At 62.3% G+C, this 53622-nt stretch carries 57 protein-coding genes, 1 tRNA gene and 7 pseudogenes; 36 read left to right on the forward strand and 29 right to left on the reverse strand.

Annotated features, from left to right (window positions below; all coding sequences use genetic code 11):
• From BKP54_RS26855 to BKP54_RS26865, 3 genes and pseudogenes are all read right to left on the reverse strand, one after another.
• Positions 1-724 (reverse strand): annotated as a pseudogene (locus tag BKP54_RS26855) (sigma-70 family RNA polymerase sigma factor); the annotation flags it as partial.
• Complete coding sequence (locus BKP54_RS26860) at positions 724-1194, reverse strand: carboxymuconolactone decarboxylase family protein (protein WP_025427530.1); 471 nt, start codon at positions 1192-1194, stop codon at positions 724-726. The gene BKP54_RS26860 and the pseudogene BKP54_RS26855, both read right to left, overlap by 1 nt.
• A 311-nt stretch (positions 1195-1505) precedes the next feature.
• Positions 1506-1763, reverse strand: a complete 258-nt coding sequence (locus tag BKP54_RS26865) for a hypothetical protein (protein WP_025427529.1) — start codon at positions 1761-1763, stop codon at positions 1506-1508.
• Between the two features lie 139 nt (positions 1764-1902).
• Here BKP54_RS26865 and BKP54_RS26870 point away from each other — a divergent pair, with 139 nt between their 5' ends.
• The 3 genes and pseudogenes from BKP54_RS26870 to BKP54_RS26880 all read left to right on the forward strand — a co-directional run bounded on the left by BKP54_RS26870 (position 1903) and on the right by BKP54_RS26880 (position 5706).
• Positions 1903-2883 (forward strand): ABC transporter substrate-binding protein, encoded by a 981-nt coding sequence (locus BKP54_RS26870; RefSeq protein ID WP_025427528.1) that lies wholly within the window; start codon positions 1903-1905, stop codon positions 2881-2883.
• Positions 2884-2891: 8 nt separating this feature from the next.
• Positions 2892-4694: an iron ABC transporter permease gene (locus tag BKP54_RS26875; RefSeq protein WP_025427527.1), complete on the forward strand. Its 1803-nt coding sequence runs from the start codon at positions 2892-2894 to the stop codon at positions 4692-4694.
• Positions 4682-5706 (forward strand): annotated as a pseudogene (locus BKP54_RS26880) (ABC transporter ATP-binding protein). Before BKP54_RS26875 ends, BKP54_RS26880 begins: the two are co-directional and overlap by 13 nt.
• 73 nt (positions 5707-5779) lie before the next feature.
• Here BKP54_RS26880 and BKP54_RS26885 read toward each other — a convergent pair.
• Positions 5780-6076 carry a hypothetical protein gene (locus BKP54_RS26885; RefSeq protein WP_025427525.1) on the reverse strand — a complete coding sequence of 99 codons (297 nt, stop codon included), beginning with the start codon at positions 6074-6076 and terminating at the stop codon, positions 5780-5782.
• Between the two features lie 219 nt (positions 6077-6295).
• On the opposite strand from BKP54_RS26885, the gene BKP54_RS26890 reads away from it, so the two are divergent.
• The 3 genes from BKP54_RS26890 (at position 6296) to BKP54_RS26900 (ending at position 9477) form a co-directional block, all read left to right on the forward strand.
• Positions 6296-6904: a glutathione S-transferase family protein gene (locus BKP54_RS26890; protein WP_057206215.1), complete on the forward strand. Its 609-nt coding sequence runs from the start codon at positions 6296-6298 to the stop codon at positions 6902-6904.
• A 603-nt stretch (positions 6905-7507) separates the two neighbouring features.
• On the forward strand, positions 7508-8557 hold the full coding sequence (gene ftsZ, locus BKP54_RS26895; RefSeq protein WP_025427522.1) for a cell division protein FtsZ: 1050 nt from the start codon (positions 7508-7510) through the stop codon (positions 8555-8557).
• Positions 8558-8661: 104 nt separating this feature from the next.
• Positions 8662-9477, forward strand: coding sequence for a nucleotidyltransferase domain-containing protein (locus BKP54_RS26900; protein ID WP_234907742.1), 816 nt, complete (start codon positions 8662-8664; stop codon positions 9475-9477).
• Positions 9478-9608: 131 nt separating this feature from the next.
• On the opposite strand, the gene BKP54_RS35935 is transcribed toward BKP54_RS26900, so the two are convergent.
• The 3 genes from BKP54_RS35935 to BKP54_RS26910 form a co-directional block, all read right to left on the reverse strand.
• Positions 9609-9776, reverse strand: a complete 168-nt coding sequence (locus BKP54_RS35935) for a hypothetical protein (RefSeq protein ID WP_158071727.1) — start codon at positions 9774-9776, stop codon at positions 9609-9611.
• Entirely contained in the window at positions 9773-11746 is a 1974-nt protein-coding gene (locus tag BKP54_RS26905; RefSeq protein ID WP_084815194.1) for a mechanosensitive ion channel family protein, read from the reverse strand. The genes BKP54_RS35935 and BKP54_RS26905 overlap by 4 nt, the downstream gene beginning before the upstream one ends.
• 267 nt (positions 11747-12013) lie before the next feature.
• Positions 12014-12787: an SDR family oxidoreductase gene (locus tag BKP54_RS26910; protein ID WP_057206216.1), complete on the reverse strand. Its 774-nt coding sequence runs from the start codon at positions 12785-12787 to the stop codon at positions 12014-12016.
• Positions 12788-12924: 137 nt separating this feature from the next.
• Here BKP54_RS26910 and BKP54_RS26915 point away from each other — a divergent pair.
• From BKP54_RS26915 to BKP54_RS26945, 8 genes and pseudogenes are all read left to right on the forward strand, one after another.
• Positions 12925-13825, forward strand: a pseudogene (locus BKP54_RS26915) (LysR family transcriptional regulator).
• 336 nt (positions 13826-14161) lie between these two features.
• Positions 14162-14644: a transcription elongation factor GreA gene (gene greA, locus BKP54_RS26920; RefSeq protein ID WP_025427518.1), complete on the forward strand. Its 483-nt coding sequence runs from the start codon at positions 14162-14164 to the stop codon at positions 14642-14644.
• A 199-nt stretch (positions 14645-14843) separates the two neighbouring features.
• Positions 14844-15140: a hypothetical protein gene (locus tag BKP54_RS26925; protein ID WP_225906314.1), complete on the forward strand. Its 297-nt coding sequence runs from the start codon at positions 14844-14846 to the stop codon at positions 15138-15140.
• A 476-nt stretch (positions 15141-15616) separates the two neighbouring features.
• Positions 15617-18007 (forward strand): arylsulfatase, encoded by a 2391-nt coding sequence (locus tag BKP54_RS26930; RefSeq protein ID WP_025427517.1) that lies wholly within the window; start codon positions 15617-15619, stop codon positions 18005-18007.
• Between the two features lie 135 nt (positions 18008-18142).
• Positions 18143-19510 carry an FAD-binding oxidoreductase gene (locus BKP54_RS26935; protein ID WP_225906321.1) on the forward strand — a complete coding sequence of 456 codons (1368 nt, stop codon included), beginning with the start codon at positions 18143-18145 and terminating at the stop codon, positions 19508-19510.
• A gap of 152 nt (positions 19511-19662) precedes the next feature.
• The gene (locus tag BKP54_RS35415; protein ID WP_128090503.1) at positions 19663-19989 is read left to right on the forward strand and encodes a hypothetical protein; all 327 of its coding nucleotides are present in this window, start codon (positions 19663-19665) and stop codon (positions 19987-19989) included.
• Positions 19958-21064 carry an endonuclease/exonuclease/phosphatase family protein gene (locus BKP54_RS26940; protein WP_025427515.1) on the forward strand — a complete coding sequence of 369 codons (1107 nt, stop codon included), beginning with the start codon at positions 19958-19960 and terminating at the stop codon, positions 21062-21064. Before BKP54_RS35415 ends, BKP54_RS26940 begins: the two co-directional genes overlap by 32 nt.
• Positions 21065-21066: 2 nt before the next feature.
• Entirely contained in the window at positions 21067-21801 is a 735-nt protein-coding gene (locus BKP54_RS26945; RefSeq protein WP_025427514.1) for an NUDIX hydrolase, read from the forward strand.
• Between the two features lie 241 nt (positions 21802-22042).
• On the opposite strand, the gene BKP54_RS26950 is transcribed toward BKP54_RS26945, so the two are convergent.
• Positions 22043-22573 carry a GNAT family N-acetyltransferase gene (locus BKP54_RS26950; protein WP_025427513.1) on the reverse strand — a complete coding sequence of 177 codons (531 nt, stop codon included), beginning with the start codon at positions 22571-22573 and terminating at the stop codon, positions 22043-22045.
• A 92-nt stretch (positions 22574-22665) separates the two neighbouring features.
• On the reverse strand, positions 22666-22998 hold the full coding sequence (locus tag BKP54_RS26955) for a hypothetical protein (protein WP_025427512.1): 333 nt from the start codon (positions 22996-22998) through the stop codon (positions 22666-22668).
• Between the two features lie 173 nt (positions 22999-23171).
• Between BKP54_RS26955 and BKP54_RS26960 the strand changes: the two genes are divergently transcribed.
• On the forward strand, positions 23172-23420 hold the full coding sequence (locus tag BKP54_RS26960) for a hypothetical protein (RefSeq protein ID WP_025427511.1): 249 nt from the start codon (positions 23172-23174) through the stop codon (positions 23418-23420).
• 153 nt (positions 23421-23573) lie between these two features.
• On the opposite strand, the gene BKP54_RS26965 is transcribed toward BKP54_RS26960, so the two are convergent.
• The 3 genes from BKP54_RS26965 to BKP54_RS26975 form a co-directional block, all read right to left on the reverse strand.
• A complete protein-coding gene (locus BKP54_RS26965; protein ID WP_084815195.1) occupies positions 23574-24110 on the reverse strand; it encodes a DUF6151 family protein in 537 nt (178 codons plus the stop codon).
• A 12-nt stretch (positions 24111-24122) separates the two neighbouring features.
• Complete coding sequence (locus tag BKP54_RS26970) at positions 24123-24743, reverse strand: TetR/AcrR family transcriptional regulator (RefSeq protein ID WP_038576209.1); 621 nt, start codon at positions 24741-24743, stop codon at positions 24123-24125.
• Between the two features lie 319 nt (positions 24744-25062).
• The gene (locus BKP54_RS26975) at positions 25063-25767 is read right to left on the reverse strand and encodes a DUF930 domain-containing protein (protein WP_084815196.1); all 705 of its coding nucleotides are present in this window, start codon (positions 25765-25767) and stop codon (positions 25063-25065) included.
• Between the two features lie 564 nt (positions 25768-26331).
• Here BKP54_RS26975 and BKP54_RS26980 point away from each other — a divergent pair.
• The gene (locus tag BKP54_RS26980) at positions 26332-27249 is read left to right on the forward strand and encodes a PhzF family phenazine biosynthesis protein (RefSeq protein ID WP_025427508.1); all 918 of its coding nucleotides are present in this window, start codon (positions 26332-26334) and stop codon (positions 27247-27249) included.
• A gap of 444 nt (positions 27250-27693) precedes the next feature.
• A tRNA-Lys gene (locus BKP54_RS26985) sits at positions 27694-27769 on the forward strand.
• An 87-nt stretch (positions 27770-27856) separates the two neighbouring features.
• Here the strand turns inward: BKP54_RS26985 and BKP54_RS26990 are convergent.
• From BKP54_RS26990 to BKP54_RS27005, 4 genes and pseudogenes are all read right to left on the reverse strand, one after another.
• Positions 27857-28171: pseudogene (locus tag BKP54_RS26990) on the reverse strand (hypothetical protein); the annotation flags it as partial.
• Positions 28172-28226: 55 nt separating this feature from the next.
• Positions 28227-28421, reverse strand: coding sequence for a hypothetical protein (locus tag BKP54_RS26995; protein ID WP_025427506.1), 195 nt, complete (start codon positions 28419-28421; stop codon positions 28227-28229).
• Positions 28422-28566: 145 nt separating this feature from the next.
• Complete coding sequence (locus BKP54_RS27000; RefSeq protein ID WP_025427505.1) at positions 28567-28848, reverse strand: hypothetical protein; 282 nt, start codon at positions 28846-28848, stop codon at positions 28567-28569.
• Between the two features lie 55 nt (positions 28849-28903).
• A complete protein-coding gene (locus tag BKP54_RS27005; protein ID WP_025427504.1) occupies positions 28904-29101 on the reverse strand; it encodes a hypothetical protein in 198 nt (65 codons plus the stop codon).
• Between the two features lie 348 nt (positions 29102-29449).
• On the opposite strand from BKP54_RS27005, the gene BKP54_RS27010 reads away from it, so the two are divergent.
• The 5 genes and pseudogenes from BKP54_RS27010 to BKP54_RS27035 all read left to right on the forward strand — a co-directional run bounded on the left by BKP54_RS27010 (position 29450) and on the right by BKP54_RS27035 (position 34459).
• Entirely contained in the window at positions 29450-30061 is a 612-nt protein-coding gene (locus BKP54_RS27010) for a hypothetical protein (RefSeq protein ID WP_025427503.1), read from the forward strand.
• Positions 30062-30939: 878 nt separating this feature from the next.
• On the forward strand, positions 30940-32457 hold the full coding sequence (locus BKP54_RS27020; protein ID WP_057206224.1) for a DUF1254 domain-containing protein: 1518 nt from the start codon (positions 30940-30942) through the stop codon (positions 32455-32457).
• 174 nt (positions 32458-32631) lie between these two features.
• Positions 32632-32952, forward strand: a complete 321-nt coding sequence (locus BKP54_RS27025) for a hypothetical protein (protein ID WP_025427500.1) — start codon at positions 32632-32634, stop codon at positions 32950-32952.
• Positions 32953-33402: 450 nt separating this feature from the next.
• A pseudogene (locus tag BKP54_RS27030) lies at positions 33403-34002 on the forward strand (DUF6596 domain-containing protein); the annotation flags it as partial.
• 94 nt (positions 34003-34096) lie between these two features.
• On the forward strand, positions 34097-34459 hold the full coding sequence (locus tag BKP54_RS27035) for an SPW repeat protein (RefSeq protein WP_025427498.1): 363 nt from the start codon (positions 34097-34099) through the stop codon (positions 34457-34459).
• A gap of 445 nt (positions 34460-34904) precedes the next feature.
• Here BKP54_RS27035 and BKP54_RS27040 read toward each other — a convergent pair whose 3' ends face one another.
• Positions 34905-35567, reverse strand: coding sequence for a hypothetical protein (locus tag BKP54_RS27040; RefSeq protein ID WP_025427497.1), 663 nt, complete (start codon positions 35565-35567; stop codon positions 34905-34907).
• A gap of 237 nt (positions 35568-35804) precedes the next feature.
• On the opposite strand from BKP54_RS27040, the gene BKP54_RS27045 reads away from it, so the two are divergent.
• Together BKP54_RS27045 and BKP54_RS27050 are read left to right on the forward strand one after the other, a co-directional pair.
• Positions 35805-35978 (forward strand): DUF1328 domain-containing protein, encoded by a 174-nt coding sequence (locus BKP54_RS27045; protein ID WP_025427496.1) that lies wholly within the window; start codon positions 35805-35807, stop codon positions 35976-35978.
• An 83-nt stretch (positions 35979-36061) separates the two neighbouring features.
• Positions 36062-36463 carry a hypothetical protein gene (locus BKP54_RS27050; protein ID WP_025427495.1) on the forward strand — a complete coding sequence of 134 codons (402 nt, stop codon included), beginning with the start codon at positions 36062-36064 and terminating at the stop codon, positions 36461-36463.
• A 375-nt stretch (positions 36464-36838) separates the two neighbouring features.
• On the opposite strand, the gene BKP54_RS27055 is transcribed toward BKP54_RS27050, so the two are convergent.
• The gene (locus BKP54_RS27055) at positions 36839-37327 is read right to left on the reverse strand and encodes a hypothetical protein (RefSeq protein ID WP_128090504.1); all 489 of its coding nucleotides are present in this window, start codon (positions 37325-37327) and stop codon (positions 36839-36841) included.
• 168 nt (positions 37328-37495) lie between these two features.
• On the opposite strand from BKP54_RS27055, the gene BKP54_RS27060 reads away from it, so the two are divergent.
• Entirely contained in the window at positions 37496-37648 is a 153-nt protein-coding gene (locus tag BKP54_RS27060) for a hypothetical protein (RefSeq protein WP_025427493.1), read from the forward strand.
• A gap of 230 nt (positions 37649-37878) precedes the next feature.
• Here BKP54_RS27060 and BKP54_RS27065 read toward each other — a convergent pair whose 3' ends face one another.
• The 6 genes from BKP54_RS27065 to BKP54_RS27090 form a co-directional block, all read right to left on the reverse strand.
• On the reverse strand, positions 37879-38283 hold the full coding sequence (locus BKP54_RS27065) for a hypothetical protein (RefSeq protein WP_025427492.1): 405 nt from the start codon (positions 38281-38283) through the stop codon (positions 37879-37881).
• Between the two features lie 100 nt (positions 38284-38383).
• Positions 38384-39004 (reverse strand): C39 family peptidase, encoded by a 621-nt coding sequence (locus BKP54_RS27070; RefSeq protein WP_057206230.1) that lies wholly within the window; start codon positions 39002-39004, stop codon positions 38384-38386.
• A gap of 34 nt (positions 39005-39038) precedes the next feature.
• Complete coding sequence (locus BKP54_RS27075; RefSeq protein WP_198956880.1) at positions 39039-39677, reverse strand: putative immunity protein; 639 nt, start codon at positions 39675-39677, stop codon at positions 39039-39041.
• 115 nt (positions 39678-39792) lie between these two features.
• Positions 39793-40212 (reverse strand): GNAT family N-acetyltransferase, encoded by a 420-nt coding sequence (locus tag BKP54_RS27080; protein ID WP_025427489.1) that lies wholly within the window; start codon positions 40210-40212, stop codon positions 39793-39795.
• Positions 40213-40468: 256 nt separating this feature from the next.
• Positions 40469-40675, reverse strand: coding sequence for a hypothetical protein (locus BKP54_RS27085; RefSeq protein ID WP_025427488.1), 207 nt, complete (start codon positions 40673-40675; stop codon positions 40469-40471).
• The gene (locus tag BKP54_RS27090; protein ID WP_025427487.1) at positions 40675-41112 is read right to left on the reverse strand and encodes a hypothetical protein; all 438 of its coding nucleotides are present in this window, start codon (positions 41110-41112) and stop codon (positions 40675-40677) included. The genes BKP54_RS27085 and BKP54_RS27090 overlap by 1 nt, the downstream gene beginning before the upstream one ends.
• Before the next feature lie 248 nt (positions 41113-41360).
• Here BKP54_RS27090 and BKP54_RS27095 point away from each other — a divergent pair, with 248 nt between their 5' ends.
• Positions 41361-41609 (forward strand): hypothetical protein, encoded by a 249-nt coding sequence (locus BKP54_RS27095; protein WP_025427486.1) that lies wholly within the window; start codon positions 41361-41363, stop codon positions 41607-41609.
• A gap of 447 nt (positions 41610-42056) precedes the next feature.
• Here BKP54_RS27095 and BKP54_RS27100 read toward each other — a convergent pair whose 3' ends face one another.
• Complete coding sequence (locus BKP54_RS27100; RefSeq protein ID WP_081788905.1) at positions 42057-42710, reverse strand: S24 family peptidase; 654 nt, start codon at positions 42708-42710, stop codon at positions 42057-42059.
• A 279-nt stretch (positions 42711-42989) separates the two neighbouring features.
• On the opposite strand from BKP54_RS27100, the pseudogene BKP54_RS27110 reads away from it, so the two are divergent.
• The 8 genes and pseudogenes from BKP54_RS27110 to BKP54_RS27145 form a co-directional block, all read left to right on the forward strand.
• Positions 42990-43256 (forward strand): annotated as a pseudogene (locus BKP54_RS27110) (repressor LexA); the annotation flags it as partial.
• 4 nt (positions 43257-43260) lie between these two features.
• Complete coding sequence (locus BKP54_RS27115) at positions 43261-43479, forward strand: hypothetical protein (RefSeq protein WP_084815197.1); 219 nt, start codon at positions 43261-43263, stop codon at positions 43477-43479.
• Positions 43455-43637 carry a hypothetical protein gene (locus BKP54_RS27120; protein WP_084815198.1) on the forward strand — a complete coding sequence of 61 codons (183 nt, stop codon included), beginning with the start codon at positions 43455-43457 and terminating at the stop codon, positions 43635-43637. The genes BKP54_RS27115 and BKP54_RS27120 overlap by 25 nt, the downstream gene beginning before the upstream one ends.
• Positions 43638-44831: 1194 nt before the next feature.
• Entirely contained in the window at positions 44832-45485 is a 654-nt protein-coding gene (locus tag BKP54_RS27125; RefSeq protein WP_084815199.1) for a hypothetical protein, read from the forward strand.
• Positions 45424-46092 carry a hypothetical protein gene (locus BKP54_RS27130; RefSeq protein ID WP_225906313.1) on the forward strand — a complete coding sequence of 223 codons (669 nt, stop codon included), beginning with the start codon at positions 45424-45426 and terminating at the stop codon, positions 46090-46092. The genes BKP54_RS27125 and BKP54_RS27130 overlap by 62 nt, the downstream gene beginning before the upstream one ends.
• Positions 46082-46666, forward strand: coding sequence for a helix-turn-helix domain-containing protein (locus BKP54_RS27135; protein ID WP_025427479.1), 585 nt, complete (start codon positions 46082-46084; stop codon positions 46664-46666). Before BKP54_RS27130 ends, BKP54_RS27135 begins: the two co-directional genes overlap by 11 nt.
• Before the next feature lie 223 nt (positions 46667-46889).
• Positions 46890-47495 (forward strand): hypothetical protein, encoded by a 606-nt coding sequence (locus BKP54_RS27140; RefSeq protein ID WP_057206235.1) that lies wholly within the window; start codon positions 46890-46892, stop codon positions 47493-47495.
• 525 nt (positions 47496-48020) lie between these two features.
• Positions 48021-49352, forward strand: coding sequence for an amidohydrolase family protein (locus BKP54_RS27145; protein WP_038577126.1), 1332 nt, complete (start codon positions 48021-48023; stop codon positions 49350-49352).
• Between the two features lie 220 nt (positions 49353-49572).
• On the opposite strand, the gene BKP54_RS27150 is transcribed toward BKP54_RS27145, so the two are convergent.
• Positions 49573-49995: a YciI family protein gene (locus tag BKP54_RS27150; protein ID WP_025427476.1), complete on the reverse strand. Its 423-nt coding sequence runs from the start codon at positions 49993-49995 to the stop codon at positions 49573-49575.
• Positions 49996-50405: 410 nt separating this feature from the next.
• On the opposite strand from BKP54_RS27150, the gene BKP54_RS27155 reads away from it, so the two are divergent.
• Both BKP54_RS27155 and BKP54_RS27160 read left to right on the forward strand, forming a co-directional pair.
• Positions 50406-50954, forward strand: coding sequence for a BA14K family protein (locus tag BKP54_RS27155; RefSeq protein WP_025427475.1), 549 nt, complete (start codon positions 50406-50408; stop codon positions 50952-50954).
• A gap of 307 nt (positions 50955-51261) precedes the next feature.
• Positions 51262-51582, forward strand: a complete 321-nt coding sequence (locus BKP54_RS27160) for a DUF4440 domain-containing protein (RefSeq protein WP_025427474.1) — start codon at positions 51262-51264, stop codon at positions 51580-51582.
• A 120-nt stretch (positions 51583-51702) separates the two neighbouring features.
• Here the strand turns inward: BKP54_RS27160 and BKP54_RS37195 are convergent, their stop codons facing one another.
• The 3 genes and pseudogenes from BKP54_RS37195 to BKP54_RS36800 all read right to left on the reverse strand — a co-directional run.
• A complete protein-coding gene (locus tag BKP54_RS37195; protein ID WP_255569852.1) occupies positions 51703-51837 on the reverse strand; it encodes a hypothetical protein in 135 nt (44 codons plus the stop codon).
• Between the two features lie 468 nt (positions 51838-52305).
• Positions 52306-52797, reverse strand: a complete 492-nt coding sequence (locus BKP54_RS27165; RefSeq protein ID WP_158268925.1) for a tetratricopeptide repeat protein — start codon at positions 52795-52797, stop codon at positions 52306-52308.
• A 657-nt stretch (positions 52798-53454) separates the two neighbouring features.
• A pseudogene (locus BKP54_RS36800) lies at positions 53455-53607 on the reverse strand (IS5/IS1182 family transposase); the annotation flags it as partial.
• Positions 53608-53622 lie beyond the last annotated feature (15 nt).

Consider the following 53622-nt stretch of genomic DNA (forward strand, 5'->3'; position numbering starts at 1 on the left):
AAGCCGGAGCGCACGAGCGTCGAGATCTGCGTGCGGAAGGCGACCGCCAGTTTTTCGTGCACGCCGAGAACCGCCTCGAAGCCGAGGATGGGGCGCATCGCTGCGGGGGCGCTTGCCGCCGCCGTCGGCGTGGATGCTGACATCGGAGGCGAGCATGGCGCCGAGCGTCTTCAGGTCGCCGCTGCGCGAGGCGGTGAAGAAGGCTTCGGCAAGTTCGACGCCGCGCGCCTGCTCGACATGGAAGCGGGGCCGCGCCTCGCGGACATGGGTGCGGGGCGCGGGCGGCGAGCTGGCGGCAGGCGGCCGGGTCGCGCTCGATCGTCGCGGCGACTTCCTCGAAGCTGAGGCCGAAGACGTCGTGCAGCAGGAAGGCGGCGCGCTCGAGCGGCGACAGGCGCTCCAGAGCGAGCATCAGGGGCAGGGTGACGTCCTCTTCCGGTTCCTCCTCGACGACGGGGTCGGGAAGCCAGGGGCCGACATAAGTCTCGCGCTGGCGCCGCGCCGACTTCAGCTGGTCGAGACAGAGCCGGGTGACGGTGCTTCGCAGGAACGCTTCGGGCTCGCGCACCGCGGAGCGGTCGGCCCCCATCCAGCGGATGAAGGCCTCCTGCACTATGTCCTCGGCGTCGGCGACCGAGCCGAGCATGCGATAGGCAACGCGCATGAGTTTCGGACGCAGCGGGTCGAAACCGGCCGCTGCGTCGAGCTGGGCGTTGCCCGTCATCAGGCGGCGACCTCGGCGACTGCCTTTGCCGCTGCCGGCTCGATCCAGAGGCCGAAGCCGACGGCCAGGCGGTTCCAGCCGTTGATGACGTTGATCATGAGCGTGAGCTTCACCTGCTCCTCCTCGGTGAAATGGTTCTGCAGAGCCTGACGAGCGCTTTCGTGGGTATGGCCCTCCGACAGGCGAGTGAGCGCCTCGGTCCAGCCTAGCGCGGCGCGCTCGCGTTCGGAATAGCAGGGGGCTTCGCGCCAGGCCGACAGCAGGTAGATACGCTGCTCGGTCTCGCCCTTGGCGCGCGCTTCCTGGGTGTGCATGTTGATGCAGTTGGCGCAGCCGTTGATCTGGGATGCGCGGATCTTGACGAGTTCGATGAGATCAGACTCGAGGCTGGCGGCGACGGACATAGAGACGCTGGTCCAGCTCTTCATCAGTTGCGGAGCGGCGGCGAAAAGGTCGATCTTGGCAGTCATGGTTCCGTTTCCTTTCGTTGGTTCCGACTACATGACGAGCCAGGATTGGCCCCTGTGACATCGACGCAGATTTTTTCGCGAATTTTTTCTGGCAGGCCCGCAGGCGGGGTGCGTGCTGCACCTTTGAAGGGTGGTGAGCAGATGGTTGCGCTTGAGCCTTGCCGCCATCTTCGCCGCGGCCAAGCTGGAAACGTGTTTGCCTGTCTATGGGCGTGACGTGTTTCCCGCACGTCGAAGAGACCTGCGGCGAGAGCCCACGGTCTCACCCGATGGCTGCGGGATAGGGTCGTCGCCGATCGCAAGCGGTACCGTTATTTCGCGGGCTGACGGCGTTCCAGAATGGATTGGAACAGATCGGCCTGGCGCTCGGCGGCAAGGCGAATGCGCTTCAATTGGCCGAGCATCGAGCCGAAGGCGGCAAGGGCGATGCCGATGCCGATGCCCGGAAGCGCCCATTGCAGCGCCCACATCACCGCCGGTGCGCCGAAGGACGGCAGGGTTACGGCAACGGCCGCGCCAGCCGATACCAGGATGACCAGAGCGCCGGCCACTTTCAGCAAAGTATCCATCACAATTCTCCATCCGTTTGGGGCGCACGATTTCGCGGCTTGCCGGTGCTGTCAAGGGTGTGTCAGCCGGCGGCCCTGTCACACCCCTGTAAAACACCGGCTCTAAGGCTCGGCGCCATCTTGAACCGAGGATATGCCGATGAAATCGTTTGTTTCCGTCGTTGCCGGCGCGCTTGTCGCTTCGCTGCTTTCCACCGCCGCCTTTGCCGAGAGCCTGGTGCTTTACACCAGCCAGCCGAACGAGGATGCGCAGGCGACGGTCGACGCCTTCAAGGCGGCCAATCCCAGTGTCGAGGTGGAGTGGGTGCGCGAAGGCACGACGAAGCTGATGGCCAAGCTGATGGCCGAGATCGAGGCCGGCAACCCGGTTGCCGACGTGCTTCTGATCGCCGACACCGTGACGATGCAGCGCCTGAAGGAAGCCGGCCAGCTGCTCGCCTACAAGTCGCCGGAAGCGGCCAACTACGACGCGGCGCTCTATGACGCCGACGGCGCCTATTACTCCACCAAGATGATCACCACCGGCATCATCTACAACACCTCGGCCTCGACGAAGCCTCAGGGTTGGCAGGATCTGGCGAAGGCCGACGCCAAAGGCCTGGTGACGATGCCGAGCCCGCTGACCTCGGGTGCGGCCCTCATCCACGCCCAGACGCTTGCCGGCATCGACGGCCTCGGCTGGGATTATTACAAGGCGCTGGCCGAAAACGGTGCCACGGCTGCCGGCGGCAATGGCGGCGTGCTGAAGGCGGTCGCCACCGGCGAGAAGGCCTACGGCATGATCGTCGACTTCATGGCGATCCGCGAGAAGGCCAAGGGCGCGCCGGTCGAGTTCGTCTTCCCGGCCGAGGGCGTTTCCGCCGTCACCGAGCCGGTCGGCATCCTGAAGACCGCCAAGAACCCTGACGCCGCCAAAAAATTCGTCGACTTCCTGATCTCGGTGGAGGGCCAGAAGACGGCGGTGAAGATGGGCTATATCCCGGCACGCAACGGCGTGGCGCTGCCCGAAGGTTATCCGGCGCGCGAGACGATCAAGGTTCTGCCGATCAATGCTGCTTCGGCCGTGAAGAATTCCGACGCCGACCTCAAGACCTTCTCCGGCATCTTCGGTACGAACTGATCGCCTGAATGTCCGAACAGGGTGAAACCATGCGCAGCCGGCACCGCTGGCTGCGCTTTCCCATTGCGGGGCTGCAGCGTCCGGGGCGGGTGAGGTCAAGCGAGCCAGGGTCGGGTCGCGCGAGACCGGGTGCTTCGCCCGCCGGCGAGCCGCGCTGGCTGGTGCCCTTCGTGCTCGCCTGCCTTTTCTTCCTCTGCGCGCTGCCGCTCATCAGCCTCGCCAAAGCCGGCTTTGCGGGAGTGATCAATGGCAATTCCATCGCTGTCTTGACCGAGCCTGCGACCTATGCGGCCATCCGCAACACTCTGGTGACGGCGACAGGCGGCATGCTGATCTCGCTTGTGATCGGCGCGCTCTTTGCCTTTGCCGTGGCGCTCACCGATGTCAGGGGCAAACTGTTTTTGAGTTTTGCCTTCATGTTGCCGATGATGATCCCGCCGCAGGTGACGGCCCTTGCCTGGGTGGAGATGACCGGGCCGGCAAGCCCGCTCCTGAAAACGCTGGGGATCGCACCGCCGCTCGGCAGCCCGCAGCCGCTCTATTCGCTGTTTGGCATCTCTCTGCTTCTCGGGGTGCAGCACGCGCCGCTGGTGTTCCTGGCGCTGAAGGCGGGGCTGGCTGCGTCGCCGCGCGACGGGGTGGAGGCGGCAAGACTTTCCGGCGCGTCGCCGTTTCGCGTCTTTCTCGATATCGTTGCGCCACTGGCCGCCCCCGGGCTGATCGCCGGTGCCGCAATCGCCTTCGTCTCCGGCGTCGGCAATTTCGGCATTCCGGCGATCCTCGGCATTCCCGCCGGGATTTCGGTGCTGCCGACGCTGATCTACACGCGGCTCGCGAGCTTCGGCACCGGCACCTTCGGCGAGATCGCGCTGCTCTCCAGCCTGATCGCTGTGATCGCGGCCGCCGGGCTGATCCTTCAACAGCGCGCGCTGGCGGGCAGGGACTACCGCATCATCGGCCTTTCCGGCGCCAGCGCCGCCTTTTCGCTCGGGCGCTTTCGTGTGGCTGTCGAACTGGCGCTTTCGGCGATCCTGTTTCTGGTGTTGGTAGCGCCGCTGGCGGCGCTGATCGCCAGCTCGCTGGTTCCGGCCTATGGCGTGCCGCTCAACCTTCAGACCGTCTCGCTGCGCGCCTATGAAGAAATTCTCTTTCGCCAGACGATGACGCTGAGCGCCTTTGGCAATTCGCTGTTCCTGGCGAGCACGGCGGCGCTCGGGCTGCTCGTCGTCGCGGTGCCGGCCGCCTATCTCATGAACCGGCGCAAGGGTGCGCTTTCAAGCACGATCGGCATCCTGATCGAGATTCCCTATGCGCTGCCCGGCATTGTTTTGGCGGTTGCTTTCATCCTCACCTTTGCAGCGCCGCTGCCGATCCTCAAGGTATCGCTCTACGGCACCATCTGGATCATCCTGATTGCGTATTTCTCCTCGTTCCTTGCCGTCAGCCTGAAGCCGGTTATGAGCGCCTTCCTGCAGATGGACCCATCGCTGGAGGAGGCGGCGCGGCTGTCGGGCGCCGGTTTCTTCCGACGCATGCGCGACGTCATCCTGCCGCTGGTGGCGCCGGCGGCGGGCGCTTCGATCATCCTCGTCTTTCTGATAGCCGCCAATGAGCTGACGGTTTCAGCCCTGCTGTGGTCGGCGGGTACGCAGACGCTGGGGGTGGCGATCTTCAACCTCGACGACAGCGGCTCATCCGATCTGGCGTCGGCGCTCTCGGTGCTGGTCGTCATCATGGTGATGGTACTGATGGCGGCGCTCGAGGCCCTTGCAAACTATCTACCGGAAGGCGTGCTGCCGTGGCGCAACTGATCCTCAATCACCTGACCAAGGATTTCGGCGGCGGTCGTCCTGCCGTCTCCGACGTGTCGCTGACGGTGCGCGAAGGCGGGTTTCTGGCGCTGCTTGGGCCATCTGGCTGCGGCAAGACCACGGTGCTGCGCATGATCGCCGGCTTCGAGCAGCGACCGACGGCTCGATCGACTATGGCGAGCGCCGGCTATCGGATGCCTCGCGGGCGCTGCCGCCGGAAAAGCGCAACATGGCGATGGTGTTCCAGTCCTATGCGCTCTGGCCGCATATGACCGTGGCGGAAAATGTCGGCTATCCCCTGAAGGTGCGCGGCATTTCCGGCGAGACCTGGCGCAGCCGCGTCGGCGAGGCGCTGGCGCTGGTAAAACTCACCGATTATGCCGAGCGCCGACCTGCGGCCCTTTCCGGCGGACAGCGGCAGCGGGTGGCGCTGGCGCGCTGCCTGGTGACGTCGCCCGATGTGGTGCTGCTCGACGAGCCGCTCGCCAATCTCGACCAGCACCTGCGTAAATCGATGGAGGAGACCTTCCGCATCTTCCATGAGCGCTCCGGCGCAACGATGGTCTATGTGACGCACGACCAGTCGGAAGCGATGGCGCTGGCGACCGATGTTGCCGTGATGTCGGAGGGGCGGCTGGTGCAACTGGCGCCGCCGGCGGAAATCTATACCCGCCCGGAAGGCAGTGTTGTCGGCGGGCTGATCGGCCGCGGCTCGATCCTCAGGCTACCACTACCAGAGGGCGCGCCGAGGGCGCTGGAGTGGCCGATGCTCCGCGAGGCGATCGGCTCCACCGACAGCGGCCTTCGTCGCGACGTGCTGGTGCGGCCCGAGCATGTGCGGCTCACCGCCGACGGCATCGCGCTCGAGGTCAAGGCTTGCGTCTACGAGGGCGAACGCTTTGCGCTGACGCTGGCGCTGCCGGACGGGCAGGCACTGAAGGCCTATGGCGGCACGGCCATTCCTGTTGGACAGAAAGCGACCTTCGCGATTGCCAGCAGCTGGCGGCTTTGAGGGCATAGGATAAGCGCCGATCGCGACCGACGGTCGGCAGCATCTGCGCCGGGTCGACAGGCAGGCAGAAACATCAATCGCAACGCGGTCTGTCGAGCTCCACCTTGAACTGTCTTGGTCCGACCAGCCCCGGCTCTGCCGGCAGGCCGACGATGTGGGCGATGACGGTGCATTTGCCGGCGACCACCGTATAGCGGTCGCGCCCCTGGCTGATGATCTTGTCGATCGGATATTTCGGCACTGCTGCGGCAACGGCGCTGATGATCGCGGTCAGTTCGTTGGCGCGCTGATAGTTCGGCGCAAGGGCGGCATGGGAAGCGCCGGCGCCGAGAAGCGCGACAGCCGAAAGGGCCAGGGCTCTGATCTGCATGCGCGGCTCCTGTTTGCAGCAGCAGTCCACGGAGCCCGGCGGTGTTCAAGTCGGGTTACCTTTGCGCCTGGCGACTTTGACGCAGTCGGCTTGCGCAACCGCGGCTCGAAATAAACTATATAGTTAAATAAAACTGGTTGCTAAAAACAACTGGTATGGCATAGTGGCTGCATCACGACGGGGCGGCAATCATGCCGTGCGAGCCGATGGGAGGAAGCGATGAAACTTTATCAGGGCATGGGACCGAATTCGTACCGGGTGCGTATCTTCATGGCGGAGAAGGGCATCGAATTGCCGATGGTGGACGTCGATTTCGCCAAGGCGGAGCACAGGGGGCCCGAGTTCCTCGCGCTCAATTCGCTTGGCCAGATCCCGGTGCTGGAACTGGATGACGGCACCGTCATCACCGAGAGCGTCGCCATCTGCCGCTATCTCGAGGAGACGCACCGCGAACCGCAGCTTTTCGGCAGCGACGCCGTCAGCGGTGCCAAAGTGGAAATGTGGAACCGGCGGGCCGAGCTGGTGATTTTTGGCACCATCGGCAATGTCGCGCTGCATTCCGATGCTTTCTTCAAGGACCGCCTGAGGCAGTTTCCCGCCTTCGCCGAGACCGAGCGGCAGGCGGTGCCGAGGAAATGGGGTTGGCTCGACCGGGAGCTTGCCGATGGCCGGCCGTTCCTTGCCGGCGACAAGTTCTCGATCGCGGACATCACCGCCGGCGTCTGCGCCTGGCTTGGCGACGTCTTCGGCATGGAGGTGCCGGGAGATCTCAGGAATGTCCAGCGCTGGCTGGAAAGGGTGCGGGCGCGGCCGAGCTTTGAGGCTTAGACCGCCCGTCGAGGGACGGGGTTATCGCGGTGATCCGCCCCTCATCCCCCTGCCGGGACCTTCTCCCCGCTGGCGGGGAGAAGGGACTTTGCGGCACCCGCCGAGACGCATTCCGCAAGAGGGATGGAATTGGACGTGCGGAGAATTGGAGGGGGCCGCACGCTCGGTTCTCCCTCTCCCCGCACGCGGGGAGAGGGCTGGGGTGAGGGGCAAATCTGGCCGCCATTTGCAGTTCACGTTTGCCCCCGATTGGCACTTGTATTGGCCGATCCGCCCTGTCGACATAGAGTGGGAAGAGATGCGCCGCGCCGTTTCGGTCCATTGAAGCAAGAAGAGGGTGGCGCCGGCTCGATCCGAGGCAAATGGCGGTTGCCTATGTGGAAATGTAGCAAGTCATTGATAAAAAGAATTAATTTGGTCGCCACGACGAACTGGGCGAAGGACTGAAATCCCACTCGAACGGCAAATGACAAATCATGTGTGGAAAGTGGCATCAGCCTTTTCTCTTGCCTTCTCCGTGGCTTTTTTCAATTCCTAAAATAACAGCTGCCCGATTCGCCCCGATCCGTTGTTTTGGCGGCGTTCGCCCTAGGAGACAAAGCCATGAACGATTTCAAGAAGCCCACGATCACCGAAATGCGCCCGAAGATCACCGTCATCGGTGTCGGCGGCGGCGGCGGCAATGCCATCAACAACATGATCACCGAAGGGCTCCAGGGGGTCGATTTCATCGTGGCGAATACGGACGCCCAGGCACTGGCGATGTCGAAGGCGTCGCGGTTGATCCAGCTCGGTGCGCATGTGACCGAGGGCCTTGGTGCAGGTTCGCTGCCGGAAGTCGGGCGCGCGGCGGCGGAAGAATCGATCGACGAGATCATGGATCACCTCGGCGGCACGCATATGTGTTTCGTCACCGCCGGCATGGGCGGCGGCACCGGCACCGGTGCTGCGCCGGTGATCGCGGCGGCAGCCCGCAAGGCCGGCATCCTGACGGTCGGCGTCGTCACCAAGCCGTTCAGCTTCGAAGGCAAGCGCCGCATGCAGATGGCTGAAGAGGGTGTCGAGCGCCTGCGCGAAGCGGCCGACACCGTTATCGTCATCCCCAACCAGAACCTCTTCCGCATCGCCGACGCCAAGACCACCTTTGCCGATGCCTTCGTGATCGCCGACCGCGTGCTCTATTCCGGCGTCGGCTGCATCACCGACCTGATCGTCAAGGAAGGCCTGATCAACCTCGACTTCGCCGACGTGAAATCCGTCATGAAGGGCATGGGCCGGGCGATGATGGGTACCGGCGAGGCGACCGGCGAGGGCCGCGCGCTGATGGCGGCGGAAGCGGCGATCGCCAACCCGCTGCTCGACGAAGTGTCGATGCGCGGCGCCAAGGGCGTGCTGATCTCGATCTCCGGCGGCATGGACATGACGTTGTTCGAAGTCGACGAAGCGGCCACCCGCATTCGCGAGGAAGTCTATGACGAGGCCGACATCGTCGTCGGCTCGATCTTCGACCGCACGCTCGACGGCACCTTCCGCGTGTCGGTGGTGGCAACCGGCCTCGACAGCCAGCGCAACGCGGCAGACCCGGCAAGTGCTGCGGCGAACGCCGGCCAGCCCGGCCAGCCCGGCCAGGCGCCGACCCGCACGCTGCAGTAACGGCTCGGCCTCACGCGCTGCCAGGTTCCTGGCGGCATCGAAGCCTTCTGCCTTTCTTTGAAAATCCTCCCGTGCGATGACAGCCGCCCGGGGGGATTTTTCGTATGGACGAGACGGGCATGATGGACGCGGAACGAGACGGTCAGGCGGGTTTGCCCGACAACGACGCCACGGCCGCCCAGCGCGTGCGGGCGGTTCGCACGGCCGAAACGATCCTGAACGAGCGCTATCCAGGCGCGCTGTTTGCCATCGTTGCCGGCTCGATCCTGCGCGGCGAGGGCACGCCATCCTCCGATATCGATCTGGTGGTGCTGCACGAACACTTGAGCAATGCCTGGCGCGAGAGCTTCATCGCCGGCGGATTTCCGGTCGAGGCTTTCGTCCACGATTTCGAGACGCTGAACTGGTTTGTCGATCAGGATCTTGCCAGCGGCTATCCCGTGCTGCTCGACATGGTCGCAGGCGGAACAGTTGTCGGCCGGGACATCGATCGCGGCCTGGCCCTCCAGAACGAGGCAAAGGCCAGGCTTTCATGCGGGCCGGGTCCGCTCAAGGCGGAGCGGCGGGACATGCTTCGCTACCAGATCACCGACCTGCTTGACGACCTCAGGGATAGGCGGCCGACGGCGGAAATGCGGGCGATCGCCGCGGCCCTCCACCAGCCGCTATGCGACCTGGCGCTGCTCGGGCGCGGCCACTGGTCGGGCAAGGGCAAATGGCTGCCGCGGCTCCTCCAGCGTCTTGACCCCGCGCTGGCGCAGCGCTTCGACGACGCTTTCCGGTTGGCTGGCGAGGCGCAGCCAGATGTGCTGGTGACTCTGGCGCAGGACGAGCTCGAGCGCCAGGGTGGGCCGCTGTTTGACGGTGATCGCCGCGATGCGCCGCAGACTGCACGGCGGCAGGGTGGGCTTTCGGGCTAGAGCATCTCCAGGAAAAGTGCGAAGCGGTTTTCCGCCAGGAAATGCCGTGGCACGGCGCGCCGCGATTTCCAGGGTGCGCTTCAAGCTCGTGTATTAGCAGCATGTCGCTGCGCACGTTTGCGCGACAAGCGTTATGTCTCGGCGGCGGCCGCTTCGGGATCGATCGGCTTTTTCGCCAGCCTCGCATTCGCCGCAGCCACATCGGCGTCGCTCAGGCCACCGGGGCCGGAGCGCACGGTGACGGCATTGGAGGCGAGGCTGAGGCCGGCCTCGCGCAGCGCGGGCAGCAGCCGTTTCATCGCCTCGCGCTGCAGGATGCTGGGGTTGCCGGCCGGGCGGTGAATTTCAGCCGCACGACCAGCGAGTTTTCGGTGACGTCCTGGATGCCCTGCATCTTCAAGGGTACCAGGAACTCCGGCCCGAACTCCTCGTCCTCCAGCATGGCAAGGCCAACCTTCTTGATGGTCTTGCGGATTATTTCCGGATCGTCCTCGCGCTCGAATTTCAGCTCGAACTTCACCGTGCTCCAGTCGCGGCTGTAGTTGGTGACGGCCTGAAGCTGGCCATAGGGAATGGTGTGGATCTGGCCGTTCTGGTGGCGCAGGCGCAGCGAGCGGAGCGAAATGCGCTCGACCGTTCCCTTGAGCTTGCCGGTGTCGACATATTCGCCGACGCGAAATGCGTCGTCGGCGATGAAGAAGATGCCGGATACCACATCCTTGACCAGCGTCTGCGAGCCGAAGGAAAGCGCCAGGCCAAGCACGCCGAAGCCGGCAAGCAGCGGCGCGATGTTAATGCCGAGCGCCGAAAGCACGACGAGGCTGGTGACGGCGAAGATACCGCCGAAGACGAGATTGCGGATCAGCGGCAGGATGGTCGAAAGCCGGCTTGTCTGATGGATCTGCGCCTCCTCCTCGGTCTCGCCGGGCATGGAGACGCGGGCGGTGGGCGCAAAGGCCTCAAAACTGCGCCAGAGGAAGCTGCAGATCACCCAGCTGGCGACGACGGCAAGGCTGACGCGCTCTAGAATGACGATCCAGTCGACGGCGGCGGTGGTATCGCCCTGGATCATGATCGGCCTCCACAGCACGATGATGATATGCAGCCCGATCAGCCACACGGCGCCGGCAAGGGCGGTCTGCACGCTGCCGGCGATGGCCAGGTGCAGCGGCGAGGAGGCGGGCGTGCGCCGGCGATCGGCGGCCGCACCCGCCAGCGAATGGATGCCGAAGGCGAGGATGGGAAGGCCGAGCAGGATGACCTGCGTCGTGCCGCCGGCAAAGCTCCACTGAGCGCTGTTGGGGCTGCCGGCGACGATGCAGCCCATGAGCCAGAGCGTCAGCGCACTCAGCGCATAGAACTCGGGAACGACGAATGCGATGGCGCGGCGGACGGCGCCGGGCGCTTCGCCGGCAAAGAGATTGCGGATATCGGTGCGGCCGGCGATGAACCAGTAGAGCTTCAGGAACGTCACTGCGGTGACGCCGATCAGAAACCAGCCCTCGATGGCGGCGGGCTCCAGGGCACGCTCGTTGGCGAAGCGCACGCTGGCGCCGACGACGGCACCGATGGCGCCATAGGCAACCAGCATGGCGAAATGGAAGCGTGGCCGGGCGATGGGCAGCAACCGCGTCTGCGGCCGCGACGGGGCGAAGAGAAAGCGGCCGCAGACCGCATAGGCGGCCGTGGTGACGGCGACGGTTACCAGCGCGCGGGCCAGCTCTTGCGAGGCAGTGCCGGCGGTGAGGAAGAACCTTAGCATCGCATGCGCGACGCCTGCGAAGATGACGAGATGGATGATGTCGAGACCCAGCCGCACCAGCGAAGCGCGCACGCGGTGCAGCACGTCGACGATGGCGAAATGGCTGCCGATGAGGCGGTGGAAGACAAAGCCGAGCAGGCCGGCGGCGGCGAGGCCGGCAAGAATGGCCGCCAGCGCCACCGAGGTGACCGAAAGGATAGACCGTCCCTCGGCGCGCACGCTGGCTGCGACATCGCCCATGACGGCAGCGATGGCCGAGGTGCCATTCAGGCCCATCTGCAGGCCATTGACGAAGCGAGCCGATAGTCCCTCGAGCGCGTCGTCGGCCGCGGGCGACTGGGGCTGAGGCGTTGTGGCGGCGGCTGTGGTGGCGTCGATCGGTGCCTTTGGTGCGGTGTCCGGCGCATCGCGCCATTCGACGGTGACCGGCCGGCCGGAAGCGGCTGCTGCCCGCAGCGTGCTTTCGATCTCCTCGCTTGGCTGACCATGGGTGAGAACGACGGTCACGGGGGGCCGGCGGCGTCTGCGCCCGGGCGTAGAGCGGCGGAAGGAGCATGACGAGAAGGGCGAGCAGCGCAGGCAGGCGAGGCGACGTGGGCAGGAAAGACGCCATGAAATCCATCCGTGAAGCGCCGGGGCGTTGGATGCCGCAGCAGGTCGAACGGCCGCCCGCTCCGGTCGATCTTCCGTCGGCGGAGCAGGGCGGCTCGTTTATGAGGCTATTGTGAAATTTCTGTCCTGTCGACGGGCGGCGCCAGCACCGCCCTTTGCCGGTCACTTCGTGGTGTAGCCGCCATTGACGAGGATGGTCTGGCCGGTCATCCACCAGCCGTCGGAGACGAGGAAGCGGATGAAAGGCACGATGTCCTCGATATCGGTAAGGCCTGTGGTCGAGAACTTCGACAGCGCGGAAGCAGTCTTGTGATAGGCAACGGCATCGGCGCCTTCGGCAGGATAGAAGAAGGGCGTATCCATCGGCCCCGGGCCGATCGCCGTCACCGAGATGCCGCGATCGCCGAATTCCTTGGCGGCGGCGCGGGTGAAGTGTTCAACCGGCGCCTTGGTGCCGGCATAGGCGGCGTAAAACGGCGTGAAGGCGCCGAGCAGCGAGGTGACCAGCGTGCAGACCTTGCCGTTGTCGCTGACATTTTTGCCGGCTTCCTTCAGGAAGAAGAAGGCGGACTTGGAATTGACCGCGGTCATCTCGTCATACTCGGCCTCGGTGATGTCGACGAGCGGCTTCTTCACCACCTTGCCGACCGTGTTGACGGCGATATCGATGCCACCGAGCGCGGCCTTGGCATCGGCAAACAGCTTTTCCACCGCGCTGGCGCCGGTCAGGTCGGCCTGGAAGGCGAAGGCATTGGCACCAGCCGCCTTGATCGCAGCCACGGTCTCCTCGGAGGGGGCCTTAGTTGCGGCGCTGTTGTAATGGATGGCGACGGCGCGGGCGCCCTGTTCGGCAAAATCGCGCGCCAACAAACCGCCGAGGTTTTTCGCGCCGCCGGCGATGAGAACGGATTTACCTCTGATGCTGTGATCGGTCATGGCCAGAACCTTTTCGGTGCTTGAAGGCCGCCCGCTGCGGCCGTCTTTCCACCCGAAGCATATCGTCGGCATCTCTGTTATAAAGCCGCCGTCCGTGACATAACCTGTCAGGAATCTCGAACAATAAGCGGCTGACCATGGACCGGATCGAGCTTTTTCGCATTTTCACACGCGTCGTCGACTGCGCCAGCTTCACTCGCGCCGCCGACACGCTGGATATGCCGCGCTCGTCGGTGTCGGCGGCGGTGCAGGCGCTGGAAACCCGGGTGGGCACGCGGCTCCTGCATCGCACCACCCGCAAGGTTTCGCCGACCCAGGATGGGGCGGCCTTCTACGAGCGCTGCATGCGGCTGATCGCCGATGTCGACGAGACGGAAAACCTGTTTCGCCAGGGAGAGGACTGGCCGACCGGCCGGCTGCGCGTCGAGCTGCCGAGCCGGATCGGCCGGCTGATCGTCGCCCTGAACTCGCCAGCTTCCTCGAGCGATATCCCGGTATCGACGTCGACCTTGGCATGACCGACCGGGCGGTGAACCTGATCGAGGAAAGCGTCGATTGCGCGCTGCGGGTCGGGCCGCGCAGTGATTCCGCCCTGATCGCCCGGCCGATCGGTAACCTCAAGCTCGTCAATGTCGCAAGCCCGGCTATCTCACGCGCTATGGCACGCCCGAAAAACCGGAAGACCTGGCCCGGCATTTCGCCGTCAACTACGCGTCGCCCTCAACCGGCCGGGTGGAGGAGTGGGAGTGGATCGAAGGTGGCGAGACACGGACCGTGGCGATGGCCGGCCGCGTTACCGTCAACAGCGCCGAGGGCAGCATCGCCTGCTGCCTGGCGGATCTCGGCCTCATCCAGATCCCGGCCTATGACGTCAAGGCGCATCTGCAGGCCGGAGACCTCGTCGAGGTCATGCCCGGCCATTGCGCCGAGCCGATGCCGCTGGCGCTGCTCTACCCGCACCGCCAGCATCTTTCCCGTCGCTTCCAGGTGTTTGCCGAGTGGCTGGAGGGATTGATGCGGCCGTTGCTCGCCACCTGATGGGGTGCGTGGCGGCGAAGGCGGGCAGCCGCTGATTGCAAGGGTGGCGAGGCGCGTCGCGGGTTTTGCGGACAAGAGGAGGCGTCCGGTGCGGCGATGGCCCTTACTCATTCGGGCTTCGGACTGTCATGGATGGCCGATCCGCGCCTCTGCCTGGTGCCGGTTTCCAAGTGCCTCATGCCAGCGGATGACGTCAGATAATGCGGGGTGACCGCCGCCCGCGGATGGGGCAATATCAGCGATTACTCTTGTCATCCCCAGCGCGGTGCCTCACCGACAGTGGGCTTTCGCGCGGAGGCATTGTAAGAGCCTGCCGCGTCCAAACGGAGTTCGATCGTGAGCGTTGCCTTCACCAAGGAAGAAAGTGCCGAAACCGCGGCGGAAACCCTTTTGCCCGACCGCCCGGTTTCGCCGCATCCCAACCTTGTCACCGAAGCGGGCCTCAAGGTGCTGGAGCAGCAGCAGCGCGAAGCGCGCGCGGCCTATGATGCGACCAGCGGGATCGAAGACGTCAACGAGCGCCGGCGGCAGGCGGCCGGCCCCTTGCGCGACCTGCGCTATCTTGCCGAACGGCTGCGCACCGCCCAGCTCGTCGCCGCCCCGACCTCGACTGACATCGTCGCCTTCGGCAGCACCGTCACCTTCAGCCGCGACGACGGCCGGGTGCAGACCTATCGCATCGTCGGCGAGGACGAGGCGGACCCGAAGGCCGGATCGATTTCCTACGTTTCCCCGGTGGCCCGGATCCTCATGGGCAAGGGGGTCGGCGATGTGGCTGCCATGGGCGGACACGAGCTGGATATTACGGGGATTTCATAGGGCGGGCGTTTTGTCCGACGGCCATTTCCTCTCGATGCAACGGCGTCAGTCGGGCATTCTTGTGAATGTTCATTCGGTGCGATCCTGGAAAACTGAGGTGTGGTAACTCCAGTCTCCTAAATCTGCTCCAAATGGACAACCTCCTGAAAGTTCACAGCTAGAGGCGCTGGCTTGGCTGCTACTGGCCCGGGATGGGACGATGGCTATCAATCACGGCTATCGTGGAAAGAGAATTCGATATTATATTCAATCAACAAAGGCTTCGAAACAAACTGGTTTTGCCATGGCGCAAGAAAAACCTACAGTCATGCGGCGCACGGTCGTGCTCATCAAGATCGTATGGTCAGTGTCGATCATCGTCGCAGCGACAGCGGTGGGAGCTTCGACTGGCTGGGAGAACCATGGACTTGTCGGAGCGCTAGCTCTTGGATTCGTTGGCCTCTTTGTTGGCGGCTTCCTAAGTTCGCCTTCGCTGCTTTTGCAACTGATAACTTAATATCTCGCCGACGTTGAGCCACTTCACATCGGGGGTGTTTTTCAACGGTATCGGCCAAAAGCTGCCGCTGCCTTTCACCCGGCTACTCGACGGTCGGGGGCGAGCCACGCCGGGTCGTGAGCGGTTGAGTCAGTATCAAGAGCGCAATCTGTGTGGTAGTATTCCGCCACATCCGGAAGACTGATCCAAGCGGCGCATCAATGACGCCGTCCGGTTGCTCGCATTCGCTGCAATCACTGCCGTCACGTCGTCCTGCTCAGAAGCGTCATCGCTGAAATAATCAAGGTGCCGATTCTGAAAGCTCCGCCGATGTTGCCGGCCGTGCCCAAGGCGACCAAGGGCACAGTCCTACGTCTCTACAGTCCGATCGAACCTTTCTTCAGTATGGAATGGCCGCCGAGCGAGATCGAAATGGTGCAGTGCGCGTCCGCCCTCGGACGGAGCTGCCACGAGGGGAGGGTGTTGACATGCGTAGCATGAAATCGACCGCGATTGCATCGACCGCCATCATCACAATCCTGATGGGGTTTGGTGCGGCGAGCGCACAACAGATCACCGGCACACCGGGCAACCCGGATGCCACGACGACGGTCGACGGGCGATATCTCCCCAACCCCCCGCCGACATTCGGTGGTGCGATCGGGCTCAGCGCGAAAGACTCGAAGCCCTATTGGCCGCCGCAGATCGTGCCCCCAAAAGGCGCGCCGAACATCCTTTTGATCATGACCGACGACGCGGGCTACGGTGTCCCTGGTACCTTCGGCGGTGTTGTCCCCACGCCTGCATTGGACCGGATCGCGCAGGCGGGGCTCCGCTACACCCAGTTCAACTCGACGGCGCTCTGCTCGCCCTCGCGCGCGGCTCTGATTACCGGCCGCAATCATCACTCCGTGGGTTTCGGTGTGATCTCCGAGCAGGCCACCGGTTATCCAGGTTATGATTCCATCCTCGGTCTCGATAACGCCAGCGTCGGTGAAATCCTGAAAGACAACGGCTATGCGACGTCCTGGTTCGGCAAGAACCACAACACGCCGAGCTATCAGTACAGCTTGGCGGGCCCCTACGACCAATGGCCCTCTGGGATGGGTTTCGAATACTTCTATGGCTTCATGGGCGGCGAGACCGACCAGTGGACACCCTACCTGTTCCGCGATCACACACAGATTTTTCCATGGATCGGAAAGCCCGGCTACAACCTCACGACTGACATGGCGGATGAGGCGATCGGCTACATGCGACAACTCAGCGTCGTTGCGCCTGATAAGCCGTTCTTCCTCTATTACGTGCCGGGCGGCACCCACGCCCCCCATCATCCAACCCAGGAATGGGTCGATAAGTTCAAGGGCAAGTTCGACATGGGCTGGAATGCCATGCGCGACCAGATATTCGCCAATCAGAAGAAGCTGGGCGTCATTCCGGCGAACGCCCAACTGACGCCGTGGCCCAACGATCTGCCCAAGTGGGATACGCTCGACGCCGACAGCAAGAAGCTCTTCGCGCGCCAGGCGGAAGTCTATGCCGCCTATGTGGCCTACACCGACAATGAGATCGGACGGGTGATCCAGGCGGTGGACGATTTGGGCAAGCTCGACAATACGCTCGTCATCTACATCGAAGGCGACAATGGTACCAGTGCCGAAGGTTCCACCGTTGGCACGCCGTTCGACCTGGCCGCGATCGAAGGCATCAATGTTCCGGTCAAGGAACAGTTGAAATATTACGATGTCTGGGGTTCGGACAAGACCCAGCCGCACATGTCGGTGGCGTGGTCCTGGGCCTTCGACACCCCATTCAAGTGGACGAAGCAGGTGGCATCGCACTTTGGCGGCACCCGGCAAGGCATGGCCATGGCCTGGCCGGCCCGTATCAAGGATGCCGGTGGAATCCGCACACAATTCCACCATTTGATCGACATCGTCCCGACGATCCTCGAGGCGACCGGCATTCAGGCTCCCGTGATGGTCAACGGCGTGGCGCAGAAGCCGATTGAAGGCGTTTCCATGGCCTATAGCTGGGACAAGGAGAACGCCAATACTGCGTCTAGGCGTACGACGCAGTATTTCGAAATGCTGGCCAACCGCGCCATCTACCACGACGGCTGGATGGCATCCACAACGCCGCCGCTTGCGCCGTGGTTGCTCGGTTTGGGTAAGATGCCCGAAGTGGTCAATGGCTACACCTGGGAACTCTACAATCTCAACGAGGACTATTCGCAGAACAACGACCTCGCGGCCAAGATGCCTGACAAGCTTCAGGAGTTGAAGGAACTGTTCCTCGTCGAGGCGGCGAAGTATGGTGTGTTTCCGCTCGACAACGACTTTCTCCAGCGCGTTCTCGCACCCCGCCCGAGTGCCACGGCCGGAAAAACCTTGTTTACGTACTCAGGCGAAATATCCGGTCTTCCATCCGGAAACGCGCCCGACATCGTCAATAAAAGCTACACTGTCACGGCTGAGGTAGACGTGCCGCAAGGCGGCGGCGATGGCATGCTGGTCACCCAAGGCGGTCGCTTCGGCGGGTACGGGCTCTACCTGCTGAAGGGCAAGCCGGTCTTCCTTTACAACCTTCTGGCACTGGAAAAATTCCGTTGGGAAGGCCAGGACGCGCTCACTCCGGGCAAGCATACCATCGTCTTTACCTTCAAATACGATGGTGGCGGCCCCGGCAAGGGCGGCAGCGGAGTCCTGAACGTCGACGGCAAAGAAGTCGCCAGTCAAAAGGTCGCAAACACCGTGCCCTTCCTCATGACGATTGACGAGACCTTCGATGTCGGCGTCGATACCCGCACTGGCGTCGAGGACGGGGATTACCAGGTGCCATTTCAGTTCACGGGAACCATCGACAAGCTGTCGGTGCAACTGAACTAAGCAAGGGCCGGTTCGTCCGTCTGCGCCCCAAGAGGCGTCTCGTACATCCGTGCCGGCAGGGAGGATGAAATGACAGATGTTCAATTTAGTGGGCTTCAGGGCGAAACGGTCACCCTTTCAACCGACCTTTTGGAGATGTTGGGAACTCGGTGTCGCGGGAACGTGTGTTTGGCCGGCCAGGCTGGTTACGACGAGGCCAGGACAATCTGGAACGCCATGATCGATCGGCGGCCTGGGGCTGTGGTGCGCTGCCATGGCGCAGGAGATGTCGTAAAGGCGGTGCAGTTTGCCCGCGACAACGGATTGCTCCTCTCTGTACGCGGTGGCGGTCACAACATATCCGGCAATGCCGTCTGCGAAGGCGGACTTTTGATCGATCTTTCGCCGATGCGTTCTGTCCGGGTCGATGACAAGGCACGCACCGCGAGGGTCGAGCCTGGCGCGACGCTCGGAGAGTTCGACAAAGAGGCGCAGGCGTTCGGTCTTGCCACCCCGCTCGGTATCAACTCAACCACAGGGGTGGCCGGTCTCACGCTTGGGGGTGGTTTCGGGTGGCTCAGTCGCAAATACGGATTCACGGTAGACAATCTGATTTCGGCCGATGTGGTGACCGCCGACGGCGAGCTTGTCCATGCAAACACAACGGAAAATCCGGACCTATTCTGGGCTCTTCGCGGCGGCGGTGGAAATTTTGGCGTGGTCACGTCGTTCGAGTTCAAGCTGCATCCGGTCGGTCCCGATCTGGTATCCGGGCTGATCGTTCATCCGTTTGCCCACGCCCGTGAACTTCTTGCGGGGTATCGCCGCGTGGCGGCCGCTGCGTCCGACGATCTTACCATTTGGGTGGTCCTGCGTAAGGCGCCGCCATTGCCGTTCCTGCCCGAAGAGGTGCACGGCAAGGAAATCCTCGTCTTCGCCGTCTGCTATGCCGGTGAGCCGAGCAGAGCCGAGGAGGCACTTGAACCACTGCGTTCGCTTGGCGAACCGATCGCCGACGTCGTCGGCGTGCAGCCATATTCCGCATGGCAGACGGCATTCGATCCGCTTCTCACGCCAGGGGCATTCAACTATTGGAAGTCGCACAATTTCACGGCCCTGAGCGACGGGTTGTTTGAGATCCTGAGCGAACATATAGGGACGTTGCCGACTGATGAATGTGAAATCTTCATCGGGCAGCTCGGTGGTGCCAGCAGCCGCGTGGCACCCGACGCGACCGCCTATCCGCATCGCGAGGCCAAGTTTGTCATGAACGTTCACACCAGGTGGCGTGACCAGGCCGACGAACAACCCTCCATCGATTGGGCGCGGGCAATCTTTGCCGCGGCTGCGCCACATGCGACAGGTGGCGTCTACGTCAACTTCATGCCGGAGGATGAAACCGAAAGGGTCGCCCAGGCCTATGGTGGCAACCATGCACGGCTGGCGGCGCTTAAAGCCAAGTACGATCCTGGCAATCTCTTCCGGCTCAACCAGAATATCCAGCCAGAACGAAAATCGGGCTAACGCGGCAAAAGCTTTCATGCAGCGAGGAATTCGCGCGGTGCCTAGGAACGCCAACGTGCCGGCGCTCGGCACGTTGGCCATGCGCCCACCGCCGTCAGGCTTGGGACCGCGAATAGACCAGCTCGACACCGGCGTGGAAACAACGCTGGGCCATGGCTGCTGCATCAAGCAGCGGGCAGAAATCCATCCGCTTCATTTGCTGTATTCCGGCGGTTTCTCATGGGGTCGCCTTTGTCGGCACGAAAAAACTCTTGGTTTTCGCCTTCACGGTGGTCTTCGGTTGTTTCGAAGACACGCAGGCGTGTGCTTTCCACATCACTGACCGTTCGCTGGACAACAAGCGTTGGGGGCCACTCAGGAGAGGCTCCCGCACCTGCCGGGAAATCGCCCTCGACATTTGCGCTTCAATGCCTAATCTCCGCGGCAATTCAGTTATGGAATTGCTTGATGTCCCTTCGACTTGCCACCTTCAATATTGAAAATCTCATGAGCCGCTTCGATTTTTCCGGCTTCCGCAATCAGCTCAAGCAGGACCGGGTGCTCAGACTCTTCGAGGTGAAGAGCGAGGCGGAGTATCAGCGGCTGGAGGAGGCGCGGACGATCGCGCATACGGATGATACGCGGCAGATGTCGGCGCTGGCGATTGCCGATTGCGATGCGGATATTCTGTGTTTGCAGGAGGCCGACAACATGGCGTCGCTGCAGGCGTTTGAGTACAACTATCTCTTCCGCATGGTCGGCAACGGCTATCGCCAGAAATACCTGATCGAGGGCAATGATTCGCGCGGGATCGACGTGGCGGTGCTGATGCGCGAGGAAACGCGCGATGGCCAGCCGATCGAGTGCCTCGAGGTGAAGAGCCATGCGGGGCTGACCTATGCGGATCTCGATATCTTCAACGATGCGCTCGCTGCCTCCAGCCGGCCGAACGACCGGATCTTCAAGCGTGATTGCCTGGAACTGGACCTGCGGATCGGCGGGCGGCCGCTGACGCTTTATGTCGTGCATTTCAAATCCATGGGGCCGGCACGCGACGGGCTCGACGGGCGCCAGGCGACGATGCCGGTGCGGGTGGCCGAGGCCAAGGCCGTGCGCCATATCATCGAAAGCCGCTTTGGTCGCGGGCATACGGCTGACAAGATGTTCGCGATCTGCGGCGACATGAATGATTATCAGGAGAAGGTCGACATCCTTGGCGACCGGCGCAACGGCTACGAGTTCGTGCCGCGCGAGGAGGAGGAAAGCGCGCTCGATGTGCTGACTGCAGACGGTTTTGTCGAAAACCCGATGCTGCGCCGGCCGGTGCTCGACCGCTGGACGCTGTTTCACAGCCGCGGGCCGCAGGAGCGGCACCTCTGCCAGCTCGACTATATCTGGCTGTCGCCGGCGCTCGCGCAGCGCAATGCAGCCCAAGTGCCGGAAATCATCCGCGGCGGCCAGCCCTTCCGCACGATCTTTCCGCCGGGGCAGGAGGTGGAGCGCTATCCGCGCACCGGCTGGGACCGGCCGAAGGCATCGGACCATTGCCCCGTGGCCATGACACTGGACGTGTGACGATGGATACTCTCGAAAGCAACCTTGCCCACTGGCCCGAAGAAGGCGAGATCCTGCCGATCTCAGGCGTCGATATCCGGGTGAAGGAGGGCCCGCATCCCTTCCATCTCGATCAGGTGGATACCGCGCAGGAAAACTGGCGGGCGGAGATCGCCGCTAACCCGCATCTCTTCGACGGGCAGATGGTGCTGCAGCGGGCGCTCCGGATCGAGGACGGCCGCGTGGTCGGCGAGGGGCATGTGGTGCCCTATTCGACCTTTCTGTGGTGGCGCAAGACCCGCGCGGACGCCGCCTTCCACCTGTTCGCCATGCCGGTGATCGTGTCGTCCGATGGTGCCCTGATCCTGGTGCGCATGGGATCGCACACGGCCAATCCGGCCCGGGTCTACAGCCCCTCGGGCTCGCTGGAGCCTGATGACGTGGTCGACGGCCGCTGCGACATTCCAGGCAATATCCGCCGCGAGGCGCTGGAGGAAACCGGCATCGACCTCGATGCCGCGACTGCCGAACCCGGCTATCACGTGCTGCACATGGGGCGGGCGGTGACGGTGTTCCGGCTCTACCGGGTGGCGGAAACGGCGGAAGCGCTGGTTGCAAGGGTGGCCGCCCATATCGCCGGCGATCCCGAGCCGGAGATCGACGAGGCGATCGCCATCTGGGGGCCGGATCCGGGTGCGCACAACTATCCGCCGTTCATTTTGCCGATCCTCACCTGGCTGTTTGACGGAAAGCGGTGACGATGTCTCGGGGGCATGGCCATTGCGCTGTGCGGCGGCGGAGCGCGTCGTCTTTGAGATGTGGTCAACCGGTGCGCGGAGCGGCCCTGTTCGTCGGCAGGCGGCGAACGGCAGCGCTATCCATGGGCGGCGCGCGGCTGCTTGGCGTATGCCGGAAAATGGCAGGGGCTGATTCAAACGGTCGGCGTTGGCTTTTCGGCGAACGATCGGCGCAACCGTCAACCGTGCGGAATTGAGACGCTCACAGCGATCGACCCAAGACTTCCATTCTGTGCTGCTTTGTCCCGATGGGGACCGGCCCTGCGGTGCGCACCATCTCGAAGCCCTGGCCTTCCCAGAAGCGAAGGCCCTGTTCATTCTCTGCGAAGACGGCGAGCTCCACGCGGTCCGCGCCTTGTGTCTTCAGCCAGCTGAAGAAGTCGTCGCAGAGTGTTTTCGCCGCGCCGTGCCGGCGAAAGGCCGGATCGATCATCAGCAAGGCGATCCACCAGGACTTCTCCTGCGGATAATTGCGGTCGCAGGCGAGCATGCCGATGAGGTTCCCGGCGCCCGATTTCAATCCGAAGACGAACTTGTCGGCCTCGGTTCTGCCCGGCGGAAAGCTTTGAAATTCTTCGATCGCCACGGTTGCATCCGGTGGATGGCCGCGCTCCAAAACCACATAGTCCTGACAGTTCTGGTAAAGCGGCATCAGTCGCGGTGCATCCGCTTCAATCAGCCCTTCGATCTCAAAACCGGAGAGCGAGATCGGGAATGTCGTGGTCTTATCCATGGCCGGCACATTACATGGCAAAGCTATCGGTACAATCCGCATTGTGGCGGTGCGGCGGCGCCTGCACATCGGTCGTCAGGGAGGACACGGCGTCACGGTCGATAATGTCGATCGTGCCTCTTTTTGGCGTTTCGGACCCAATGCCGAAGAATGATCGTGGCTAGGCAGGCGGCTGCGGCCGGATAGATCGCGGGCCACTGGAACAGCAGTGCGACGATGGCACCCACGTAGCTGGCGAATGCACAATAGATGACGATGGAAAACGACCCGGCATAAAACGAGGTGATGCGGCGATAGTCCTGCAGGAATTCCGCCAATCCCCTGGCGAACGGCGACAAAAGCCCCCGAGACGGTGGGCGTTCGACGCCGCGCCGCGCCTCCATCTCCCTGAGCTTGTTGAGTAGCCGCTTTGTTGTGCTGGGCATTTGTCGATGTTGATGGGCGTCGTGACAGGATTTCATCCGAGATTATCGCAAGAGCAGTTTCGGCAAGGTAAAGGCAACTCTTCCGCGTAGCCGCATTCAATGCGTATCCGACCCCGATGGTGCCCAATGGTCGGGCGTTGGCTCGGATCACCAAAATCCTATAGCCGTAAAGCATGAAGACACTCGCTTGCCTCATCCTATCCGCCGCATTGGCGTTTGCTTCCAGCCTGATCATCGCGGGGTTGTTTCTACCCGTCTACGGCATTTTCGAGGGCGGGACGCACAACTGCCTGAATGACGGTTTGCGGGCGTGTGTCTCCATCATCCCGCTGAGCGCGCTGATTTACGGACCGTTGTTTGTCTTCGCCGGCGTCGTGGTCGGGACGCCCATTTTCATGACGATGCTCGCATCGCGCGGTTGATTGCTGTGGTTGGGTGCGCAGATATGCAGTCAGCAGCGCTCGCCAGATGCGGGGTCCGGGCTGGTGGGCATGATGTCGCGTTGCTGGTGCAGCGCCGCTGGCAGGGGCGCGAGACGGAAGGCCGACATGTGCCGACCCATCCGCACGCCGGCGTCAGGCCTCGATCTTGCGCGCTATTGCGATCTTCGGGTTGCGGAAGCCCATGGCGATCCAGACCCAGAGAAGCTTGGCGTAGAAGGATACGGTGTGGGTCTTCAGGTTGGGGATGTCCTTGGGCAGCCAGGAAGCGTCGGGCAGGTCGCCGACCATGGTGCGCAGCTCGGCCTTCGGCCGCGTCTCGGCCGGCCAGAGGTGCAGATAGAGGCTGAGCCAGTGCGCGCCCTTCATTTCCAAAAACATCGGCGTGTTGCAGCAGGTGGCGACGACGCGGCGTGAGCCCGCACCCTCTGACAGCCGGAATTCGCTGAGGTTCTCCTCGCCGGAGACAATCGTGATCCGGTCCTTGCGGTATTCGGCGCTGGGGGTGGCCTCATAGGAAGTCAGGATGTTGCGGGCGCCGGGCAGGGCGCCAAGGCGGGCGGCGGCCGCCCTGCAGCTGTCGCAAAGGCATTCGGAAACAAGGATCGGCGCTCCCTGCACTTTCAGCCGTGTCTGTCCGCAGGCGCATCCGATATGGGTGGTATCGCTCATGTCGCATCCTCCTCAAGTGACGTGAAACAGGTGCCGGATGTACCGGTCGAGATGGTCGAGGCTTTCGCGCGCAAGCTCGGGGTCGTTGCCGGCCTTGGCGAGCACGAAGCCGCCCTGGATGACGGCCTGCGTGTGCCGGGCCAGGCTTTCGGCCGTCCAGGCGTCGACAATGCCGCGGTCGCTGCGTGCGGCCTCGATGTCGGCTTCGAGCGTGGCGGTATGACCGAAGATGCTGCGGGCGCAAGCCTCGCGAATGTCGGGCGCGCTGGCATAGACCTCCTGCGCCAGCGTGCCGACCAGACAGGTGAACTCGGTGATTTCACCGAGGATGATCGCCTTGCGGAAGGCGACGTAGGCGAGAACGCGCGCCAGCGGATCGGGCGGTCCGTGATAGGGGGCGGCGGCGAAAAAGTCGGTCGTCGTTTCCGCCCAGTAATCGGCCGCAGCGACGCCGAGCGCGTCCTTGCTGGCGAAATGGTGGAAGAACGCGCCCTTGGTGACGTCAGCCGCACGGCAGAGGTCGTCGACGCTGGTGGCCGCAAAGCCTTTTGCGCGAATGACATCGCGCGCCGCATCGAGAAGCCGGATCCGTGCGTTGCCGCGTTCGGGTGATTGCTTTGTTGGTCTGGGCATTTAACCAACATACCATACGGTCGGTATGTGTCAATGGCGGGATTTTTTGGTAACTGGGCGATAGGAGCGATCCCGAGCGGCTATGAGGGTGATTTTCGTGTCATTGCATTGACGAAGGCCGGAATGGGACGCGACACGGGGTACCTCACGGGCCCGGATCATGATGGGCAAATGCCTGAATTTATTCAAGGAATTGCGCGCGCTATTTAACGCAACGCAACATCTCCATGCGGCCCCGGTTTTGGCGCAACGCGCCATAACGGTTTGGCGCCGGAGCGATGGCGAAGGGCGGGTAATGCGAGGGGATGGTTCGCGACCATCAGTCGGCGGCAGTGTCGGCGATGGGAAGCCCAAGGTCCTGCCATTGCTCGCGCGGGATGGCATCGCCGACCTTGAAGTCGAAGCCGACCACTGTCGTTCGATCCGGCGTGACCGAGCAGGAATAGGCGATGCGCCACCATTGCCGTTTGCTGCGAAACGCTCCGCCATTGGTCTTCAGCGTTTCCCCGGAGAACTTCACGCCCGACAGGGCATAGGCGACGAGGTAATCCGGATCGAGGTCGGCCTTCCAGCGGTGGACCTGTTCCATCGCTTCGAGATTGCAGAGCTGCACCACGCGCTCTTCGGGCGCCAGCTGCGCCAGACCCTTACGCGCCTGGCGGCTACGCGGCGAGGCGAGGATGCCGGCGGAATAGAGGTTTTGGGCGTGCACCAAGCCTGGGGCCTGCGGCGCGGGCTGGTTGCCGCGGGGGCGCTCGTCGGTCGTCTTGGCCGGCGTCTTCAGATTTTCGCGCTGCGGTTCTGGCACCGGCAGGCTCGCTTCCGACGCGGGCACGGCAGGTTTCGGCTTTTCCGGCACGCCGGCCAGGATTTCGACCTCGATGCTGTCTACGGCGCCCGGCGGGGGCATCAGCTTCGGCGGCAGGCGCGAGAATGCGGCGAAGGCGAAGGCATGCAGCACCAGCGCAAGCGCCAAGGCCCACCAGATCGTCGTGTCATCCGCCCGTCGCATCGTTTGCTGCATGCGCTACTGCCCGCTCCTTAAATCCTATTCGATTTAAGGATAAAAACATGCAGCCATTCAAAGTGCTACAGCGACCTTTGCGCGTCTAATAGATGCGCGGCGCTGTAGATCACGTCGTTCAAGATCGGTTTGCTGCGTTGTGTTTTGAAGTGTTGCCCGTTTCGACGGGGTCGCAGAAGCGCTCTACCTCTTTGTTCTTAGCTTTTCCTGACGGAAATCCGCTTCGCACTTTTCCTGGAAGTGCTTTGGCTTCTCGCCCTATGCACGTCGTGACGCGGAAGCGCGGGACATTTTCGGGCGCCATGCATGAGATCAGCACCAAATCCGCGGCACGGTCGCGCATTGGCGGCCGCGGCGATCACTTTTCCGGCACCGGCAGGGGCGTTCTTGCGCAGTCGTGCCGCTGACGGGTGTCCCATGCGGTCAACGGCGGCCTTGTTTTCGGCCCAGTGGCGAGGGGGATCGGATAACGATGGGTGTGGTGCACGATGGCGTTTTTGCGCTTGCCGCCCGGGCGATGACATTGCAAGTTCGTGGCCGGACTATATTCGCAAGGGGGAATAAATGCCGCTCAGCTACGCGATCTACGATGTCTTCACGCAGAACCGGCTGGAGGGCAATCCGCTGGCCGTCGTCTTCGGGGCGGATGCACTCGACGATCAGGCGATGCAGACGATCGCGCAGGAGTTCAACCTTTCGGAGACGGTGTTCATCCGCCGGCCGGGCGGGGCGGCGCATACGGCGCGGCTGCGCATCTTCACGCCGGGGCGCGAGCTTCCCTTTGCCGGGCATCCGACCGTAGGTGCTGCGGTGGCGATCGCCGAAAGAGCCCACGGCATGGCTGAGGAGAGCGCCGATCTCGTGCAGGTACTGGAGGAGAAGGTGGGGCCGGTGCGCTGCGCCGTGCGCATCAAGCCGGGCGAGGCGAGCTTTGCCGAATTCGACCTGCCGCGCAGATCGACCCGGCTCGACGCCCGCTTCGACAAGCAGGCGCTTGCCGACGCGCTGAGCCTGAAGACCTCGCAGATCGGCTTCGAGAACCATGCGCCGTCCTTCTGGAGCGCCGGCGTTCCCTTCGTCATGGTGCCGCTGCACGATGTATCCGCGGCCGCTACCGTCGAATTCGACCCGCAGCGCTGGGAGCATCTGGCGCCGCTTGCCGAAGGACGCCTAGCGTCTGCCTATCTCTATTGTCGCGGCGGCATCAACCACACGGCGCGGTTCCACACCCGCATGTTCAGGCCCGAGATGGGCCTTGCCGAGGACCCGGCAACGGGTGCGGCGGCGGCAGCACTTTCCGGTGCCATCCACCACTTCGACCAGCTGGTCGATGGCCACCACCCCTTTCTGATCGAGCAAGGGGTGGAGATGGGGCGGCCGTCCTTCATCCACCTGCATCTCGATGTGGCGGGCGGCCAGATCAACACGGCGCGCATCGGCGGCCATGCAGTGAAGATCGCCGCCGGCGAGCTGCTGCTTTAAGGGAGCATGGCGCAGGGGCGGATGTCAGGGCGCTTGTAGCGTGCCGCGATCCCTGGGGTTGGCCAGTCGGACTTTAGGCGTGTCGCTACCCGCAAACCGGCTGCACGCTTTTGCGCGACATGCGCTTGGGTTCTTGTCCTCGATGTATTTAGCCTGATGCATGTCGTCGTCCCGAGGCCGCGATATGCTTTGGGAGGCATGCATTCGCCACAGACGCGGCGTTCAAGGTCGGGCAGGGGAAAAGACGGCGTGTTGTTTCAGAGGCTTATGGTGGGTGCATCCAACGCAGTTGGCGAGAAGGGCGGCAGATCCTGTGGAAAAAGCCTGTTTTCCGCCCGTCTGAAATTTTTTCCCAAGAATTTTACAAAGGACGCTAGACAAGCCGAAAGAACGCCTTTATACGCCCCTCCAGACCGCAGCGACAAACACCGAAGCGGTCCGGATGGGTGATTAGCTCAGTTGGTAGAGCAGCTGACTCTTAATCAGCGGGTCCACGGTTCGAGCCCGTGATCACCCACCAAAACTTCCTTAAGCCGCTGATTTATTTCCAAAATTCCTGCTCTGTAAGAAGTTGCCGGTTTCCAAGAATTTGGAAACGGATTCCAATTTACATTGCGTTCTTGTTCCGGAAAGCAGCCGGTTCAATCTCGCTCCAACGAGCCTCCATCAGCTTCATTGCGTCCTTCGCCAATGACCGCAGCGCGACCTCTCGGCCGTAGTGCTGAACCATCTGCGCCGACATGTTGCAGATCGCCCCGACCTGGTTCTCGGTGCACCCAACTTCCAGCAGATTGATGACCGCGTTTTTGCGCAATCCGTGAAAGTCAATCCGCTCGTCGCGGAACCGTGTGAACTCGTGCTTCTTCATCAGCTTCTGCCATTCGGTCCGGAAACCGTCGGCCGACTTATAGGAGGGGGCCTGGGGCGGCCCACTACATGTGGCTGGAGATCGAAACGGCCACGGAAAGCCCACCAGATTAGATCAACTTGGCGAGCTTGGCGCCGTAGTAGCTCAAGCCACCGCTGACGATGAGGCCGACCCAACTTACCCACATAGGAACTGTCCAGCCGTCGATGACAACCGAAAAACCTATGAGAATGCGAACCAAGTGCACCATTGCAACGATCCCGAATATTGCGGCCGCAATCGTCAAGAAGGTCTTCTCGGTCATCGGAAGTTCCTCGTCTCAGAAACAAATAGTCTCTATCACACGCGCATCAGGGTCGTCTTGCGCCGGATCGCTCTGTGACCATACCGCAGCAGCTATGGTCGCCATGTGCAAAGTTGGTATAAGCAGGGTGAGCACTTGCAGCCAGCTAATGTCCACGTGGCGTGTCCTCCTGCAGGAGAGGCGAGTGCCGCTTGCGTGCGAGCAACACGACACCGGCGCCAATCTCGAACATCTCGGCATTCGAATTCATCGCGAGGAAATTGTTGTCGGCAAGTTCCATCAGCGCCGTCGCCACTTCCTCGCGTGACCGTCCGGCCTGGAAGGCCCGATCGGCAATCGACTGAAATTCGGCTTCTATCGCCTCCTGGCAATGGAGGTCGCGATCTGGATGGCATTTGGGATGCTTCGGCGCGGCGATTTTCGGCATGGCGTGTCCTCCCGCAGAAGATGGTAGGGCGCGGGTTGCCGTTCTCAAGGCCTAGCTAATTCACTGATGCCTTCTCGAACACGATGTGCATGTCGGTCCAACCGCGCTGGTAGGCCTCTTCGAGCACGTCGCACGACACGTCGTCGTCGACCCCGTTGACCCAATTTGCATGAGCAAGGTGGAAGATGCCCACTAGGCAAAACTCACGCAAATCGTCGTCGTCAAGCTCGGTGATGAAGGGGGTTGCTTCCATGATGGTCTCCTTTGATCGGAGGCTAAGGCGCATCGGTTGCGGTTGGCTACTCTCACTAGTGATAGTGATTTTTCGGGGTAGTCGACTCGACAAGAGCACGGATCGAAGAATTGGCCGGAGGGTTTCCCCTCCGGCCCCAGGCGCTGTGATGCCGAGGGTAGCGTCGCACGGCTCACACGCAAGGCTGCCACTAGCGCGATCAACGTCAGGCGTCATTCCCGGAGGTCTGTACCGCAAAACTTGACGTCGACCTTTTGAACCTGCCTATTCAAGAAATCTTAGGCGGACTTCCGCAAAGTGGATGCACGCGCGCGCCGGAGAAAACATGAAGTGCAGGAATAGTCCGATATGAAGGCTTCAACTGCCATCCCGCTTGCTCTGCTGCTCGGCGCTGCCACGATGCCGTTCTTGGGAACAACCGACGCGCAGGCACAGAACCGCGACGTCGATCAGTCGGTATTCGCCTTCGGCGGCACGATGGTCGACGCGGACATGTTCCAGTCAGCCAATCCTTTCGGCGTCAAATACGCCGACCTCCCGATCGTCGGCCTCGGCTACCAGTACTTCCCGGTAAGGATGGGCTCCTTCAGGTTTGGACTGGAAGCGGGGCTCGCCGGAAGATTCGGCGGGCATCCGAATGCGGAATTCTGGGGCGGCGTCGTCGGTCGCTACGACGGTTTCGAGATTGGCGATGCTGTCCGTATCTCGCCAGCCCTTACGTTTGGCATCAGCTATGTCACGCATGCCCAGGAGGGACGGGAGCGCCAGAACGAGCTGGAACGCAACGGGAATGCCAGAACCCTGTTCTATCTCGGCCCCGAGTTGAACCTTTCCTTCGAAACCATGCCCGACGTTGATTTCTTCTGGCGGGTTCACCACCGGTCCGGAGCCTGGGGGACGCTCGGCGACATGCACGGAGGCTCCAATGCAAATGTCCTTGGCGTGCGGTTCAATTTCTGAAGGACCTTCTTCGTCTCCAAATCTTCCGAATGCCACGATTTATGTTCTCTATCGGTTGCGCCATCGCACTGCAGCCGATCGAATTCCTTAGTTCACCAAACGCCGAACGGCATTGGCAATGTGTGTCGGTCGTTTGTGGAATTACAGAAAATAATCTAAATAGCGATCAGAATCGGTTGCCAATTCGCGATATGTTCCGGCGTTTCTCGTGCTTTGTCCTAAGCACATTGGAAACAGCTTTACTTGGGCGGTGGCGTTTTCAGCCTAAAGTCAATTACTCTTAATCAGCGGGTCCACGGTTAGAGCCCGTGATCACCCACCAAAACTTCCTTAAGCTGCTGATTTATTTCCAAAAGTCCTGCTCTGTAAGAATCGATCGGCTGGCTTTGGTCGACCGTTTCGCGTCTCATGTTGACCATTGAGGACAGCTCCGCCGGTTCCCTTAAGTAGACATCGTGCAAAAAACTCCAGAAATAACAGAGCCCTGGCGTAAAATGAGTGGTTTCGAACTCTGTTTGCTGCTCAGTACCGTAGAAATATGAATGTCGCGCAAGCAAAGCCGTCTTGCGACGGCGTGCAACACACACGTCCTACTGCATTAGCGAGGGGCAGACCATGACGACCAGACGGAATCTCCTGCTGGCAGCCACAGCCGTCGCAGCGACGGAAGTGCCACTCAGACCGCAGCACGTCGTCCGATACGCCCGCCACTGAAGCCTCGTTGCCCCGAAGGGCGCATCGCGTTCGAGGTTTAGTTACACGCTCGTAACAGTAATTTACGTTGCTCTAAGCCCGGAAGCGACGCAGCGTAAGTGGTGCACTGAGGGAATTCTATTTCACAGATCCAACGGAATTTTAAAGGTTCGGCCATGAGAGCAATGATACGTACGACGAGACTGCTTTGCGCCGCCGCCGCGGCAGTCCTGATAGGCTTGAGTACTGCTTCTGCTGCCGATACGGCGCAGACCTACAAGATGACGACGCCCTTTGCGTCGGGCGTCGCGGTTCCGGATAAGATCGAGTCCTCGATCGGGACGCTGAATCTCAATTACGGCTACCCGTCGGCCGATACCGTCGACAAAATCTACGACAACCTCGACCGTTCGCGCGCGCTGCAGGCTTATCTGCTGGCGATTCCGATCGTAAATCAGGCCGGCATGCGCGACTCGATACGCAAGTTCGGGCCTGATAACCAGACCGACGTGATCTGGGAAAATCTGGTCGATCCGAAGTCCGTGGAGCTGACGGCCAACGATAACACGATCTACAACTACGTTTGGGTCGACACGAGCAAGGGACCGTTGGTGGCCGAGATACCGCCCAAGGTGCTGGGGATGGTCGACGACTTCTGGTACAAGTGGGTGGCCGACATCGGCATCACCGGGGCCGATAAGGGCAAAGGCGGCAAGTACCTCCTGTTGCCGCCTGGATTCAAGGGCGACATACCATCGGGGTATCACGTGGTGCGGCCGAGCACTTTCGGCAGCTACCTCGTCTTTCGCGCCTTCGTTGTAGACGGTTCCACCCAGCCCGGGGTTGACTCGGTCAAGAAGCACCTGCGGATCTATCGCCTGGACGAGGCCGCCAACCCGCCGCCGATGAAATTCGTCAATGCCTCCGGAATTCCGGCGAATTTCGTCTCGCCAGGCGACTATTCGTTCTGGAGCCTGTTGAACCAGGTCATCCAGGAAGAGCCGGCGGACGGTTCCGATCCCACCACCTTGGGCCTGTTCGCCTCGATCGGCATCGTCAAGGGCAAGCCCTTCAATCCCGATGAGCGGATGAAGAAGATCCTCACCGATGCCGCCAACATCGGCGCCGTGACGGCCCGGACGATCGCTTTCAAGGTTCGCGCGAAGGATGCGTATTTCTATCCTGACAGTACGTGGCGCCTGCCGTTTTTTGGCGGCTACAAGTTCGAGTCGGCGCCCGGTGTCAGCAACCTGGATGGTGCTGTCTTCTACTATTACTTCGCCATCGGCGTGACACCGGCGATGGAAGAGAAGATGGTGGGCGAGGGCTCGCAATATCCGTGGTCGGTTCAGGATTCGGAGGGCAATCCCTTTAATGGCGGCAAGACCTACAAGCTGCGCCTGCCGCCAAATGTCCCGGTCAAGGATTTCTGGTCGGTCATCGTCTACGACAACCAGACCCGGTCGATGGTGCAGACCGACCAGCAAGCCCCAAGCGTCAGTAGCCAGAACAAGGGCGTCAAGGCCAATGCGGATGGTTCGGTGGATGTCTATTTCGGACCGAAAGCCCCGGCGGGAATGGAGAACAACTGGGTGCAGACAATCCCGGGCAAGGGCTGGTTCATGATCCTTCGCCTGTACGGTCCGCTGGAACCTTGGTTCAACAATTCCTGGCGGCCTGGTGAGATCGAACTGGTGAAATAGGGGAAAACAGTCGAACGAGCGGATGGTTCGCCATCCGCTCGTTCGATCGTCAGGCGAAGGTTCGTCTCGCAGCGCCGATCGGAGCCGTGCGCTGGCCAAGGCCAGCCGCTCTGGAGGTAAATCCGCGCGCCACCCATCTTGAAAAATCGCAATTGTCGGATTACCGGATATCTCATGAAGATCTTCTCCGGAATTGCGTTTGCTGTTGCTACCCTCTTGCTTGTTTCGTCCTGCAGCGAAACTGGTCCGTCCGGGGATTCCCGGGCTGGCGTCGAAAATGCCCATCTGAGCGAAAAGGCCAAGGCGAAGCCTGCGAGCGGCAAGAAGGCCAAGACTGCAACTGCGGCCGAGGCGAAGGCGCTGGCTGATGCGAAGAGCCCAAGACAGTGCAAGACCCCGAGACAGCAGTGCGGCTATGGCGCAGGTCCGGCCGGCGAGCCGTGTTCGTGCTGGTCGAACGAGGGCTCGCCCGCAATGGGCGTGACCGTCAAGTAGCGAGAGGCAATCTGTCCCGGCCGCCGCGAATCTCTGCGCCTATGTGCCGAGGGCAGGGGTAAGGGCGTGGTGCATCTCGCCCTATTGTTGACCGTGCACTATCAAGTGATCTGTCTGGCTCCATCAGCCGTGTTCGGTTGATGGGGTCTTTTTTGTCGGCAGCGCTTCCGTTTCGACAGACGCAATCCACTGCATCCTCACCTTCAGGCCTTGCCGGCATGCCAACAGGCCGCCGCGCTCGAGCCTCTCTCGCCGATCCTCCAAAAATATTTCGGACGCATGTCGAAATCCGACGGCGGCTTCCGTTCTTGGGTCGTACGCAACTCAAACCGGGGATATCCCCATGATGCTGACGACCACTTCCCTCTACGCCCTCCTGCTCATCCCAATCTGGTTCGTTCTCTGGATCAGGGTGAGTAACGCCCTCCGGCGCAGGGCCGGGATCTCGCCGAGGAGGCCCTGTTTCTGTGCCGGCTGCTGAACCGGCTTCGCCCTGAAGATCCAGAGATCGAGGGGTGCCTTGCGCTTGTGCTGATCACGCATGCGCGCTGCCTGGCGCGCGTCGACGGCGATGGCGTCACCGTGCCGCTCGGCGAGCAGGACCGGACGAAATGGAACCGGGGGCAGATCGACGAGGGGCTCGGGTTGATCGATACCGCCATGCGGCGGCGCGCGCCGGGGCCATACCAGATCAAGGCCGCCATTGCCGCCTGCCACGTTCAGGGCGAGGCATCCGACTGGGCGCAGATCGTACTGCTCTATGACAGCCTGCTGCGGCTGGAGCCGACGCCTGTCGTGCGGCTCAACCGGGCGGTGGCGCTGTGCGAGGCGGGGTGGCAGGAACCGGCGATGCGCTCGCTCGACGCGCTTTCGGCCGAGCTTCGGGACTACCAGCCCTATCATGCGGCGCGAGCGGAGCTCCTGTCGCGGATGGGGCAAGCGGACGAAGCGGCAAAAGCCTATGCGATCGCCATTGCTCTCGCCGGTTCGCCTTCCGATGCGGCCTTCCTGCGGCAGCGGGCAGAACGTCCTTTGCGAACAGCCACTTGAAGTTTCACCTTGCAACAACCATCTCGAATCCAGGGCGTGCAACTGCGCGCTGGCAGTGACGCCTTGGTGAAACTTCATTCGTGGAGGTTATCAAATGGCGTACCATTTCATGGAAGGCAAAAGAGGGCAGGATTGGTGCAATCTTGCGCTGGCAGTGTGCCTTTTCCTTTCTCCCTGGGTGATCGGGTATAGCATGGAAACCGTTCCGGCTTGGAATGCCTGGATTGTTGGGCTTGCGCTTGCTGTGCTGGCCTACGCTACTCTCTCGGTCTTCGCAGAGTGGGAGGAGTGGGCCAATCTGGCGCTTGGGGCATGGCTGGTCGTGTCGCCCTGGGTGCTCGGCTATGCGGTCAATATGAGCGTGATGTGGACGCACGCCGTCCTCGGGCTGCTCGTGGCCGCCGTGTCGGCCTGGGCGGTTTGGGCGCATCGCCACGATCCGCATGCGCATGCGTGAAAGAGCATCGTCTGATAATCCATGATGGCCCCGGTAGGCGCAAGCCGAAGGGCCATCATGGACGAAGGACAGGTTTGATCGAAGGGTTCTCAAGGGACTGACGACACGTGCGTTCATTGGAACTGTTCGTTAAGTTCTCATGGCTCCGGGGCTGGGCTCCGGGTCTGGGGCGGAGCAGCGTCTTGCAATGCTGGTTGGGCCCTACAGCGCCGCGCATCCTGTTGGACGCGCAAAGGTCGCTGTAGCTTTGAATGCTGCATGTTTTTGTCCCTAAGCCGGATAGGGTTTAAGGAAACATGCGGTAGCAATGAAATCGGAAAATCGCTGGAATGATAGACCAATGGCGAGCGCCGACGCCGGCTTTCCATTGTCGGGCCGCGATCGCGGGCGGCGGCTTTCCGGACCGCGAGGCGCCGTTGCGCCCACGGCGCCGGCGTTCAGCGGTTTATGGGCAGCAACCGAGGCGTCTGCAGGCGAATGTATAGGTCCTGTCGGGCGGCTCGAAGACTTGCTGCGCGGACTGCAATGCGGACCAGACGACACTCCTGACGTTGTCGGCAAATAGGGCAAGGAACGTTCCGATCGGGCCTTCCGCCAGCGGGCCGTGGATGGCGGCATGACCGAGCCCCTCGTCGAGTTCGTACGACTGCTCGGCGGTGATGTGCAGCACCTCACCCCGCGTCAGATCTTCCGGGTTGGGGACGCCGACATAGGCGAGCACGGTGGAAGCCAGGAGCTTGCAGACCTGCTTGCAGGCGCGGCAGGACAACTCGCTGGCGGCACTGACAAAGGCGCTGCCGATGCGAGCGATGATGGCGCGAAACCGGCTGCCGGGTCGGGCGCGGATCTCCAGAAAGGCATCGTAGGCCCGCCGCGCGGGGGGTATGATATAGAGCCGCACGCGATCGGCGAAATCCCTGGCCAGGTTTGCGACATCCGGGCCCCTGAGCGTGAAGGTGACGTCGCCGGCCAGGATCTCCAGAAGCAGAACGATGTGGGAATCCTCGTCATCGAACAGGATGCGCTCGTCGATTTCGACGCTGCCTTCGCCAACGAACTCCCGCACCTCTATCGTGTGCTCGCGGATTTCGGTTCGTTGCAGAAACATTGCCGCCCCCAGGGTCGCAACCGTGGGCATATCCTACAATGCGGGGCGGAACCGGGACATTAGCCTTATCTGAGTATCGACCCCGTTTGCTGACTAAGCCTGCGGAGTAACGCAAGGGCAAGGGCCGTATCTCCGACGCTTTGCGAGGTAAAGCGCATCACCGGGAATGCCACGCGGACGGGAACTTTTTGCCGGGATTCGACTTTCCGTAGCGACAACCAAACAGGAGTATTTGCGATGCTCAAGTGGGCGCTGATCTTCTTCGTCGTTTCATTGATCGCCGGCTTTCTCGGCTTCTCCGGCGTTTCGTCGGCAACGGCGGGCATCGCCAAGATCCTGTTCTATCTTGCTTTGATCGTCTTCCTGATCTTCCTGGTGCTGGCGTTCATGGCCGGTAGCGTTGTCGTTTGAGGTGACGAGGGCTGCGGCGCCGACACTGGCGGACATATCGAATTTTCTGTCGCCGCCGTCAGCGAGATGATACGGACCCGCGCATGAACCAGACCTTCCTTGCCGATCGCGCCTGCGGCACCTGCACGCTCTGTTGCCGGCTGCCGGATATCGATGCGCTGGCAAAGCCGGCCAACGAATGGTGTGAGAATTGCGTCGAGGGCAAGGGCTGCCGGATCTATCAGCGGCGGCCGCAGCTTTGCCGCGATTTTCTCTGTCTATGGATGACGGATGAGCGGCTCGGGCCCGAATGGGATCCTGCGAATTCGCACATGATGATCTATCGGCAGGGGCCGCAGATCACCGTGCTTGTCGATCCGGACTTCCCCGATATCTGGAGACGCGAGCCCTATTGGCGGCAGCTTTCGGACTGGGCAAGCGAGCCGACGACGGAGGGGCAATATGTCATCGTCTTCGCCGGCGATGCCGTCTTCAAGGTCGATTGAAATGTTTCCGTCATCGACGGACGAAAACCGCTTCGCATTTTTCCTGGAAGGGCTCGGTCTCTTTGTTTTTCGCATTTCCTAACGGAAAACCGCTTCGCACTTTTCCTGGAAAGGTTCTGCGCCCGGTAAGAAAAAGCCCCGCGCGATGGCGGGGCAAGCAAGCACCCAAAATGGCTCAGGGTGCGGGGAAGCGCAGTTCATAAAGGAACGTACTGCGCGGTACGGTAAATACTATGCCGACCTTGGGCTGGGGAAGGTCCGATTCGGCGATTCCGGTACGCCTGATGAAATAAATACGACGGGCGAGCTGTAGCGGCGCGGTTGCGCGGGCCGGCAGTACGGCTCAGGGCCGCCGGGGCGAGACAGGTGGCGGGCCTATTCCGGCGTCGTCAATTCCTCGTCCCAGGCCTCGAGGCTGCCCAGGATCTCCCTCAGCGTCTCTCTTCCCTGAACCCAGAGGCCTTCGTCCGGGATCGGCTGCACATCACCGCCCGCCGCCGCGATCGCGCTTCTGACCTCTTCCGGGCTTTCGCGGACATATTGGCGCTTGCCGCCGATATCCAGCGCTGACCCTAGGCCAGGCACGCGGTGGTTGGGCGCAAGCGGCATTGGCCCCTTGGCCGCGTGCACATTGACCCAGACCGGCGCGCCGATGCGATGGGTGAAACGATAGAGGGATGGCAGCTCGGCCTTGACGGCAGCGGCGACGGCCGCTGCCTCCTCCTGGACGAAAAAGGTCTGGCCGGCATTGATCAGCGTGTTGCCGAGACCGTCATCGAGGCGCGGATCCGTCTTGCGGATGCGCAGCACCTGGCTTGCCTCTAGCTCCAAAGGGGTGCCACTCCTTCGCATAAGCCTGATCATGAAATCCTCTCGAACGACAGGTTTAAGAGTGCTCCAAGTTTCGGAAGGTGTCGAGTGGGCGGTGCCGGCACGAAACTGGTTTAGTCCTTGTTTTTGTTGTCGGACACGTTGATTTTACCAGCGGGCGCGTCATCTCGTCAGGCGAGGCAAATCAAGACGGAGATGAGGATGTCCAGGGCCACCATCGCGCTGGTGTGTCCGGTGCTGCTTTCGCTGACGGCCTGCGGGAACACGGTGCGCGGATTCCAGAAGGACGGCACCGAGACCGGCCTTGCTCTCGACAATGCGACGTATCGGGTGCTGAAGGCGAGCGCTCAGTAAAGAGCGCCCGGCCTTGCCACCGGGAGACGGCCGCGCGTCTTTGCGAGCCAGCGCGGTTCCGGTAAAGACGGAAACGCGCTAGCTCCTTGTTTTTTACGAAAACCGCTTCGCACTTTTCCTGGAAATGCGCTGGAGCGTTTCCCGTTTAGACTGAGCCGCAGAACGCTATGGCTCTTTGTTTTTACGCATTTCCTGACGGAAAACCGCTTCGCACTTTTCCTTGAAATGCTTTAGCGCGACGGCACCGCGGTCGGCCGCGTCACCGTCTCGCTGCTGCCAAAGATGATGGCCGCAAACAGGAGCACGCCGATGAAGGTGATGACCGACGCGATGGCGACCACCGGCTCCAGTTGCGGGCTGCCGGTCAGCATCAGGTACAGCGACGGCACCAGCAGCGCGACGCCGGCGGTGTAGACGCAGTACTGGATCATCGCCAGACGCTTCTGCGCCTTGGCCGGGTTCAGCGCGTGGTAACCACCGAAGATCGCCATCGTCACCCATCCCAAAAGGTTTGCATGGGCGTGGGCGCCGATCGCGCTGTGATCCTGGCCGATGGCCATGTGCAGGCCCATCGATATGCCGATGATCAGAAAGATGATCGCTGTCTTGAAATACAATTGTGCTAGGCGTGGCATAAAGTAATTCCCCTCTGTTCCTGCCCCACCTGATTATTAGCATTTTCGCAGATGATTGCTGCCTGCCTTTATTGGGTAGTTCTTTGGGCTGGGTGCGAGATCAGCAGCTGACGGCGATACCGCGATTGGCGAAGAAACGGTCGAAGGTGGAAAGCGGCACGACGACATCGGCTTGATTGGCCCGGTCATGGCCGGAAGGATTGTGAAACCGGACGCTCTCGCGCGAGGCGGCCGTTACCAGCACGAGGTGTCCGCCTTTTGAAGGCGGCTCGCGCTGCGGCCACCGTATGGCGCTGCTGACCGAAGCGATGAAGAAGCGGCCTTCGGAAAGCACCTCCGGAATGTCCGTCGTCGGGATGTTGGTCAGCGTTTCGGCGGCAAGCCCGAAGCGCTCGCCGACGAAAGACACGAAGGGAGCGTAGATCAGTCCCTTGATCGAGGCATCGGCCTCGTTGACGACATAGCCGCCATAGTCGGTGCAGCCGCGCGCAAGCGACAGGATCGGGTGCAACTCGCCGCGTGCGGCCAGGATCATCTTCAGGCAGGCCATGCCGCAGACATTCACCGCCCAGCGCGCATATTCCTCAATCGTCTCAGCGCCCGAGTTGCGCCAGAGCGGATCGCGGTGAAGGGCCGCCGCACCCTCCGACAGAACCGCCAATGTCATCTCCGGGCTTTCCCATTGGCTGAAATAGGGGACCTTGTGTTCTACTGTTTCCATACCGCTTACTCCGTCGGGCGCGACGCAACTTTTGTCATTGGCGCAAGCCCCTATCAAGCCGGTAGAGCAGCGCGTGGAACTGGCCCTTGCTTGGTGCGCGCGCCGGCATTCGCTGCACGATGTGCCGGACTTCGGGTGGTGCCTGCGCGATCGCCCAGCGGACTTCCGCTTCGATGATGCCGGCCGGATCGACGGCGGCGAGCGCTGCGGCTTGCGCGCCGTAGGCTGCCGGGCCAAGGATGTGGTTGACCTGGTGAGGGGTGGCGTCGGATGGGCGTAGGCGGATCCGGCGGGCAGCCATTGCGGCGCGGGCGGCGGCGGAGGCTGCGGGATCGCCGGCCTGGCGTGCAGCGGAATTGGCCGCCCAGGCTAGCTTGCGCAGCGCTGCAGTCCGCGCACCGCCTTGCGCAAAGGCGCGGATGGCCGAGAGAGCTGCGCGCGGGCGGGTATCATCAGGGGCCTCCGTCTCGAAAATGGGGAGGGCGCGTTCGGCGCAAACGGCAGCCCAGAGCGCAATATTGCGCAGGTCTTCTTCGTTCAGCAGTGGCGGATTCGTTTCGATGGGCATCATCTGCGGTCCCGGCGCGATGGGCGTGTCGATGTCTGTTTCGATGAAGCGGGGGATTTCGGCAATATCAGGGCGTGGCGTGGAGCGTCCCCCAAAGGCTGTCACGTTCAACGCCTCTCTACGGCCGGCCAAGGGTGTTTCTAGTCTCAGAACCGCTGCAGCGCTTTGTTTTCACGCATTTCCTGACGGAAAACCGCTTCGCACATTTCCTGGAAATGCTCTATGCGGCGCGGAAACAGAACACGATTTCGGGGTCGTTTTCATCGAGGTTGTCGATGTACCCGCTTGTGTGAAAACCGGCGCCGCTCAGGAGCTGCTGCATTTGCCTGTTGGACTGGTTCGTCGATGTGAAGATCTTCGGCGTTGCGCATATGCTCTTGAAATGTTCGACGAGCGCCATTCCGAGGCCCTGGCGACGAAACTGCGCGCCGACCATGACCATTTCAATGAAGCCGTTGCCGAAGAAATGGTAGGCCAGGACACCATAGGCTCCGACGGATTTGTCCGTCTCGGCCACGTAGCAGCAGCCTGTCTCTATCCACGCCCTGATATGATCACGGCGCTCGGGGTCGCCAGCCGCAATCGTATCGAGGGCGACCAGGCTGTCGTAGTCGGCGATGGTGGCGCTTCTGATTTTCATCAACGAATCCGGATGTGGTCGAGTCAGGGCGTAAAGAATCCGCCGAGCGAGATGCGGGCACGACGCCTAGCTTTAGGCGGCCAGCGCATCTTTTTCCATGGCGGATTTTCAGAAGCGTACAGCGGGACGAATGTCTGAGACGGGAATGAAGAGCGATCGCACGGGCAGCCAAGATCGGTATTTGAGCTGGCATTTTGGGTGATGAGGGCGGGTCGTTGCTCGACCCTCAAGTGGTGGAACAGATGCGAACGAGTGATCAGCGCCGCGCCGCATCAGGCTGGCGAGCAGTGGCGGCGGCAAGGGTGGCGCGCTTGCGGGTGGCCATCTCGTTGAATGGGGCAAGGCCCATGCGCTCGATATAGGCTGTTACGGCTGCCTCGACGCCCTTGTCGTTGCCGTCTTCCGTTTGCCAGAAGGCTTCCATGGCGGCGAAGAGGGCCGATTTGTCGAGTGCGATATCCATCAGGGCTGGGGTCCGAACTGCTGGCGGTGATTGAGCGTGCCGTGGCCCGGCTGGCAGAAGGGAGCGGCCTGGCGGAGGCCACCACCCGGCGCCTCGAAATCCGCGCACCAGCGTTCCCACGCCTCAGACGTGCGCACGAAGGCGGGCAGGAGGTGTTCATCGTCAGGGGTGCGATCGAAATCGTCGAGCCAGGCGTCGGCGACGGTCTCGGAGATGTCTTCGCCGGAGAGCGCTTCGAGATCGAAGCGGATGAGCTTGGTGGCGTGCTCGCCGTCATGGGCCCTCAGCCAATCGGCGGCAGTCGCAAAGATGGTGCCGATGCAATCGCTTTCCTCGATGAAATGGCCGCGCCCGAGCATGGTGACCGCGAGGATGATCTCGCGGCTCTGGGTGAAGGGGCTGACAAGCTTACCTTCTCGTACTGATGTCACTGTCATGCCTTCTCCCTGGCGAAACAGCAGGAAGGGCCGGCACGAGCCTTGAGGCGCGCTGCCGGATCCGGCTTTCCTCGTTTTCAATTGATGGTCACATAATAGGGAAAATCCTATTTATCCATCAATAGGAAAAATATATTCGGCAGGATTTTTCTGACTGGCCTGTCGATATCCTTCTGTTTGTTCTTGTTTTGTTCGGAAGATTGAGTCAGCTTAGGGCTGCCATTGCAGGTGGCAGAGAGGAGCATGACATGGTCACAAACTTCGTCGTTCAGAGCTTTACGCGGGGAAATCGGGGTGCCTTGCTCGCCGACACTCCGGTGCAGGCGACAGGGGCCGATCACGCGCTCCGGCTGGCCGAAAGGCTGGCATCGACCAAGGTGGGCGTTGTCGCATTCAGCCGGGCAGGGGATCTGTCGACCGGCGAATTCGAAGACGCGACCATCCTTTTTATCGGCGGCGACCTGCCGTCCGAGATGCAGGAGATCATGGCCGCATAGACGGATCGGCAATTGCGTGAGACGGGCCTGTCCGTCGGTCTCGCGTTCTTTTCCGGTGTCCCAGGCGGCGGGGTGCGTTGTGTGGGCGGGCGCTTGGGCGCCGGTGGGCCGCTTAAGGCTTCCCAACTGTCATGCGAGCCGGCGCCGGGCGGCCACGTTGCACGCGCCGGTTCCCGGGATTTTTACTGCGTGCCGGCTTCCTCTCGGCGGCGTGCCATTTCGGCTGCGTGCTCCGCTGCTGACAGTGCACTCCAGCGCCGCGCGTCTTATTAGACGCGCAAAGGTCGCTGTAGCGCTTTGAATTGCTGCATGTTTTTATCCTTATCGCCGGCTGCTCTCGCGCATGACGTAGCGTCAAGCAGGCGCCATTTTCGAAAAGCTATTACTTTTGAAGCTGTTGCGGAGCGGTGTTCCGGGCGGCGGCTGGCGGGCGATGCCTGCGCAGCGTCAGCGGGCGCTGTATTTGCCCACGACCCGGTGGCAGAAGGACCATTCCACCCGGCTCTCGGTGAATTCCAGATAGGGATTGTACTGCTTCAGCGTCCATTCCCGGTCGTTGAACGACACCAGGCGCTTGATGATCGCCTCGGCGTCGTTGGCGGGTGGCACGTGGTAGAGCACGACATCCTTGTCGCGCGCCGGCGGCAGGTGCGGATGCACCAGCGCCATGTCGCCGGGCTCATAGGCCGGAATCATCGAGGTGCCGGTGAGGTAGATGCCATAGGCGCCCTTGACGCCTTCGAGCACCGAGGGGCGCTTGACGTATTCGACCGCATCGAAGGTGACGATCACATGGCCGTCGCCGCCCTGGGCGGCAACGAAAATCGGCAGGTCGCGATGGCCGACGAGCTGCTCGCCGGGCACGATCTGCGGATTGAAACCGGTGGCGTTGCGGGGTTGGCCGGTTTCGCCCGCGTCCGGCGTCGCGCTGATCAGGTCGGTGATGGTGCGCACGTCACGTTCGCGCAGTTCGCGCGGGCTCTCGCGCTCGACGAACTGCTGGATATAGGCGTGGTTCTTCCCGATCGCGATGGACAGATCCTTGTAGGTCGTCCTCTTCGCGTCGACTGCTTCCCGGATAAGGCGCCGCAATTGATCCATGGCAATGGCATCCCAGATTCCGCTTCCTACGTCCAATAGGATTTTTCCTCTTGATAAAACGATACGATCCTATTATTGATAGGATATGAACGGAAACGAACAGTCAATCGAACTTTACGAGGCCGACATTTTCGGTCGCGGCTCCAGCCTGGAGCGGGCCGGCTGGCACTTTGCCGGGCATGCCAGGCGCGACGCCTCGTGCTTCGCGGGCGGGTGTGACCGACGAGGTAACGCGGCGGGCCGCATCGACGATGACTGCCTGCTTGCTGGAGTGAGCCGATGACTGCCACCAGAATCGCATCAAGGACAACCAGGCGCGCCACGCGCCAGCCGCTCGGCCTGACGCTGCGGCAGAACGAGCTGCTCAGATTCATTCGCTGCTACAGCGCCGACAAGGGCGGGGTCTCGCCGACGTTCGACGAGATGAAGGACCATCTGGGTCTGTCATCGAAATCCGGCATCTCGCGGATGGTGGCGGCGATGGAGGAGCGCGGCGTTATCCGCCGGCTGAAAAACCGGGCAAGGGCAATCGTCGTGGTGGAGGTGGCACATGCTTGAGCACGTGACGGACACGCTTCTCGGCAATCCTGTTTTCGCCGGGCTTGCAGCCTTTTCCGCCACCTCGGTGACGCTCGCCGCCTTCAGCTGGGCTGCCAGCCCGCGCTTGGCTGCGGCAGGCAGCGCACGGGCAGGAGGAGGGCGGTCGGTGAGGCCGGGCTGGCCGGCCGGCTTAGGCGGTGGGGCATGGCGCTTCTCGCGGGCCGGATGAAGCTGGCGCCGGGGCTCGAGCTGATCGGCAAGGGGGACGCACCGGGCAAGAGGGACCTGCCGGGCAAGGAGGACCTGCCGGGTCTCGACTTCGAGGCATTGCAACGCGAGCTCGACGAGGCGTTCGCGCCGGTCTGGCGAGACAGGAGGAAATCGTGATGTCCGGTCCGACAGTCGTCATCGCCTTTGTCGGTGGCTCTGTCGCCGGCTGAAGGCGAGGTGGGGAATGGCTCCCTCCCTCAGGTGAACGGGAAGAGGCCAGGGAATTGTAGGCCATTGGTTCGTCGGCAACGACGGGTGAGGCCCTACTGCATGTTCCTTAAATCGTATTCGATTAGGGACGAAAACATGCAGCAATTCAAAGGGATACAGCGACATTTGCGCGTCTAACAAGACGCGCGGCGCTGTGGAAGAGACTGATCGTCGTCCTGCTGCTGCCCCCGATCTTTTCGGTGCCATGCGGCGCGGCTGCAGCGTCCCTTGCGTGCCGATCCGGCGCGCGGGCGCAGCCGCAGCGGCGATCACAGCGAGGGGCTGCTGCCCACCTCCTCCCCGGTGGCCCCTCGCTTCCATTTCGGCGCCGGCAAACCGTTTCTGACGCATGCCCCCGACGATCGGATGCGATCTCGGTGCGTGATCATGCGCGGGTTCGAAAGGCTGGAGCGGTTTGTGCGTCATGGGGGGGTGCCAGGGCATCGTGGATGCCGGGGCATACCGGACGCGCAGCGCTCCAGCGCCACGGTCACGTGGCCGAACCCAGTCCCGCCCAGCAGGCTGCAGGCGGGGTTTCAGACGGCTTGCCGGCGAGGGCGCGGAGGAAAGTCAGACCAGGTGCAGGGCACGAAGAGCGATCGTCGGTTTGGGCGACGCGAACCTGTGCCGACAATCATGAGGAGCGACGTGATGCGAGAAGTGAGTTTGCAGAGATTTCTTTGTGCGTCGGTCCTGTCGGCGGAGAAATGGCCGCGGAGATGGGTGGCGGGTGCGAGCGTTTGGTCGAGCCGGCGCGTGCACGACCGTAGCGCCATGGCGGACCGGTCGTTGCGGCGAGGCGGCGTGCCTGCCGTTGTCGTGCCGGTGGATGGTCGTGTCCTTTCGTCTGCGAGCGGGATCTTGGCGACGCTTGCCCAGCCTGTTCGACCGCGCGCCATCGCCGGCCGGATCAACAGGTTTGTGCAGCGGCTTTTGCCGCAGCGGCATCGCGGTGTTTTCGTCCGCGTGGCGCTAGAGCGTTTCCGATTTAAACGGAACCGAACAAACGCTCTATCTCTTTGTTTTTACGCATTTTCTGACGGAAAACCGCTTCGTACTTTTCCTGGAAATTCTCTAGCCCTTGCGAGCGAGGACTAGGCGATGCGCATCACATCGATCGTCGAGGCTCTGGTCCAGTGCGGCGCGACGCCGGAGATGATCCTGTGTGCGGTGCGTGCGGCGGAGGCCGGCCAGCAATCGGGCATCGACAAACGCCGGGCCAGCGATCGCGAACGGCAACAGCGCCGCCGCGCTCACGTGACGTCACAGGTCGTCACGGCGACGGACGGCGTCCCCCTCTCTGATAAAGAAAGATCCCCCGCACCCCCTAAAGAAATTAACTCTCCCGACAACACCCAAACCCTTGCGCCGCGGCGTCCTGTGCCAGGTGGCAGGCGCGCCACGCGCCTTCCCGAGCAATTCGAGCCGGACCGGGATTTTGCCGCCCGGCTGGGCTTCGGCGCGGCCCAGGTGGATCTGGAGCTTGAAAAATTCCGGGATTACTGGACGGCGAAATCCGGTCGGGACGCGGCCAAGCTCGACTGGCTCGCCACCTGGCGCAACCGGATGCGCAATGCCGCAAGGCCGCGCAAGGATCACAGGCCACAGGCGCCGCCGCGCGAAAGCGCCTTTGCCCGCCACCAGCGGGAATGCCGACAAGCGATAGAGCGAGAACTCAATGGAAACCTTGGAAATGACGACCTTATCAACAAACCGATATTCGACCTTGAGCCGGGAGATTACCGCGCTCACTGAACGGCTGGCGCCGGCAAGCGACGATGCGATCCTGCGCAGCCTCAACGTGATGCAGACGGCCGGCATGACCATGCCGCAGGGCATCGATCCCCGAAAACTTCTGCCTGTCTACCAATATGCGCTGGCGGGGGTGCCCGCTTGCGGGCTTTCGGTAGCGACGCAGAAGCTGATCCGCGGCGACTATGCCGCCAACGCCAACGTGCTTCTGGGCACGATTCCGAAGCCGCCAGTGCTGGCGGCGCTGGCCAAGAGCGAGGCAGCAGCGACGCGCGCCGAACTGGCGCGCAGACGCGACCTCGCCGTGGCGCTGAACCCGACAGGGCCAGTGCCTGAGCGCTCGCCCGAGATCCGCGAGCGGGTGAGGGTGCGGCTTCGCCAGTTTCGTGCCGAGCAGGCGGCGGTCAAGGCGGCCAAGGCCATGCCAAGCGAGGCGCCAGCGGTCTCGCGGGCCGGGGTGCTGGCTGAGATGATCGGGCTTCCCGATGCAGCCACCATTACGACCGAACAGCGCGCCTATCGAGTGAGGCTGGAACGCGAGATGGCCCATCCCGCAGGGCGTGGGGCGGCGATGGATTTGACCATGGAGGTGGCGAGCGATGCAGCCTGAAACGAGATATTCGACGATGCCGACGGGCGAGCAGCTCGCCCAGAAGGGGTCCGGCAGCGTCGGCACCGCGCGCGGCAGGAGGGGCGGGCCGGATGCCGAGCCGCATTCTTTGGAAACGCGGACGGCGGACTGCACGACCAGCGGAAATGCCGGCGAAAGCGAGCCGCCGCAGGCGCCAACGCCCGACGCGTTGCTCGGCGCGCTCAGCGCCCATGTGAAGGCGCAGCGGCTGCGGGTGCTGGAGCTGGAGCTTGCGCTTGCCGACGCTGAAGCGCGGATCCTGTCGCAAGCGCAGCTGCTCTGCGGCACGAATGCCGACGGCGAGGGCGGCCTCTTCAGCCGCCGACCGGTGCGCGAGATCGTCGAGGAGGTGCTCATTGCCTATCCCGGCATCGGCTGGGCCGATGTGATCGGGGTTCGCCGGGAGCGCCGGCTGGTGGAGCCGCGCCACCGCTGCATGGCGGCGGTTTATGACGAGCGGGAGGACCTTTCGCTTCCGGCGCTCGGCCGCATCTTCCGGCGCGACCACACCTCGGTGCTGCACGCGGTCAACAAGGGCAGGGCGAAGCGATGAGCCGCTCTCTGAGCGGTCGGCCTGACGGATCGTGGCCCGGTCCACGGGCGATCGCGATCGGCGGCGACGGGACGGGGTGGCTTGGGCGGCGGACTATCGCCAGCTTCGGCTGGTGGGTCGCCGGCTATCGCCGGTGGCGGGCTGCAGTCTCTGCTCGCCGTCGCCATCGGGCGGGTGTGGCGGTGCCAGGCCCGGTGCACGATGGACGCACTGACGAACACGTATTTTCGAGGCGAGCACCCGCATTGCCGCGGCCAAGCGGGCAGGCAAGGCGGGCCGGCCGCGCAAGGCCGATGTGGCGCGCTATCCCGGCGGGCAGATCAAGCATGGCGAAACCGAAAGAGAGGTGCGCTCGGTCGCCATCGCCGCACGGCAAAGTCACCACTTTTCAGGAGCGAAGGGCGTCGATGTCGGCAGTCCCTTTGCCGGCTACACACTCGGCCGGATGTTTCTCGACGGCAAGCTGACCGCACACGAACGCGCGGCTGGCGACGAGTATGCCCGGCAGATGGCGCGCTATTACAGCCTGACCGGCATTCCCTTCCCAAGCGTGCGGGCGCAGTCGCTGTTCAGCGTCAAGGGTTTCGAAGGCGAGACGACCGAGCGCACCCGGGCCGCAATGGCTGCGACCAACCGGATGATGGAGCTCGAGGGCGTGCTTCTGAAGCTGCCGGAAGGGCCGCGGGTGAAGACCACGGTCTTCAACGTCTGCGTCATGGACTACGAGGTGCTGCGCACCATGCCGGAACCGCAACTGGCCTGGCTGAAGCGCGGCCTGACCGAACTGCACTGGCATCTCGGGCTTTCCAGGGAGAGGGAGGCGGTTTGAGTGGCGCGCGCCTGTTGCCGAGGGAGCGGTCTCAGGCAGGCCCCCTAGGCTCCGGGCAATTGCTGATAATGCCTGGGAGTGACCCCGTTGACCTTATCCTCGTCCCTGTGGCCGGGATCCAGCGACCTTTGCGCGTCTGATAAGGCGCGCTGGGCTGTAGGGTGAGGCGGAATCGCGCCGCGATGGCCTTGGTGCAACCATGATCCATGGCGACGCTTCGGCTTGCGTCATCAACGTCTGCTTGTACCTAAAAGCAGACGTTGATATTGTTTGGTGCCGAATGGCGATCGGCCTGACTGCGAACATGGCCTTGCAAGTGCATGGACGAGCGGTGGCTCGCGCCTCGGCCCATCGCAATGGATGCTGCAACTTTCTCTCGTGTGCCACGACCCATCCCTTCCTCAAGGTTGGAGAATCGCCGTGTGTATCAATTCTTTCGAATCGCAGGAGTTGATGAAAGCCACGTTTGTGACGCGTGCCTTGTCCCACGCCGTAGCCGTGTACGCTTGTGTCCGCACAGCTTTCATGGTGCTGCTGTCCCGCAGGCGGTGGATTGCGGCAGTTCTCGTGCTCGGAGCCTGCCCGGCTGCGTGGGCGGATGATGTGCTTTTCGAGAACGTCCGCATTTTCGATGGAAAAGGAGCGACCTCGCTTTCGGCTCCGTCGAATGTACTGGTCAAAGGCAATGTGATCACTCGGATCTCGACAAGCCCTGTCGAAGCGGAGGGTGCCCAGCGCATTGCCGGGAACGGCCGAACGCTGATGCCGGGTCTTATCGATGCGCATTGGCACGCAATGCTGGCCCGGTCCACTCCTGCAGAATCGTTCGGCGACGTCGGCTTCAACAATCTTGTGGCCGGCGACGAGGCGACGGACACACTGATGCGTGGCTTCACCACCGTCCGCGATGTTGGAGGGCCGGTGTTCGGTCTGAAGCGCGCGATAGACGCCGGTATTGTCGAGGGCCCGCGCATCTACCCCTCCGGCGCCATGATCACCGTGACCAGCGGGCATGGAGACTTCCGCCAGATGACCGACCTGCCGCGGGTGATCGGCGGCCCGCTCACCCGCATGGAGCAGATCGGCGGGAGCATCGTCGTCGACAGCCCCGACGAGGTGCGCATGCGGGTCCGTGAGCAACTGATGCAGGGCGCGGCGCTGGTCAAGATGACGGCAGGTGGCGGCGTGTCGTCACCCCACAGCCCGCTGGATGTAACTACCTTTACCGAGGCTGAGCTGCGGGCCGCGGTCGAAATAGCCGACAATTGGGGCACCTACGTTGCGGCACACGCCTTCACGTCGCATGCGATCAAGACAGCGATTGCCGCCGGCGTGAAGTGCATCGAACACGGCTTCCTCATGGATGAGGAAACCGCCAAGCTGATTGCCGACAAGGGCATCTGGCTAAGCCTGCAACCGCTTCCCGAGTTGTTGCGGCAAGGCTTTCCTGAGGGATCGGTCGAGCGGGCCAAGGCAGATGAGGTGTGGCCCGGCATCGGCAGAACCTACGAGCTGGCGAAGAAGTACAAGATCAAGACGGCGTGGGGCACCGATGTCTTGTTCTCCCGCGCATTGGCGCAGCAGCAGGGGGCGATCCTCGCCTCCCTCGTTCGCTGGTACACGCCTGCCGAAGCGCTCTCCATGGCGACTGGGACTAATGCGGAGTTGCTGGCGCTATCCGGCCCGCGCAATCCCTATCCGGGAAAGCTCGGCGTGATCGAGGAGGGCGCGCTTGCCGATCTCCTGCTCGTCGACGGCGACCCGTTGGGCAACATCGACCTGGTGGCCGATCCCGCCAACAACTTCAAGATCATCATGAAGGACGGCATCATCTACAAGAACACGTTGGTGAAATAAGGAACAACTAAAACGGCTTGTTGCCTGGCACACGATTGTGAGAAACGGTACAGCAGGCTGACGGCGCAGGCCCGAGCGGCGGCGGATTTGCCGTCAGATGATAGCCAGGCACAGGCGGCAAAGACGTACCCGGGAAGATGGCGTGCTCAATGCTGGTGTCGACAGCCGGGATTCGTTAGAACCCCAGCTCTCCGCAATGCATTGCCGGTCTAAGACGCTCTCAATTGCCGCCGATGCGTTCGCGCAGGCGGTCGTCGCGCTCGGCGATCTCCGGGGTGATCAGGTCGCCGAAATCGGCGGCCTCGAAGACTGGGCGGATTTCGATTTCGCTCGGGCCCGGCATCGGGTTGGGGCAGCGCTTCACCCAGGCGATCGCCTCGTCCATGTCCTTGACCTGCCAGATCCAGAAGCCGGCGACCAGCTCCTTGGTCTCGGTGAAGGGGCCGTCGATGACGAGGCGGCTTGCGCCGTCGAAGGCGACGCGCTTGCCCCTGGACGAGGGATGCAGGCCTTCGCCCGCCTGCATGATGCCGGCGTTGACCAGTTCTTCGTTGAACTTGCCCATGGCATCGAGCAACTCGGTCGAAGGCATCTTGCCCGCTTCGCTATCCTCGGTCGCCTTCACCATAACTATCACGCGCATGGTCTTTTCTCCTTTGATCGACGAAGCCACAACGACCTCTCTGCCTGAATGACGATCGGCCGACGACGGGGCCGACATTTCGCCGAAACTTTTTTCCGCACACCGTCGCGGCACTGCGTGAACCCCACGCAGAGAGGGAGCGCAGCGTTTCCGCAACGCCTGGCCGAGTGCTCAGGTGGTGTCGTCGACCAGCGCAGGGAAGACATCTTCGTAAAGATATGGCGATTGCCGCGGATGGCGAGATGCGCTGGCGACGAGATCGGCTGCGCTGTCGCGCTGGTTTCCGAGTGTGATGACCTGTCGTTCATATCTCTATGTTTTTAAATGATAATATGACGAAGGACGCATTCACCATGGGTTCACGTCAGGGGGACATAGCTTGCGCCTGTTCGAAACGGATAGGTATCGAGATGAAGAAGATAGGCATTGTGATCCTTGCGGCGGTGACGGCTCTGACGAGCTACACGCCTGCGAATGCCATGCCGGTTGCAGCCGTTCAGCTGACGCAGCAGAGTGACATGGACAGGGTACAGAATCGCGAATGGGGCGGCGACAGACATCGTCCGCGGCCGGGTTGGAACCATGGCGGATATCGGCCGCGCCCAGGTTGGCACGGCGGCTACCGTCCGCGTCCGCACTGGGATGGCGGCTACCGCCCGCGGCCGGGCTGGCATGGCGGCGGATACCGCTATGGCTGGTACAATGGTCACCGCGGCTACCGCGGCTATCGCGACGGCTATCGTCGCCACAATGACGGCTGGTGGTATCCGCTGGCAGCCTTCGGCGCCGGCGCCATCATCGGCGGTGCGATCGCTGCTCCGCCACGCCGCGTCGAGTCCGGTGTGAACCAGCGTCATGCCAGCTGGTGCTATGACCGCTACCGCTCCTACCGCGCCTGGGACAACTCGTTCCAGCCCTATGGCGGACCGCGGCAGCAGTGCTACTCGCCGTATTATTGAGCTGAAAGAGAACCCGCCGATCGGCTGCGATCGGCGGGTTTCCTCGGGACCTGCCAGACGCTTCGTTCGGTCGCGGCGCGCGCTTTTACTTGAGCTGCCAGGCCGAACCGAGCCCCACAGACGATGGACGCGCCTCCTCGCTGGATTGCCGGTGACCTACTGCATGTTTCCTTAAATCCTATTCGATTTAAGGATAAAAACATGCAGTAACTCAAAGTGTTACAGCGACCTTTGCGCGTCTGATAATACGCGCGGCGCTGTAGAGTGCATGGTGTCCCCGATGACCCCTGATGGAAGCGCGTGAGACATGGCCGATTTTGCCGTTCATATTGACGAGATCCGGGCACTCGAGGAGGCGCTTCATCGTCCGGAGCTGCGTCGCTCAAGAGCGGCCGTCGAGGTGCTGCTGGCCGAGGGCTTTGTCGAGTTCGGAGCGTCCGGGACGAAATATCACCGCGCGGAAATGATCGACCTTCTCTCAGAGGAAGACGACGACCCAGCGGGTGATGAGCTTCGAGCGACGGACTTTTCGCTGACGCGCATTTCCGCCCGGGGCGACGACACGATGTCGACCGAAGCAGGTGCTGATGCTCGCGCACAATGCTGCCTGGTTGATGGCCGCGGCTAATTCATCCGGGCGGGCGCGGCTTTTGCGTCATGTGGACCGACGTTGCGGTCAACTCCGGTTTCAGCGTTGTTTTTGCGCATGTCGTTATCGCAAAACCGCTTCACACTTTTGCGCAAGCGCCTAGAATTTCAGCGTGGCGTCGTCGTGTTTGGGTGGCGGGTGGCTGTCTCTCTGGCGGCGCATCCCGTAGGCGAGGGCAAGCCCCAGCACGGCAGAACCGATGACGACGGCGAGTAGTGCGAAGAAATTCTCCATGACATTCTCCTCCCGGCAGCGATGATAACACAATCGGACGCGCACAACCAAATTCCTGCACATCCTCGAGAACCGGCATTGGCTGCAGGCAAAAGTCGAGCCCGAAGGGACAACGAGGGCGGGGCGTGGGTTGTTCCGAGCGGTTTGAAGATATCCGGTTTAATCGGCCGGACGCGGGCTTTGGTTGTCCGATCTGCGTTTGGAGCCGTCGGCGAAGTCGATGGGACTTTGTCAGTTTCGCGTTGAGACCGCCTGGCCGCACGTGATGGCATGGTCCGGAATGTGCGGCCTCAAAAAAAGAACGAAAATAGAACAAAGTTTGTCCGAGAGGGTTGCCATTCGCCTAGAACCGGGCTAAGGATATTACAGGATGGTCGTTTCGTAATCGAAGCGGCCTTTTTCATTTTAGCGGGGCAGGCGGCCCTTCCGGGCGACACCTCTCGTTGTACTCAACACCTCTCGTTGTACTCAACGGCGCCCAGTTTCTCTCTGTTCGTCTTCGACCCTCTCCAGCGCCTGATTTGACAGGCTTTCCGCAGGCTTTCTTTCGACGGGTCCTTCGCGCCTTTCGCGGGGATCGAGTGCTGCGCACAGGCTGGCCGATGCCGTGTTCTGTTCGGGGCCACCGTCGTCCTGATTGCGCCTGTCGATCACCTGGCGGGCGCCGTGATGACCCTTGCGCGCGGCGCTCCGCAACCAGCGAAGTGCCTCCTGCTGGTCGGGCTCGACACCGATGCCCTTGTGGTAGATCGCTGCCAGGCGGGCTTGCGATGCGGCGTCGCCCTGGCGGGCGGCTTGGCCGTTCCAGTGGTAGGACGCAGCGTAGTTTTCCTTGCGGCCATCGTTGAAATAGATTTCGCCGAGCGCCGCCTGGGCGTCGAGATTTCCTGACGTGGCGAGTTCGAGCAACCTTGGCGAGACATTTGCGGCGGAGAGCCGCGGCTTAAAAATGGTCTTCAACCTTCTGACTGCATTTTGGATCATCAGACACCCGTCTTATTCATCGCATAATTCCTCAAAGTCGGCATCGATCGAACGGATAAATTATGCTGCGATTTGAAAGTGTTATGTCTTCAACCTGCCTGTCATATCCGCTGCGAGGCGCCTTTGGCCGCCCAGCGTGCCGCGAATGCGCTGCGTGTAAATTAGTATTGGTGACAGAATACAACCTAAGGTCAAGTAGGTGAATGCAATTCCCCGTGGATATCGGGTGGCTGTTGCCTGATTGCCGATGGCCGGGCGCGTGGGTGCGTGGGCGACATTAGAGAGCTTTGCGGCGCTACTGCATGTTTCCTTAAATCGACGCGTGGCGCTGCATGGGAGCCATCATCATGAGCATCGGTAAGCCAGCCAAGGACCCGAAGACCGGGCGCTTCCTGCCGCGTGTGCCGGGGGCGGCGACACCAGTCCGGACACGCGCCCGCAAGGCGGTGCGCACCAAGCTCGGCGAGCTGTTTCTCGAAGACATGCTTGTTGCCTGGGAGAGCCGGGGGGCGGCCGCGATCCACGCGCTGATCGAAAAGAGTCCGCACGATTTTCTCAAGGCCGTGGCCTCGCTGATGCCGAAGGACGTGAATGTCAATGTCAACCAGATCGGCGAGATGACGGATGCGCATCTGCCCCCCCTTTTCCTCCGGCTGCCGATCGATGCGCTTTGGCGGTCGTACTATCGATCATATGAATATCCGCATCGCCACACTTGACCAAAGCCTCAACCAGCCGCCGCCATATTCCCCGTGCCGACCAGCGATGAAACCGGTTGTAGATGGTCCTCCTTTGGTTGAG

The organism is Ensifer sp. 1H6, assembly GCF_001976035.1.
GTDB lineage: Bacteria > Pseudomonadota > Alphaproteobacteria > Rhizobiales > Rhizobiaceae > Ensifer > Ensifer canadensis.

Excerpts from the sequence above, each read along its gene's own strand:
- BKP54_RS26860 (WP_025427530.1), bottom strand. The coding sequence starts at position 1,194 with ATGACTGCCAAGATCGACCTTTTCGCCGCCGCTCCGCAACTGATGAAG.
- BKP54_RS26865 (WP_025427529.1), bottom strand. The coding sequence starts at position 1,763 with ATGGATACTTTGCTGAAAGTGGCCGGCGCTCTGGTCATCCTGGTATCG.
- BKP54_RS26870 (WP_025427528.1), top strand. The coding sequence starts at position 1,903 with ATGAAATCGTTTGTTTCCGTCGTTGCCGGCGCGCTTGTCGCTTCGCTG.
- BKP54_RS26875 (WP_025427527.1), top strand. The coding sequence starts at position 2,892 with ATGTCCGAACAGGGTGAAACCATGCGCAGCCGGCACCGCTGGCTGCGC.
- BKP54_RS26885 (WP_025427525.1), bottom strand. The coding sequence starts at position 6,076 with ATGCAGATCAGAGCCCTGGCCCTTTCGGCTGTCGCGCTTCTCGGCGCC.
- BKP54_RS26890 (WP_057206215.1), top strand. The coding sequence starts at position 6,296 with ATGAAACTTTATCAGGGCATGGGACCGAATTCGTACCGGGTGCGTATC.
- ftsZ (WP_025427522.1), top strand. The coding sequence starts at position 7,508 with ATGAACGATTTCAAGAAGCCCACGATCACCGAAATGCGCCCGAAGATC.
- BKP54_RS26900 (WP_234907742.1), top strand. The coding sequence starts at position 8,662 with ATGGACGAGACGGGCATGATGGACGCGGAACGAGACGGTCAGGCGGGT.
- BKP54_RS35935 (WP_158071727.1), bottom strand. The coding sequence starts at position 9,776 with ATGAAACGGCTGCTGCCCGCGCTGCGCGAGGCCGGCCTCAGCCTCGCC.
- BKP54_RS26910 (WP_057206216.1), bottom strand. The coding sequence starts at position 12,787 with ATGACCGATCACAGCATCAGAGGTAAATCCGTTCTCATCGCCGGCGGC.
- BKP54_RS26925 (WP_225906314.1), top strand. The coding sequence starts at position 14,844 with ATGGCTATCAATCACGGCTATCGTGGAAAGAGAATTCGATATTATATT.
- BKP54_RS26930 (WP_025427517.1), top strand. The coding sequence starts at position 15,617 with ATGAAATCGACCGCGATTGCATCGACCGCCATCATCACAATCCTGATG.
- BKP54_RS26935 (WP_225906321.1), top strand. The coding sequence starts at position 18,143 with ATGTTGGGAACTCGGTGTCGCGGGAACGTGTGTTTGGCCGGCCAGGCT.
- BKP54_RS35415 (WP_128090503.1), top strand. The coding sequence starts at position 19,663 with ATGGCTGCTGCATCAAGCAGCGGGCAGAAATCCATCCGCTTCATTTGC.
- BKP54_RS26940 (WP_025427515.1), top strand. The coding sequence starts at position 19,958 with ATGTCCCTTCGACTTGCCACCTTCAATATTGAAAATCTCATGAGCCGC.
- BKP54_RS26945 (WP_025427514.1), top strand. The coding sequence starts at position 21,067 with ATGGATACTCTCGAAAGCAACCTTGCCCACTGGCCCGAAGAAGGCGAG.
- BKP54_RS26950 (WP_025427513.1), bottom strand. The coding sequence starts at position 22,573 with ATGGATAAGACCACGACATTCCCGATCTCGCTCTCCGGTTTTGAGATC.
- BKP54_RS26955 (WP_025427512.1), bottom strand. The coding sequence starts at position 22,998 with ATGCCCAGCACAACAAAGCGGCTACTCAACAAGCTCAGGGAGATGGAG.
- BKP54_RS26960 (WP_025427511.1), top strand. The coding sequence starts at position 23,172 with ATGAAGACACTCGCTTGCCTCATCCTATCCGCCGCATTGGCGTTTGCT.
- BKP54_RS26965 (WP_084815195.1), bottom strand. The coding sequence starts at position 24,110 with ATGAGCGATACCACCCATATCGGATGCGCCTGCGGACAGACACGGCTG.
- BKP54_RS26970 (WP_038576209.1), bottom strand. The coding sequence starts at position 24,743 with ATGCCCAGACCAACAAAGCAATCACCCGAACGCGGCAACGCACGGATC.
- BKP54_RS26975 (WP_084815196.1), bottom strand. The coding sequence starts at position 25,767 with ATGCAGCAAACGATGCGACGGGCGGATGACACGACGATCTGGTGGGCC.
- BKP54_RS26980 (WP_025427508.1), top strand. The coding sequence starts at position 26,332 with ATGCCGCTCAGCTACGCGATCTACGATGTCTTCACGCAGAACCGGCTG.
- BKP54_RS26995 (WP_025427506.1), bottom strand. The coding sequence starts at position 28,421 with ATGACCGAGAAGACCTTCTTGACGATTGCGGCCGCAATATTCGGGATC.
- BKP54_RS27000 (WP_025427505.1), bottom strand. The coding sequence starts at position 28,848 with ATGCCGAAAATCGCCGCGCCGAAGCATCCCAAATGCCATCCAGATCGC.
- BKP54_RS27005 (WP_025427504.1), bottom strand. The coding sequence starts at position 29,101 with ATGGAAGCAACCCCCTTCATCACCGAGCTTGACGACGACGATTTGCGT.
- BKP54_RS27010 (WP_025427503.1), top strand. The coding sequence starts at position 29,450 with ATGAAGGCTTCAACTGCCATCCCGCTTGCTCTGCTGCTCGGCGCTGCC.
- BKP54_RS27020 (WP_057206224.1), top strand. The coding sequence starts at position 30,940 with ATGATACGTACGACGAGACTGCTTTGCGCCGCCGCCGCGGCAGTCCTG.
- BKP54_RS27025 (WP_025427500.1), top strand. The coding sequence starts at position 32,632 with ATGAAGATCTTCTCCGGAATTGCGTTTGCTGTTGCTACCCTCTTGCTT.
- BKP54_RS27035 (WP_025427498.1), top strand. The coding sequence starts at position 34,097 with ATGGCGTACCATTTCATGGAAGGCAAAAGAGGGCAGGATTGGTGCAAT.
- BKP54_RS27040 (WP_025427497.1), bottom strand. The coding sequence starts at position 35,567 with ATGTTTCTGCAACGAACCGAAATCCGCGAGCACACGATAGAGGTGCGG.
- BKP54_RS27045 (WP_025427496.1), top strand. The coding sequence starts at position 35,805 with ATGCTCAAGTGGGCGCTGATCTTCTTCGTCGTTTCATTGATCGCCGGC.
- BKP54_RS27050 (WP_025427495.1), top strand. The coding sequence starts at position 36,062 with ATGAACCAGACCTTCCTTGCCGATCGCGCCTGCGGCACCTGCACGCTC.
- BKP54_RS27055 (WP_128090504.1), bottom strand. The coding sequence starts at position 37,327 with ATGATCAGGCTTATGCGAAGGAGTGGCACCCCTTTGGAGCTAGAGGCA.
- BKP54_RS27060 (WP_025427493.1), top strand. The coding sequence starts at position 37,496 with ATGTCCAGGGCCACCATCGCGCTGGTGTGTCCGGTGCTGCTTTCGCTG.
- BKP54_RS27065 (WP_025427492.1), bottom strand. The coding sequence starts at position 38,283 with ATGCCACGCCTAGCACAATTGTATTTCAAGACAGCGATCATCTTTCTG.
- BKP54_RS27070 (WP_057206230.1), bottom strand. The coding sequence starts at position 39,004 with ATGGAAACAGTAGAACACAAGGTCCCCTATTTCAGCCAATGGGAAAGC.
- BKP54_RS27080 (WP_025427489.1), bottom strand. The coding sequence starts at position 40,212 with ATGAAAATCAGAAGCGCCACCATCGCCGACTACGACAGCCTGGTCGCC.
- BKP54_RS27085 (WP_025427488.1), bottom strand. The coding sequence starts at position 40,675 with ATGGATATCGCACTCGACAAATCGGCCCTCTTCGCCGCCATGGAAGCC.
- BKP54_RS27090 (WP_025427487.1), bottom strand. The coding sequence starts at position 41,112 with ATGACAGTGACATCAGTACGAGAAGGTAAGCTTGTCAGCCCCTTCACC.
- BKP54_RS27095 (WP_025427486.1), top strand. The coding sequence starts at position 41,361 with ATGGTCACAAACTTCGTCGTTCAGAGCTTTACGCGGGGAAATCGGGGT.
- BKP54_RS27100 (WP_081788905.1), bottom strand. The coding sequence starts at position 42,710 with ATGGATCAATTGCGGCGCCTTATCCGGGAAGCAGTCGACGCGAAGAGG.
- BKP54_RS27115 (WP_084815197.1), top strand. The coding sequence starts at position 43,261 with ATGCTTGAGCACGTGACGGACACGCTTCTCGGCAATCCTGTTTTCGCC.
- BKP54_RS27120 (WP_084815198.1), top strand. The coding sequence starts at position 43,455 with ATGGCGCTTCTCGCGGGCCGGATGAAGCTGGCGCCGGGGCTCGAGCTG.
- BKP54_RS27125 (WP_084815199.1), top strand. The coding sequence starts at position 44,832 with ATGCGCATCACATCGATCGTCGAGGCTCTGGTCCAGTGCGGCGCGACG.
- BKP54_RS27130 (WP_225906313.1), top strand. The coding sequence starts at position 45,424 with ATGACGACCTTATCAACAAACCGATATTCGACCTTGAGCCGGGAGATT.
- BKP54_RS27135 (WP_025427479.1), top strand. The coding sequence starts at position 46,082 with ATGCAGCCTGAAACGAGATATTCGACGATGCCGACGGGCGAGCAGCTC.
- BKP54_RS27145 (WP_038577126.1), top strand. The coding sequence starts at position 48,021 with ATGGTGCTGCTGTCCCGCAGGCGGTGGATTGCGGCAGTTCTCGTGCTC.
- BKP54_RS27150 (WP_025427476.1), bottom strand. The coding sequence starts at position 49,995 with ATGCGCGTGATAGTTATGGTGAAGGCGACCGAGGATAGCGAAGCGGGC.
- BKP54_RS27155 (WP_025427475.1), top strand. The coding sequence starts at position 50,406 with ATGAAGAAGATAGGCATTGTGATCCTTGCGGCGGTGACGGCTCTGACG.
- BKP54_RS27160 (WP_025427474.1), top strand. The coding sequence starts at position 51,262 with ATGGCCGATTTTGCCGTTCATATTGACGAGATCCGGGCACTCGAGGAG.
- BKP54_RS37195 (WP_255569852.1), bottom strand. The coding sequence starts at position 51,837 with ATGGAGAATTTCTTCGCACTACTCGCCGTCGTCATCGGTTCTGCCGTG.